The sequence below is a fragment of the Nocardia miyunensis NBRC 108239 genome (assembly GCF_001613065.1).
GTDB classification, from domain to species: domain Bacteria; phylum Actinomycetota; class Actinomycetes; order Mycobacteriales; family Mycobacteriaceae; genus Nocardia; species Nocardia miyunensis.
The window spans coordinates 1-57,671 of record NZ_BDBQ01000024.1 but is presented as its reverse complement, the minus strand read 5'-3'; the positions used below and the strand labels follow the sequence as shown (position 1 = coordinate 57,671).

At 66.1% G+C, this 57,671-nt stretch carries 13 protein-coding genes (1 of these 13 running past the window's edge); 7 read left to right on the top strand and 6 right to left on the bottom strand.

What is annotated here, in order from left to right:
* The 6 genes from rpmD to NM2_RS52560 form a co-directional block, all read right to left on the bottom strand.
* On the bottom strand, window positions 1-126 hold the 5' portion of the coding sequence (gene rpmD, locus NM2_RS10390) for a 50S ribosomal protein L30 (protein ID WP_067667070.1). The gene continues 60 nt to the left of window position 1, outside the view; 126 of the gene's 186 nt are visible here — the first part of the coding sequence; it begins with the start codon at window positions 124-126; the stop codon falls past the left edge of the window.
* Window positions 127-128: 2 nt separating this feature from the next.
* Window positions 129-776, bottom strand: a complete 648-nt coding sequence (gene rpsE, locus NM2_RS10385; protein ID WP_040818518.1) for a 30S ribosomal protein S5 — start codon at window positions 774-776, stop codon at window positions 129-131.
* A 49-nt stretch (window positions 777-825) separates the two neighbouring features.
* Window positions 826-1,239, bottom strand: coding sequence for a 50S ribosomal protein L18 (gene rplR / locus NM2_RS10380; protein ID WP_067667068.1), 414 nt, complete (start codon window positions 1,237-1,239; stop codon window positions 826-828).
* A gap of 3 nt (window positions 1,240-1,242) precedes the next feature.
* Window positions 1,243-1,782: a 50S ribosomal protein L6 gene (gene rplF / locus NM2_RS10375; protein WP_067667066.1), complete on the bottom strand. Its 540-nt coding sequence runs from the start codon at window positions 1,780-1,782 to the stop codon at window positions 1,243-1,245.
* A gap of 14 nt (window positions 1,783-1,796) precedes the next feature.
* Window positions 1,797-2,195, bottom strand: coding sequence for a 30S ribosomal protein S8 (gene rpsH, locus NM2_RS10370; protein ID WP_067667064.1), 399 nt, complete (start codon window positions 2,193-2,195; stop codon window positions 1,797-1,799).
* Window positions 2,196-3,199: 1,004 nt separating this feature from the next.
* Window positions 3,200-3,325 (bottom strand): hypothetical protein, encoded by a 126-nt coding sequence (locus NM2_RS52560; protein ID WP_281182428.1) that lies wholly within the window; start codon window positions 3,323-3,325, stop codon window positions 3,200-3,202.
* Between the two features lie 119 nt (window positions 3,326-3,444).
* Between NM2_RS52560 and NM2_RS10365 the strand changes: the two genes are divergently transcribed.
* From NM2_RS10365 to NM2_RS10335, 7 genes are all read left to right on the top strand, one after another.
* Window positions 3,445-52,302: an IQM protein middle domain-containing protein gene (locus tag NM2_RS10365; protein WP_067667062.1), complete on the top strand. Its 48,858-nt coding sequence runs from the start codon at window positions 3,445-3,447 to the stop codon at window positions 52,300-52,302.
* A 122-nt stretch (window positions 52,303-52,424) separates the two neighbouring features.
* Window positions 52,425-52,973 (top strand): hypothetical protein, encoded by a 549-nt coding sequence (locus NM2_RS10360; RefSeq protein WP_067667060.1) that lies wholly within the window; start codon window positions 52,425-52,427, stop codon window positions 52,971-52,973.
* A 143-nt stretch (window positions 52,974-53,116) separates the two neighbouring features.
* Window positions 53,117-54,781 carry a hypothetical protein gene (locus NM2_RS10355; protein ID WP_067667058.1) on the top strand — a complete coding sequence of 555 codons (1,665 nt, stop codon included), beginning with the start codon at window positions 53,117-53,119 and terminating at the stop codon, window positions 54,779-54,781.
* Window positions 54,778-55,458: a hypothetical protein gene (locus NM2_RS10350; RefSeq protein WP_067667056.1), complete on the top strand. Its 681-nt coding sequence runs from the start codon at window positions 54,778-54,780 to the stop codon at window positions 55,456-55,458. Before NM2_RS10355 ends, NM2_RS10350 begins: the two co-directional genes overlap by 4 nt.
* Window positions 55,459-55,590: 132 nt before the next feature.
* The gene (locus tag NM2_RS10345; protein WP_157121018.1) at window positions 55,591-56,082 is read left to right on the top strand and encodes a YbaB/EbfC family nucleoid-associated protein; all 492 of its coding nucleotides are present in this window, start codon (window positions 55,591-55,593) and stop codon (window positions 56,080-56,082) included.
* Window positions 56,083-56,096: 14 nt separating this feature from the next.
* Window positions 56,097-56,456, top strand: coding sequence for a YbaB/EbfC family nucleoid-associated protein (locus tag NM2_RS10340; protein WP_169816150.1), 360 nt, complete (start codon window positions 56,097-56,099; stop codon window positions 56,454-56,456).
* A 34-nt stretch (window positions 56,457-56,490) separates the two neighbouring features.
* Window positions 56,491-57,671: hypothetical protein (locus tag NM2_RS10335; RefSeq protein WP_218025887.1), on the top strand; the 1,181-nt coding region annotated here is incomplete at its 3' end.

The window sequence follows — 57,671 nt, the reverse complement described above, 5'->3', positions numbered from 1 at the left end:
CTGCGGGTTGTCCTCGCGGACCACGCTCTGCCGGATCTTGCGCAGGCCGAGGGTGCGCAGCGAATCACGCTGGTTCGCCTTCGCGCCGATTGTGCTCTTGATCTGGGTGATCTTCAGCTGTGCCATGTCTAGACTCCCTGTCCGGCACGTGCACGCAGCATGCCCGCCGGAGCGACGTCCTCGATCGGCAGACCGCGACGGGCGGCCACCTCTTCGGGACGCTGCAGCATCTTCAGGGCCGCAACGGTGGCGTGCACGACGTTGATGGCGTTGTCGCTACCGAGCGACTTGGCCAGGATGTCGTGGATACCGGCGCACTCCAGCACCGCGCGAGCCGCACCACCGGCGATCACACCGGTACCGGGCGAGGCCGGACGCAGCATGACCACACCGGCGGCCGCTTCACCCTGCACCGGGTGGGTGATGGTGGAGCCGATCATCGGGACGCGGAAGAAGCCCTTGCGAGCCTCCTCGACACCCTTCTGGATGGCCGCGGGAACTTCCTTGGCCTTGCCGTAGCCGACGCCGACCAGTCCGTTGCCGTCGCCCACGATCACCAGGGCGGTGAAGCTGAAGCGCCGACCACCCTTGACGACCTTGGAGACGCGGTTGATCGCGACTACGCGCTCGAGCTGGTTCTTCTCGGCGGCATTGTCGCGGCCACCGCGATCACCGCGACGGTCACGACCGCCGCCACGTTCCTGACGGCCGCCCTCGGGGCCGCTGTTCTGTCCGGCGGGTCCGTTGCCGCCGTCACGCCGCTGACGTCCCGGCATCAGACGTTCCTTCCGTTCATGGTCATTCCGGTCTCGGGCTGAATCCGCATCAGAACTTCAACCCACCTTCGCGCGCGGCATCGGCCAGAGCGGCGATGCGGCCGTGGTAGTCGTGGCCACCGCGGTCGAACACCGCGGCCTCCACACCGGCGGCCTTGGCGCGGGCGGCGAGCAGCTCGCCAACCTTGCGGCCCTTGGCGGTCTTGTCGCCCTCGACGGCACGCACATCGGCCTCGACCGAGGAGGCCGCGGCGATGGTCTTGCCGGCCGAGTCGTCGACCAGCTGCGCGTGCAGATGCCGCGAGGAGCGGTTGACGACCAGCCGCGGACGCTCGGTGGTACCGGCGACCTTCTTGCGCAGCCGGAAGTGGCGACGAACCTTGGCGGTGCGGCGACGGGTCGACGCATCCTTGCCGAGCGGCTTGCGCGCGGCCTTCTGAGCTTCGGTTTGTGTGTTGGCCATGGCTTACTTACCCGTCTTTCCGACCTTGCGGCGAACGACCTCACCGGCGTAGCGGATGCCCTTGCCCTTGTACGGGTCGGGCTTGCGCAGGCCGTGGATCACCGCGGCGATCTGGCCGACCTTCTGCTTGTCGATACCCGACACCGAGAACTTGGTGGGCGATTCCACCGCGAAGGTGATGCCCTCGGGCGCGTCGACCGGCACCGGGTGGCTGTAGCCGAGGGCGAACTCCAGATTCGAGCCCTTGGCCTGCACGCGGTAACCGACGCCGAAGATTTCCATCTTCTTCTCGTAGCCCTTGGTGACACCCTCGATCATGTTCGAGACCAGGGTGCGGGTCAGGCCGTGCAGGGAACGGTTACGGCGCTCGTCGTCCGGGCGGACGACCTCGAGCTCGCCGCTTTCGGCCTTGCTCACGATGATGGGCTCGGCGACGACGTGCGACAGGGTGCCCTTGGGCCCCTTGACCGCGACGTTCTGACCATCGATGGTCACCTCGACGCCAGCGGGGATGGCAATTGGCCTCTTACCAATACGCGACATTGTCCTGACCTCCCTTACCAGACGTAGGCGAGGACTTCGCCGCCCACGCCTTGCTGCTTGGCCTGACGGTCGGTCAGCAGGCCGGTCGACGTGGAGATGATGGCCACGCCGAGGCCGCCCAGGACCTTGGGCAGATTGGTGGACTTCGCGTACACACGCAGACCGGGCTTGGACACGCGGCGCACGCCCTGCAGGCTGCGCTCACGGCTGGGGCCGTACTTGAGGTCGACGACCAGGGTCTTACCCACGGTCGCGTCCTCGGTCCGGTAGTCGGCGATGTAGCCCTCGCGCTTGAGGATCTCGGCGATGTTCGCCTTGAGCTTCGAGTGCGGAGCCTGCACCTGATCGTGGTACGCCGAGTTGGCGTTGCGCAGACGGGTCAGGAAGTCTGCGATCGGATCTGTCATGGTCATACGTGACCGCTAACCTTTCTCGCCACGGTTCCCATACAGCACCCGCGCACGCGGATAGTGGGCCTATAGCAATTCGGCTGGTCCGGCAAGCTTTCTGCCAACCGGATGAAGTGCGTGTCATCCGGGCCCCACGCACATACGACAATGCACATGGACCGGCCCAGGCAACTGGACCAGTGTAGACAAGGCCGCTACCAGGACAAAATCGGGGCCACACCGGGCATCACCGCCGTGACCCGAGGCTCCCGCGATCCCGCCGCAGCGGACCGAGCCCTCAGTCGAAATCGGCGCCGCCCTAGTTCGAACAGGACATTCGGCGAAACACTGATCTCGAACGGATGCTCGACCGCGAGTACGTCGTCACCCGACGACGAGCCGGTACACGAACCACCGAGGTCAGAATAGCCGCATCGAACTCTCGCGGGTCACCCCGAACCTCGCACCCTCGATGCCATCCGCCTCGCATCGGCGCTCCGGTGCGGGCTGGACGAACTCGGCCTCGTCACGCACTACAAGAACATCGGGCACGTGGCCGAACAACTCGGCTTCCCGGTTCAGGATCCGGTGCGCTGACCTTCACCACCTCGTGCAGTACGGACGGCATGGGCGAAGGCTGCCGGAAGGCACCGACACCCAAATCTGCACAGTCACACCGAGAGCCACGCCGGATGCGTTGCCCGGCGAAGGATATCGGCTCGGCCGCAAGGTTTTTCGGCATCCGGTTGTGCACGACGCAACGCTCGAACGTCGGCGCGACAGAGGGTGAACTTCGGGCAATCGGTCTCGAGTCCGCAGTTAACTTTCTATTTGCTTGTCGCGGAAGATGTTTCGGCTCACGATCAGTGATCGCCGCCGAGTTGCCGGAGTACCGCTCAACGAATAACCCAGCCGCTCAGTGGGATTCGACAGGACGTCGCGACCTGCTCCGGCGTGCCGGGAGGAACGGTATCGAGACGCGACCACGACATCACAGTGAACTTCAGGCAACTTTCCTCAGGCCGTGATCACGTTAAATTCGCCTGCACCATAACCAGTTTCACTGATTGTAAGTGGACTCCTTCGAGTTGCCGGTCCATTGCCGCTTGAATATCGTATATCCCTGGTTCCAGCAGCGGCAGTTCATCGTTCACCGCACGCGAGTTGACCTTTGGTGGAGGACACGTGACGCCCAACGGTTTTGGCGACTGTCACAGTGTCTCGGGCGCGGAGTGCGTGGAGCATTACTGGCGTGTAACGGCCGTGGGTCCTCATGAGCATTAACCTGCCCAGCGGACTGCAATGGGTGTCATACCTGGCCGGGGCCGAGTGGCCCAAGGGTGACGAAGACAAGATGTTCACCCTTGCCGCGGACTGGAAAAGCTTCGCCGAAGTCATCTCCGGAGACTCGAACGATCTGGTCAGCCAAGTCGAATCCGTAGTCGCCGACATCGAGAAGGCATACGCCTCAGGCCCCGGCCGGGACTCGATGATCTCCACCCTGTCCTCACTGACCGACGAATCCAGCGACTCCTCACTGCAAGCGACCGCCGAGTCGATGAAAAGCCTGGGCCAGTCCGCCGACAAGGCCGGAGACTCCATCCAACTCGACAAAGTCCAGATCCTGGTCGGTTTGGCGTGGCTGGCTTACGACCTGGCCACCGCCTGGATGGCGGGCCCGGCCGCGCCCGCGGTCGAAGCCGCGGCCATCGCTGCCACCCGCACCACACTCGCCATCGCACGACAAGTCCTCAAACGCGCCCTGCAAGAAGCAATCAAGGCCGCTGTGGTCGGCGCGGCGCTGGAAGCGGTCGTCGACGGACTGATGCAACTGGTCCAGATCGCCCAGGGACACCGAGAAAGCTTCGACTGGACCGAATTCGGCGAATACGTCGCCATGGGCGCCGCCGGTGGCGCGGCCGGCGGCCTAGCCGCCCGCGGCGTGGGCACCACGTTCGAGAAGACCGTCGGCAACAGCCTCGATAAAGCCATCGGCGGCAAGGCCACCGCCATCACCCAGAACGTTCTCGAAGGCGCCGCCGGTGGCGTCGGGGGCATGGTCGGCGGCGCAGTGGCCGGAATGGCTTTCAACGGAGGCGAATTCGAGTTGTCCGCCGCCGGTATGGGCGCCGGCATCGCCGGAGCCATGTCCGGGGGCGTGCGCGGACACCGCGCCACCGAAAACACCAGCGGCGGCGGCGACAGCACAGTCGACACCAGTGCCCTGGCCGACACCGCCGCCAAAGCCGCCGAACAAGCCAACTCCCTTGTGCCACAAGATGACACCGGCAGCGGCACAAGCGGCACAGGCGGCACCGGAGGCAACACCAACGGGAACACCGGCGACACCAACGGCACTACCAACGGAAACAACGGCGACACCGGCAGCACGAACAACGACACCACATCCGACACGAGCACAACATCGGACACCAGCAGCAGCGGAACCGAAACCACCTCCAACGGCAACGGCAACGGCAACGGCAACGGCAACGGCAACCAGGCCAACACCACAACCGACTCCCGCACCACGGGTACCAACAGCACCACCGGAAGCGACACCTCCGAGAACGACAACTCCGCCCGCGCCAACACCGGCTCCGACGACAGCGCCCCACGTGCCACCAACACCAACGACAGCAACACTCAGGCCGGCACCAACGGCAAGACCTCCCAGACCGGCACCAACACCCGGACCGACAGCAACGCTCGTGCCGGCGCGACCAAAACGGACGGCACCTCGAGCGCTGCCGAGGCCAGCAACTCCGGTAGCGGTACCAACGGGAAGACCAACACCGACACGACCGACCGCAGCACCAACAGCGACACCACCCGCGCCTCGACAAGCACCCCGGCACAAACCAGCACCGACAGCACCAGCAAGATCTCCGCCGCCCACACCAACGAAACCGGCGGCGAGTCCAGCGGCAACGACATCGCCCGTAGCACCGCTACCAACACCAGCAGCACCAGTGACGCGGCCACCCAGACCGAGAACACCGCGAGCACGACGAGCGTCTCGAACGGCGAGTCCAGCTCGAGTGGAAACACCGGTGATCGGACCGAAGACACCGGCACCAGCACCTCCGGCAACACCACCAGAGGCACCCAAACCAGCGACAGCATCCGAACCGGCAACAACACCGCCGCCGACCACAGCACCACTGACAGCAGCACCCGAACCAGCGGTGCCGCCAACGCCGAAACCACCTACACCGAAACCGGCAGCAGCGCAACGGCTTCGGGCCGACCGACGACCGAGACGGATCAGGGGTCGCAGGGCGGTCAGAGCAACCTGACTCAGACGTCGACAACCGGTTCGTCGCGGCAGAGTTCTACCTCGGCGCAGGATTCGACGGTGGCGGGTACGAGCTCGGTGTCGGCCTCTTCCAAAGCTGGTACGTCCGAACAGGTCACATCCACGACGGGGTCTACCCAGCGAACTGCCGACGCGAGCACGCCGACGAGTACCACGCAGTCGCGTGACGCGTCATCCGTGAGCCGGGCCGGTGCCTCGACCGAGTCCGGCACACAGTCCCGTTCTTCGCTCAATGCCCGCAGTCAGTCCGAGGAAGCCGCCGCGGACGGGCAGCGATCCACGTCCGGTGACGGACTGTCCAAAGCCGAGGGCACCGCCGAGCGGGTCACGCAGCGATCGGGAGCGGACGCGTCGTCTTCGCAGCGATCCACATCTCGAGCCACGCAGAAGGACGCACAAGAGGGCGACCGGAGCATCGACGCCGGGTCACGCAAGAACAGCGACTCCAAATCCGGATCCAAAAATGGGGAACCCAAGCCCTCGGAATCCAAATCCGCCGAATCCGAACTGTCGGAATCCAAGACCGGCAACGCTTCCGAGCGCACCGCCGCTACTTCTCCGCAGCGATCCGAATCACCAGCCGCGCAGAAGGATTCGCCGGACAGCGACCGGACCGGCAACACCGGGACACGGAAAAACGGGGACCTGAAGACCTCGTCCGAAGCCAGCGATCCCAAGACCAAGACCTCCGAGTCCACGTCATCGGAGAAGTCCAAGGCAGCGGAATCCGGGTCGGCCAGGAGTTCGGAGTCCACGCCGAGCGATGAGTTGAGCGGTGACTGGGCCCACGCCCTCGAGGGCTGGACATCACATTCGATCTCCCGCACCGAATTCGAAGAGCTCACCGAAACCACTGACGAGTTCGCGTACCTGGGCAACAAAGACGACATCGTGCTCACCGCCTCCACCGACGAACACGGTTGGCTCACCATCCAGAACCGCACCGACAACACCCCGATCGAACTCGACGAACACGGCATCAACGGCCTCCTGGACAAACACGGCATCACCCACATCCGCGTCCCCGACGACCCCATAGAACCCGCAACCCACTCCGACCCCACCACCATCGGAAGCACCCACAACGATCCGAACTCCCGCACCAGCCACACTCCCGAGGACACCACCCCGGCCCGCGACGCCCGCGACACCCCCGAATCACGCGAACGCCGCACCCGAAACGCACACGACGGCACCTCCCGCACACCCGGCGAGCCCGATCCGACCCCGTCCGATCCGATCGATGAGCACGGCATCCTCTGGGACGAAGCCACGGCGGGTTCGACCTGGCACCGCTTGTCCTCCACCGACGACCTCGACACCTGGGCCGACAACAACAAGGGCGGGCACGCACGCCTGGGCAATGACACCCACGCCACCCACGAAGTCCAAGCGCATGCCGACTCGGGCCGGTACACCGTGTCCCGAATCGGTAGCGACAGACCCGAAACCCTGGACTCGCACGGTATTCGCGACCTGATCGACCAGCACGACATCACCGAAATCCGCGTCGCGGACCATGCCGGCGGCGCCAGGAAGAGAACCGGAACCGGGACCACTCCTGATTCGGAAATCGTTGTCGCCCAACACGACACACATACCACCACCAGCAAACCCGGCGGCAAGGACAGCACGCGTCGCACCGGCGGATACGTTGCCAGGCACAGCACGACCACCCACAACACTCCGCGCCGTGGTTACAGCTCGGTCGCCAAGGAACTGTTCCTGCGTATCCCGGTGATCGGGCACCTGTTCCGGTACATCAGCGACCTGCTGACCCGTGAGCCCGGTGCCCGGGAGGTCACCTTCGAGGGCACCGACATCCACGTGCCTGCCCGCAGCGAGGAGACCAGCCGCGCCGATACGCCTCTGCCCCTGCGGAGCAAGCGCGGCGCGAACGGTGCGGACAGCAGCGGCCGACGGGCTACCAGCTCTCCCGAACCGTGGTATCTCACTCCCAAAACCGCTGAGCAGTACCGTGTTGTCGCGCACGACGGCAAGCTCTACAACGCCTCCACCGGCAAACTCGTGCACACCTCCGACAGTCCGGCGACCAGCTGGCCGACCCGCACCCGGGGACATCTGCTGGTCGGCGACCGCAACGGCAATACCTACATCGCTCCGGACCTGGGTGCGGTGCGTACCCACGAATCGTTCGACAAGCTCGGGGTCCATGTCGCGGGCACGGTCGAGGTCAGTCGCGGTGTCCTCGACTACGTCACCGATCACTCCGGCCCCTACGGCTCGAACCGCGGCCGGGTCACCGAACTGCTGGACAACGATCTGGATCTGGGTACTGTCCAACGCTCGGATAATTTCCGTCACCTGGACTACAACGCCGATCCGGTCACCGAGGAAGCGACCGGTGCCCGGGATGTCACCTCTGGTGAAAGCGCCTCGGATACACCACGTTCCGGCGACGAGGACGCAGCGAAGACCGATTCCTCGGACGCCTCGACGAATTCGGATGCCTCGGCCACCCGAGCCTCGGTCCTGGATACCGAGACCGTCGAGCAGACCCGTCAGCGCATTACCGACACCGAAACCCGCGCCGCCCAACACCGCCAAGAACAGATCACTCGCGTCGAGGAATCCAGACAACGCGTCGCGGACGCCGAGATAAAACTCGACGACCTCATCCGAGCCGACCAGACCGAAGACGCGGGCACACAAACCGGCCACACCGAGGACGCGGGTACCCGCACCGACGACGGCATTACCCACACCGACGAGAACACCTCCCGCGAGAGCACCGGGCGCACCAGCACGCGTGCCACTGGCGAGCGGTCCGGACGCGGCAGCACACGCGCGGCGGACGAAAAGCGAAGCGGCAGTGCACACACCGCTGACGAGGCCATCACCCGCCCCGCGGACCAGACGCACACCGACGAAGTCTCCGAACGCGACCGCGCCTCGGATGCACGCACCGCGGACGAGAACAGCACACACACCACCGACGCGCCTCTGGGACGTGACGAGGATCTCACTGGCTCACGCACCAGCGACGAGACCGCGCGCGACGAGGATCCGCCCGCTACACGCATCGAACACGACGACGCCAGCAGCACACCCGCCCGCGACGACGATCCGGCCGCTACACCCACCCGAGACGACGATCCGGCCGCTACACCCACCGAGCACGAGGATGTGGCGGCGGCGCGGGCGGAGTACGAGCAAGCACTCGCCGAGCACGAAACCACACTCGCGCACGCGGTCGACGAACTCGTCGCGGCCTCACGCGTGGCAGGATCAGCACGCTGGGACGCGTTCAAGGCCGGCAAGATCGGGAAAGACGAAACATTCGAGGCAGTCGCCAAGGAACGCCAAGACGCAGCTCGCGCCGCCGGCGCAGTACGCCACGAGTACTACGAGTTGCGGGCCGGACCGGGCGAACCCAAACACAAATCGGGTCCGTTGACCAAAGTCAGCGACGCCGACCTGGACGCGAAGATCGTCGCCGGCTCCAAGGCCGATGCCGACGCCACCGCGAAACGTGAAGCCAACATCGCGCTCTCGGAGCTGAACCGGCGAGTCAACCACCGAGTCCCCCGCCCCACCCAGATCATGGCCGACCTGCTCCTCGAACACGGCCTCTCCGAGATGGACACCGGCGAAGGCAAAGAAATGACCGTCGTCCTGCGCTCGGTCCGCGTCGCCCTGGACGACGGCATCGCCCACGCCATCACCAGCAGCGACCCCCTCGTCAACCACATGCAGAAAGAATTCCTCCACCTCATCGGCGAACGCGGCTTCAACACCCGCATCTACCACCTCGACTCCGACCAACCCTTCCCCACCCTGGAAGACGGGGAAAAGATCATCGTCGCCGGCACCGCCCAGGACTACGGCTTCCGCGCAGTCAAAGAAGCCCAATCCATGATCGACAAACTCAAAACCGCGAAAATCTCCGACACCGACCTCACCGGCCTCTACGAATCGTTGGAACAAGCCGCCACCTTCACCGACTACAAGAAACTCCTCGACACCGCCGCCGAAAACCACGGACTCGACGACCGCTACAACCCCTTCCCCGGCGGCAAAGCCACGGTCGACGAAATCGACGCCCAACTCATCGACGAACAAACCCACTACGTCCTCTCACCCGGCAATGGCAAAACCGCCTCACCAGAATTCATCACCAAAACCAAAGACATCTGGAGCACCTTCCAGAAAGCCATCAACCAACCACACACCACCCGGTCCGGGTCTGCCCGCTCCGGGGACCAGGATTCCCTCTGGTCCAGCGACCAGGAATCCACCTCGTCCACCGAGAGTGTCTTGGAGCCCGCTGATTTCGGGAAGAACCCCGACATTCCCGGCATGTTCGACTCCGAGCTCACCAGCCACGGACGCGCCAAACTCGAGAACATGCTCGGCCGCAAGATCACCGACGAAGAAGCCCTCGAATACGCCCACGCCGCACAAGCCCAATGGGGACCCGAAGAAAACAGCGACTACCACGTCAGCAACGACCGCAAAATCAAAATCATCCAATCCAAAACCAACGACCAGCTCATGGACGACCCCGAAAAACAAAGCTCCAGCCGCTGGAACGGCTTCACCAAATACCTGGAAGTCAAACACAACAACGGCGGCGACGACAGCAACATCACCGGCGACCCCGAATACTCCATCAGCATCACCGGCAAACAACTCTTCACCGGCGGACACCTCGACATCACCGGCACCTCCGGCACACTACTCACCGCCACCGAAGGCAACCCCCGCGGCGTCGAGGACATCCTCCACGAGGAATACGGCACCGGACCCATCACCAGAGTCGAACGCTACTTCGACTCGAAGCTCTCCCGCCCCGAGGACCGGCACTTCGACAACCGCGACGACAAACACACCCAAATGGCAAAGGACATCCTCGACGAAGCCTTCATCGAAAACCCCGAAACCGGTGTCCTGGAACAGAAAGGCTCCCCCCAACTCGCCGTCGCCATGGACAACGCCGACGTCGCCCGCCTCGCCGACGCCCTCGAACGCGAAGCCGCCGCCCGCGGCATCACCGTCGAATTCCAGAAAATCGACGCCGCCTGGCTCGACTCCCACGGCAGCAAACAAAAAACCCAAGACGAACTCCAGAAAATCCTCGACAACGGCGGCAAACTCGGCAAAATCACCATCGGCAACAAAATCCTCTCCCGCGGCGTCGACATCACACCGGAAAAAGCCGCCGTCGACAAGGGCGGCCTCAAAGTCAAAATCAGCGGCGGCCCCGCCTACTCCACCCGAGTCAACCACCAAGTCGAAACCCGCGCCGCCCGCAGCGGCGACCCCACCAAAGGCCGCGAAGACGGCGGCACCCCCGGCGAAGCCGTCCACTACATCTCACCCGAAGACTACCGCTCCACCGCACCCACCACCCGCGTCAAAACCATGGTCGTGCGCTACCAGAACACGGCCGAAACACACACCGACGCCCAGACCGAACACACCACAGCAGAAAACGAACACATAACCGCAAGCGAAAAACACAACACAGCAACCGAAGAACACCGGGCAGCCACCCAAGAACACCGAACAGCGACCGAAGAACACCAAGCCGCGAACCAAGCACACGAAAAGAACCCCACCAACGAAACCAGCACACACCTCGAACACACCACCGCGAACCTCGAACACGCCACCGCGAACCTCGAACACACCGCGGCGACCCTCGAACAAACCCGCGCCAGCCTCGAACACGCCGCCACACACCTGGCACGAACCACCGCAACCCTCGAACAAGCCGAAACCAACCTCAACGACGCCACCAACAACCTCCGCGAGTTCGCCACCCCCTGGCAGAAAGCCGCCGTCGAACAGCAACTCATCGACTCCCACCGGACCCGGGCACCCCCCACCGACACCCCCACCACACACGACTCCGCCGACCAGCAACCCACCACACCACCCCCCGAATCACAGCACCGCCCCATCACGGGCACAACACACTCCGCCCGAGACCACGCGGACACGACCACCCACGACCCAGCCACACATGCCGACAGCACCGATCACTCCGACCTGCCCACGACGAAGGCCGAGGCCGATGACGCGATCATCGCCGCCGAAGAACACGCCGCCCAGGTCCACAACGACACCGAAACACGCCTGAACGCGACACGTCAGGATCTCGAACACGCACGCACCAACCGCGAGAACACCCAGCTGGCATACAACAAAGCAGTCACCGAACACGAAAACCTGCGCGGCAACAACATCGACGACCGGATCGACGCACTGCGGGCCAACGTCCAGCAGACCCGGACCGAGCTGGACGCGAACACCCGAGCCCACGACACCGAAAGCCGCGGCACCGAACCACAGCGGGAACGCCTGCAACAGCTCCAGCATGAAATCGACCGGGGCGCAGACCGTTTGCGCTCGGAGATGATCGAACGCGAAGCACTCCTGCGCACCTCGGGCGATGCGCACGCCGACGAGCTGCGGGCAGCCGAAAACGAGCGCAGAACGTTCACCCGCGAACAGGCGATGGCCGCGACGAAGGCCGAGCGTGACCGGCTCGCGGCTCGGTCGGGCAGAGCCGGGGGTCTGCGATCGACCCTCACGCGTCTGCTGCGCAGCCGCCAGCAGATCGTGGCCGAACGGATGGCCGCCGCGGAGGCGATCACCCGCGCCGCCGCGCTGAAAACCAAGATGGATGACGAGCTCGCGGCGGTCGAGCGAGATTTCCAGTCGAAGGTCGGTGCGCGGGAACAAGAATTGCGGGACACCGTGCCCTCCCGCGAAGCCGAAGCGCAGGCCGCGGCGCATGTGGCCGAGCTGAGGTCCCAGCTGGATCAGCACACCGCAGAATATTTGCAGTCGAGGGACGATTTCGACACGGCCGCCATGAAGGTGCTCGACGAGCGTTTCACGATCGTGCAGCAGGCGGGCAAAGCCGATATCGCCGCGTTCAGGGCAGGTCATCTCGGCTTCGACGAGGCAATGGCGAATGCCGCGGCCAAGCAGAAAGCCGCGCAGGAATCGTTCCTCGAAGCCGCCAACATCTTCGACAATGAGTTGTGGCGTTCGGATGAGGTGATACCGAAGATCTCCGATGACGCGGTCAAGGCGATGATCGATCACGGCACACCCGTGGAGCAATTCGTCGGTATCCGTGAATACATCCGCCGCGCAACGGGATACCCCACCAGCGAGGACGGCCGCGACCTGCGTGACACCCAGCTGTACGCGATCCTGTCTCATTGGTCCAATTTGCGTACCGGCGAGGGTAAGTCCCTGGTGACCATCGCCAAGGCGTGGGCCACCGCCCGCACTGGCGGGCGCGGGCGCCGGGTGTATGTCACGACCAGCGGTGACAATCAGGTCGGGGACATGATCAGGGAATTCGCCGTATTCGGCGATTCGGCGATCGGTGATCTGAAGGTGGACGTGGTCCGCATGAACGCCGACGAAGACGTGCCCGCTGTGCGTGCGGGCAACGGGCAGATCGTGGTCGCCACCATGCACGACATGAAACACGCTGTGCTGAAAAAGATCTCCGATACGCTGGAAAGCTTCGCGGACCAGGGTGTGCCGAAAGAGGAGATCACCGCGCTGCGTACCTGGCTCAACGGGACCAAGCCCAACCTCGACCAGCTACGCACCGCATTCAACAAGGCCGCCGAGGATCACGGACTGGACGACAGGTTCGAACCGTTCCCCGAAGGGTTCCATATCGGCGACGAGATCGACACCTTCGGCGATGAGGACGCCGTGTTGTCACCGGGAGACAGTAAATTCGCTTCCGAGGACGAGACCGCGCTGATAAAGAAGATCTCCGACCGCGTGGACAAGGCCGCGGCCCTGTCCGAAGACCCGTTGACGGCCGCGCATTTCGGGAAACTCGAACGCACTCGGGGATTCTGGACCGGGAAGGTCACCGACGAGGCCCTCGAGCGGCTCAACCGGGTCGAAGGGGAAGAGCCGCTCACTGCTGACGACCCGAACCTGCACAGGTACATCCACAAAGCCCACGCCAAGTGGGGAGTCAAGCGCGGCAGGAATTTCCTGGAGGGCCGCGGCGACCAATCGGGGGATCCGAACAAGATCAAGGTGATCGCCGCGGACACCAGCGACAAGTTGATGGCCGATGCGAAGAAGGGCACCGAAACCCGCTACCAGGGCGTCAGCCAATTCCTCGATCTCGAGGCGGGCCTGCAGGTGCGGGCGAATCTGCCCGAGGAAGCGCTGCACATGTCCGATGCTCAGCTGATCGGCACGACCCTGCTGCACGACACGCAAGGCCATTCGGGTACCGCCAAGATCGCGGAGAAGAAGCTCTACGACCAGGGCGTCACCAAGGGCCCGGTCCGCGAGATCGACCCGTACTACAAGTCGCAGGTCGAACACCTGGACGATCTTGAATTCGACACCCATGAGGAAATGCTCGAGGACATCGCTCACGCCATCGTGAAGGACGCGCGGATCGAACTCCTCGGGCACGACGGAAAGGTCCTGGACCCAGCCACGGTCACGCCCGATCAAGTTGCGCGCCTGCGCATGTCCGGGCGCGATCAGGTGGTCGGCAGTTTCGACAACTGGAATCTGCGTGGTGATGACATCCGGATCGATGAGAACGGACAGCGGATCCAGCTGAACGGCTGGCGGGACAAGAAAACCTCGGAAATGGGTGTGGTCGACTGGGTCGACAAACTCGTCTACGAGAAGGTCCGCGACATGGCCGGTGAGCAGGTCGCGGACCAGGTCACCCTGGATTATGACGTCTTGGACGCGAAGTTCGACGACGATCACGGTGGTGGCGCCGCGGCCGAGGACGCCGGTAACCAGATCATCGAGAAATTCGGCGTCAAGAACCGAGACGAAGGCGTCCTGGTGTTCGTCAACAAGGGCCGCATGCGCGGCACCGACTACAAGACGATCGAACGCGCCATCAAACAGGGTGGCCTGTCCGGCAAATTCATCGGCGGAGCCGCCTACGGAGAGGCCTCGGTCGTCCAGGGCGATGGTCGCATCGGGCGCAGCGGCAAGGGGGACCGGGAAACCGGCGGCACCCCCGGTACCGTCCAGCACTGGTACTCACCCGAAGAATTCGAAACGTCCTTCCAGCACCACGACGTCATCCGGCAGGTCATCATCTACAAGGGCGCGGCCGAGAGCCGCCGCCGAGCCGCCGACGACGACCAGCAGAACTCCACCCCCGAAACCCGCCGCACACTCGCCGACGCCGACAGGGCCCTGCAGGACGCGGAAACTGTTCTGCGGGAAGATACTTCACCGACCCTGCAAAAGGCCGTCGACGACCACCGCGCCGCAGCCGCGAGCACCCGCACCAACCCCGGCAACGGCCCGCCGTCGCACGACACGTCCACGCCTGACGACGACACGTCCACGCCTGACGACGACACCGTCGTCCAGAACCCGGATCTGGACGAAATCTTCCGGCCCGCAACCGAATCCACCGACACCACCCAATTCACCGTCAACGACGGAGACCGGCTCGCGAACTGGCTGTCCGAGAACGAGGTGCCCACCGGAACCCGGCTGGAATTCACCGCCCACTCCCTCTACGACGACGGCCCGGACGAATCCCTCACCAGCACAGTCGAATACACCGGCAACGGCACCGTCCACGTCCAGGAGACCAACGCCAGAGGCGACCGCCGCGAACACACCACCGACGCGCGCCGGATACCGGCCATGGTCGCCAACCCGGAAGTCGGCTCGATCACCATCCACCGCCCGCAGGCGAATCAGCCTGCCACCTCGCTCGACGAATCGGCCGAGCGGGATCCCGCCGGCACCGAGCACGAAGAGCCCCAGCCCGTCGAGCCCCCGGCACAGGATGCCCCCCGCACTCCCGGCGACGAAGCCCGCGCATCGTCCCCGACCCGGCAGGACGGTCGGCAAAACCGGCAGCCGCGTACCGGAAACACCGGCAAAACCCAACCGGACACATCCGCCAACGCAAGCGAGCAATCCCTCGAGGACATCTCCCGCCACCAAACCCCGGCCGAGGAGATGCTCACCGAGGGGCTCAGCACCCCGACCCCGGACATCCCGGCCGAGGGCACGGAGCCGACTCCGGCGGGTACCCCGGTCTCCGACGATTCGGAAGACTTCGGCCTGGGCAGCCTGTTCACCGAACCCGACGAAGCCGATCCGGCTGCAGGCCAGGATGATTCGCTCGAGCCCCCCTTGCCGGAACAGCTCGAAGACGATGCGGCGCAGGTCGAAGAACCCGAACTGGTCACACTCGGCGACCCGGGCGAGCAAGCCACCGACGACACCGGCGGCCACGAGACGCCAGTCGACGAGACCCTCACCGAGGAAGTCAGCACCCCGGCCCCGGTCATTCCGGCCGAGGGCACCGAGCCGATCGCGACGGAAACTCCGGTCTCCGACGATTCGGGAGACTTCGGCCTGGGCAGCCTGTTCACCGAACCCGACGAAACCGGCCGTGTTGGGGGGCAGGATGATTCGGTCGAGCGAGTGCGGCCGGAGCAGGTCGACGAAGATGCGGCGCAGGTCGAATCGACCGGCCTGGTCAATTCGAAGCAGCCGAACCTCTCCACGCAGGCCGAGTCGAAACACCCTGGCGCCGACGAGGTCACATCGAAGCAGCCCGACTCCTCCACACAGACTGAGTGGAAACAGCCGGGCACCGACGAGGTCGAGTCCGAGCAGACCGTGTCGGCGTCAACGGTTTCGGGTGTGCACGGTAGCGGAGACATCTCGGTGCGCCCGCCGGTCGTGGTGTCCTCGGCCACTGGGACCGAGGACACCACGGTTATCACCGATACCCTGATGGGGGTCCTGGATCGCATTGCGGTTGCGGAGAGCCGTGCTGAACAAGAGCGTCGGGTGCAGATCGCTCGGGTCGGTGATTCCAAACAGCGGGTCGAGGATGCCGAACAGGCGCTGAAGGACCTCATCGCCGCCGGCCCCCTCGAGAACACCGTCCAGCCCGACCACACCGCCGACGACACCGTCCAGCCCGGTGACACCACGGGCGATCAGGTGCATCAGGATGCGGTGGCCGCGGCCCGGACGGCGTACGAGCGTGTGGTGGCTGATCATCTCGCGACGGTCGCGGATGTGTTGGACAGGCTCGTTGCGGCGGCGCGGGTGGCCGGTGCTGTGCGGTGGGAGGCATACCGATCCGGGCAGATCGGCAGGGACGGCACTTTCGAGGCGGTTGCTCATGAGCGGGAGGAGGCGGCGCGAGCGGCGGCGCACACGATTCTGGAGTATTACGAGCTTCGAGCCGGGCCGGGGCGGCCGCAGGAGAAGTCGGGTCCGTTGACCCGGGTCTCGGACCAGGAGCTGGACGCCACGATCGTGAGCGGTTCGAAGGAGGGGGCGAATGCTGCCGCGAGGCGGGAGGGATATATCGCGGTCGCCGAATTGAATCGGCGGGCGACGCAAATGGTGCCGCGGTATACGCAGTTCATGGCGGATCTGCTGCTCGAACTCGGTCCGACCCAGGTGGATACCGGGGAGGGCAAGGAAATGATCGTCGTGCTGCGGTCGGTGCGGACCGCGTTGCGTGATGGTATTGCCCACACCATTACCAGCAGTGATCTGCTGGTGAATCACATGCAGAAAGAAATCGAGCAACTGATCGCCGGGCGTGATCTCGAGCTCAGGGTTTATCGTCTGAATTCGGACCAACCGTTCCCGGATATGCAGGACGGGAAACCGATGATCGTCGTCGGTACCGGCGAGGATTACGGGTTCCGGGTGGTGAAGGAAGCGAATTCGTTCATCGAGAAGCTGACATCGGCCGGTATGCCGGAAGAGGAGATCGAAAACCTCCGATCGGCGCTGGAGAACGCGCCGACGTTCGTCGAGTACAAGCGGTTGATCGACACGGCGGCCGAAACGTATGGGGTGACCGAGCGGTTCGAGCCGTTCCCGCCGGGTGTCATGACGATGGACGAGCTCGATGCGCACACGGTCGATGAGAAGAACAAATATGTTCTGGCCCGCCAGTCCGACGAGCCGCCGACTGCGGAGTTCATCGCGGAGGCGAAGGGTATTTGGAACACTTTGCAGCGTGCGGTGGCCGAGTATGGTGTCGAGCCCGCCGATTTCGGGAAGGATCCGGAAATACCCGGACTGTTCGATTCGGAGTTGACTGCTACGGGGGCGAGCAAATTCGAGTCGATGCTCGGTGCGAAGGTCGGTGCCGAGGACGCGCAGGAGTATGCGCATGCCGCGCAGGCGTTGTGGGGGCCGGAGGAGGATTCGGATTATCTGGTCACCGATGACCGTGAGATCAAACTCATCAATTCCCGGACCAATGATCAGGTGCAGGACGATCCGGAGAAGCTCAGCTCCAGCCGGTGGCACGGGTTCACCAAATATTTGGAGATCATGCACAACCGTGGCGGGGACGACAGTAATATCACCGCCGACCCGAAGTACGCGGTCAGTGTCACTCCGAAGCAGTTGTTCACCGGCGGGTATTTGAAGATCACGGGCTTGTCCGGCACGCTATTGACCGCGTCGGAAGGAAATCCGCGGGGTGTGGAGAATGTTCTGCACGACGAGTACGGGACCGGGCCGATCACGAAGGTGGAACGGTTCTTCGATTCACAGCTGGCCAAGTTCCCGGACCGGCACTTCGATAATCGTGACCAGAAGCACGCGTTCATGGCCAAAGCCGCTTTCGACGGGGATTACAACCGGAACACCGTCACCGGAGAGATGGAATGGTCGCCCGGGGCGTTCGTCACCAATGCCGCGGGGAAGCTGGAACAGACCGGTGCGCCGCAGTTGATGGTGGCCCTGGACAACGCTGATGCCGCCCGAATGGTGACCGCTCTGCAGCGCGAGGCCGAAGCGCGGGGGGTCGAGGTCGAATTCCACATGGTCGACGCGAAATGGATGCATTCACACGGCGGTAAACAGAAAGCCGAGGACGCACTCGGGAAAATCATCGCCGGCGGCGGTCAGGTCGGAAAGATCATCATCGGTAACAAGAACCTGGGCCGCGGGGTCAATATCACCCCGACCGACGAGGCCATCGATATCGGCACCACGATGATCGAACGCGGCGATGACACCACTCCGTTCGCGGAAGCCGCGGTCAAGGGCGGGCTGCAGGTACGGATAAGCGGCGGCCCGGCCTATGCGGACCGGGTCAACCATCAGGTCGACACCCGCGGCGGGCGCAGCGGCAAACTCGATCGCGGCGGCCGCGCCAAGGGCGGCACACCCGGCACCGCAGTGCATTACATCTCCCCCGAGGACTACCGCAGCAGCGCACCGAGCCCGCGCGTCACCCTGCTCGTGCGCCGCTACCAGGACACCGTCGAAGCACACACCGATGCCCACACCGCGCACACCACAGCCGAAACCGTCCACACCACAGCACAGCAGGCGCACACCGCAGCGGTCGAGGCCCACACCGCGGAGCGAACCGCCGAAACCGAAGAGCATCTGCGACGCATCACCGAGGACCTCGAACAAGCCGAAACCGACCTCGAGCAGACCGCCGTGGATCTCCAACAGGCTCAGCACAATCTGTACGAGGCCGTCAACCATCTGCGCACGTTCGCCACCCCGTGGCAGAAGGCCAGCGTGGAGCGGCAACTACTGGATTCCCGTGGCGCCCATGATGATCGCGCGATCGCGCTGATGACCATCGGTGAACTCTCGGCCTTCCTGTCCGAGTACCAGGTCGCTACCGGAACCCGGCTGCTGTTCGCCACTCGACCCCGCACCAGCCCGGACGGCACCCAAGCCCTCACCACCATGGTCGAGTTCACCGGCGAGAACACCGTCGACGTCGTGGACACCAACGACCGAGGCGAGCAGACAACGTACTCCCTGCCCGAGGCCGACCTGCCGGAATTCCTGCAGCACAGACAGATCGGGACGGTCATCGCCCTCGGTCCGGAACGGCTCGCGCCCTGGCTCGACGACGACGCCACGCTACCCACCCTCGAACTGGCGCCGGTGTCGGAACCAACCGTGGTGCACCAGGCCCCCTCCGCACACCAATCCTCGACGGCCGAGATATTCACCGTCGGCGACGAATCGGACGACGAATCCGACCAGGCAACAGAGATATTCGTCATCGGTGACGATTCCGACGAGGAGTCCGACCGGTCCCCTGCCGAAACTCCACTGGCACACACGGATTCGACGATCGGCCAGCACGACCAGGACATCCCCACCGACGATGTCACGTCCCCGCAAGAACTCACGACCACCGAGCCCGCACAGGACCCCACGTCCGAGGAAGAGCACGAAGCGGCTGAGCAGCCGACGGACCAGCCTGCCGACGTCGAGGAAACCACGACAGACGAGCCCGCCACCGTCGAGAAGACAGACCCGTCCTCGCAGGACTCGGTCACCCCGACCGAAGGCGATACGCCCACACCCACCGTGAGCAAAACCCCCACCGATGCCACCGCCGAGAAAGACGGTGGCGACATCACCAAGAAAGCCGACGACGACACCACCAAGAAGACCGACAGCGACACCACCAAGAAGACCGACGACGACGTCCTCCCGCCGGACAAGGTCAGTCAGGTGGTCAAGGACTTCGGTTCCGTTCGGAACGGCGGCGCGGGGTTGCACAACACCCTCCCGGTCGCGGACGAGGTGGTGAAGTGGCTGCGAGGGGAGGTCATCCGTCTGGTTGAGGGCACCGACGGCCCGGACGAGAAGTTCCGGGAAGACGTCGGCAAGGAGTTGACCCAGCGTCTGCTGACCGCCGACTGGACGAGCCTGCTGACCGAGTCCGGCATGGACTTGCGCGTGTACTACAAGGGCGAGTGGAAGCCGGTCTCATTGCGGCTGTCGCTGAAGTACCTCGGCCTGACCGAGGGGCCCAACGGGACCGTGACGGGCATTCAGCGCTGGGCGTACGGCACTGTCGAAACGCCGGATATCGGTTCGAACACGAACTTCCGATCCTCGTCGTGGGCGGTGGCGCACGCCATCGAAAAGATCATCAATGCGTGGAAGAGTACGACGCCCACACCTCAACTGAACACGACCGTCAACCAGTTGGCGTACAGCGTTCTGCTCTCCGCGGCGAACCAGGCCATCAACAAGATCCGCAGTAAAGGCCCTTCCACCCTCGTCGATTACGAAGGGCTCTGGCAGGGACGCAGCAAGGGAGGCACCTGGCAGGACCTCACCACCGAAAAGCCGCGACACCCGGTACAGATCTGGCACCCCGACTACGTGGTCTACGGCGGCGCCCTACCGCAGATCGATCCGGCGAAACCCGCCGCCGTACCCGCGCCCGTTGCCCGGCTCCAGACCGAACTTCCCCTCAGCGGGCCGATCCGAATCCTGAACGCGGACCGCATGTACAACGACACGCTGGCCGGATTCGCCGACCAGTTCGTCGAACTGTCCGACGCATCCCGCGATCAACTGCGGGAGTTCTTCAGCGAGGCCAACATCCGTAGCCTCGTGCCGACGGCGTGGGGCGGCTGGGTGCACACGCCGAACCTCACCACGTCCTCGGGCGACACGATCGGTTATCTACGCTTCAAGATCACCAACATGATCGGCGGAGACACGATCACCGGCCACACCATGAAGAATTCCGTCCTGGAATCCTATGTCTTGCGGCTGCTGCGGATGCATACGAGTTCCACGATCCTCAACTCGCTCGGTGTGAACATGTCGCTGCCGTTCGGCCTGGGTTCCGGCGAATCCGACCCCACCACCGGAATCTCACCGCGCGGCGGCGCCATCGGCCCCACCGGCGGAGTGTCGTCCCAGATCAGCAATACCCTCGGCACCGGCGGCAATGCCGGCACCGCGCACTCCCTGCGGTTGGCGCAGAGCGGTGACGGCGCACTGCACGTGACGCCGGAGATGGTTTTCCAGATGCAACTCGTCCGCGCCGACGGCCTGCCCGCCGGACCAAAGGCAGGCACGGATCTGGCCAAGGGCGTGGGCTATCAGATCGAGATGATGGTGCCCTCGGTGGAAGCCCTCGGTGAAACCGTCGACGACGGCGAGAAAGCTCCCGAGGACGGCGAGAAAGCTCCCGACGAAGCCGCCGAGGACAACAAGAAGGTCAGAAAGCTGTACTTGCCGTCCAAGATCCTGCACCTGTGGCAGCTCGGACTGGAGACCACCCCGCTGGAGGTCAACGGCATGCAACCGCTGATCGACGACCTGCGAAAATGGCTCGACGATCACGACTTCCTCCCGCACCCCCGGCACAAGAAGGGCCTGCTGGACAAACTCACCCAGGCCAACGTCGACGAAGACCGACTGAACAACCAGCGCAAACTCGACCAACTCGAGAACATGCTCGCCCAGCGCGCCAAGGTGGACGAGGCGATCGAGGACGGCGCACCCGAATGGTTCCAACTGCGAACCCGAGCCGGGGTCGAACGGGTCTCGGCCAATTTCACCACCAAGCGCCGCTACGACGACCCGGCCAACCCTCATGTGGGGGTCGTCCACGAGCGGATGCTGGGCAAGATCCAGACGATGCCGTACACCCACACCGTCACCAACGGCGATCAGCAGAGTACCCGGACCCCCGTGGCCTGGAATGTCGGCGCCCGAGCCTCCGCCACGAATCCGGCCAACAGCACGGGCGGGACCTGGCTGCAGGCCATCGACGGGTCGTGGGTCAAGACGGGCCAGAAATCCGACACCGACGACCACGGTTCGGTCACCGCCCAGGAGATCTACCTCTTCAGCCCCAGCAAGAACGGCACCGGAATGTTCCGGGTACCCGCCACCCACAGGATGCAGATCAGCCACAAGGGCACCACACTCGCACCGAAAACCAGTAACGGCTACGTCCGCCTGGCCGTCCCCACCTATCACCTCACCGAAAAACCCACCACAGCACCCGCACCCCAACCGGTACGTCCCCGCGACCTCACCAACGAGGACACCCAACGCCTCGCCCGCAAGTTCGCCCCCGAGGCCGACGGGCAACGCGTCACCATCGACAAGAACGTACTGCAACTGCCCGAGACCGCCCGTCCGCTGCACGTCTCCGGCAGCAAGGAAATCAAGCGGGCCGTGCTGGGCATGCTCGAGTCCGCCGGAGCGAAACCCGCCGCTGCCGCTCAGAGCAGCACAACCGGGCAGAACACCGTTGCCACCACGACAGGACCGAGCACCACGCCCGTCCCGGGCGACGTCGTGATTCAGATGCCCGCCGTACCGCAGCCGGCTCATACCCGGAACCGCTGGAACCCCTTCAACCTCCGCATACCGCGCAGTGAGAACCACGAACTCCTCCCCCTGCACAACCGGCCCGCGCCCGCGCCGCAGACTCCCTCGGACGGGACCACGATGGCCGGCTACCTGTCGAAGGTGGGCAAGGCCGTAGCCGACACAACCGTGGCACAGTGGGCGAAACGCAAGGTCGTCGGCGAGCCGATCACGAATCCGGAGTCCCTGGGTTACCAGGCCCTGCACCACGCCGCCTCACCACACCACCTGCTCGCCAGAGCCGCGATGTTCCTCCGCGATTCCTACCGCATCCCGCTCAACACCTATGGCAGCACCGACGGCATCGAACCCGACGCCATCGAAGCCGACGTCGAAATCCGCAGCTACATCATCGACACCCAGGTACTTCCGGAACCGCCGCCGATGGACGGCGAAGACTGGCTGGAGACCACCGATATCTCGGGTTTCGGCCGAAAAGACCAGCAGGGGCAGCAAGGGGGCCCCTCGGTCACGGGCTACCGCGGCCAGACGACGGACCATGTCGGCATGCTCACCGCCGGCTATCAGAAGCAGTCCTCCCACTCGGACTCCTCCAACGCCACCGACAGCGTCGACCACCTGCGCGTCACCTCCGATTACGGCGGCCGCGTCAGCTGGTTCTCCGGACGCATCGTGCACGTGGTCACGGTCCGCACCGGCCACCGCAACGCCGCCACCGGAGTCATCAACATCGGCCAGCACGAAGACACCCGCGTCATCGACATCCCCGACGGCGTCGAATTCCTCATGCACCACAACGACCTCAAAGACCACCCCGACCTGATGGCACTGGTCAAGAACAGCAAGGCAGGCAACGCCCTGGGCGGTGAAGGCGGGGAGATCGACGAAACACGGAAGCTCGATCGCATCCCGCCCCGTTCCTTCCTCGAAACCGGCAACCTCGGTCTGGGTTCCTCCCTCGGGGTCCGCCTCGAGGGCGGCCGCGATGCCCTGTACAACATCGCGCTCGCGCTCGTCGAGCAGGCCCTGCCCGGTGTCACCACCCCCGGCTCGCCGAATTACAACGCCACCATCGCGACCCGCCTGACCGAGCACACCACCACCCTCGCCCTGCGCACCCTGGTCAACCACGGGAATAGGGGAGAGATCGGATTCAGTGTCGAGACCCGTTCCGTCGCCAATCCCGGCACGATCGAGGTCGTTTTCCACGCGCACCCCGTAGCCGGGAAACTCGGCACGGTACGCGGCCGGGAGGACAACCCCAGCTCGACCACCCTGGACACGGTCACCACCCACGCGACCGGCCTCGGCGGCAGTGCTCGGCACGCTCCCCGGCTCGGGGCAATCATGCGGATCCTGCGGGCCCTCACCGGCCACCCTTCCGGCCGCGTCGAGAACGTCCCGGGCGCGACCAGCATCAGCCAGTCCGAGAGCAGCAGCCACCAGTTCGCCCTCACTCCCGGCGGCCAGCTCAGCGAACAGCAGCGCATCGCTGTCGCGATCGCTGTGAAGAATGTGCTGACCACTGGCAATACCTTCAGTTCCGCCCGGGATCAGCGCACCTGGAATTCCGGCAACAACACCACCACATTCCCCGATGTCCCCTACGAGTACAGCGTCACGGTCACCTGGAAGCCCGCCGCGCGGCCCAACAGCGATGTGCTGCTGTACTTCCTGGTGCGCAGCGTGATCGGCGCCTTCGGCGCCGCTGTCCGGGCGAAAGTAGAGCTCCTACCCAATCTCCTGTTGCTGGCACTGCTCGGATACCGCCTCTTCGGCTGGGCGCAGGCCAACGTGTCCGCACTGCGGCCCAACAGCTGGAGTAGGACCAGATCGCTGAACGCCGACGTCGATCTGCGCTTCCACACCTCCGAAACACTGAAGGAGGGCGAGAACACCACCCGCGCCATCCCCAACGTCAAGCCCCAGATATTCCCTTCGGACAAGTCGGGTGCGGTCAAGATCCCCGCCGATCTGCAGCCACGACTCGCCGGGAAGCCCCGGGTGCCGAGCAGACCCTTCCAGATCCAGTATTTCGGTGGCGCCGAGGAACTCGCCACGGCGCTGCGCGATGCCGGCCTGCGCGCCACCACCCCGATCGGCCGTTCCTCCGAAGCCCTGTTCGCCCAATTGAACACGGCCGTCCGCGCGAACGGTTTCAGGATCGTGGAACCCGCCGGCGCGGCCCGCTATCTGAGCTTCCTGCCCGACGGGGCAAGTCAGGGTTCGTTCTTCGCGAAGACGGGCGACGTCTCGGCCAAGGTCTCGCTGCACGACCTCGTCATCGACAACAGCAGCACCGCCATCGCGGGCCACGGCTTCGATGTTTCCACGGACGGCACCCAGTCCATCAGTGAAACTGCCGTCGAGCCCACCGTGACCGGCGCGCTCCGAAGCAGCATGACCCCGGACAACAACACCACCGCCACCATGACCGCCCCCCTCGCCGGTGAACAGGGTATGCGCGAACAGATCGGCGGCACGGCCTCGGCCGCTCGCGAGCTCCTGCGGTACGGGCCCGCGAAGACCAACGCCGACATCACGGGAATGACCAGCAACCTGCACCGCGGCGTGGCGCGCATCGATATCCGCGGGCCCGGCGGGAACTACACGGTCATCGCTCAGGTCGAGGTACGCAGCACCGAGGATCTCACCGGAAGCGTTACGGTCGAGGACAACTCGGATACCGCGAAGACCACAACCGACAAGACCGATAAGTCTGCGGGACTGGATGATTCGACGAAGCAGCCCGGCACCGAGCAGCAGACCGAGACGAAGCAGCCGGAGACCGCGAAGACCGAGACGAACAAGCCCGAAGACGATGCGGGACAGGGCAAGTCGACCGACGATTCCACGCCGAAGGATCCCGGAACCGGGAAATCCACCTCCGATGTACCGAGCGGAGCTCTGACGTTCGCCGAGAACGACATCCGAGGCCGAGGCGAGCGAAGCACCGATGTGGGCGGGATCTCCGCACCCGCCGGATACGTCTGGGAATCCATGGCCGGAGGCGGCAACTGCTTCTTCTACGCCTTCGAACGCATCTACCACCGGAACCCGCCCAGCACACGAGGCGAACTGGAGAACCGGATCCTGGCCCTGCGCTACATGGTCGCCCAGGAAATCAGAAACAACGACAAGGGACCCGACAGCTACTTCACGGACTTCAACACCGTCATCGACGCCGCCGCGGCAGCACCCGGCGCCGGATACCTCAGCATCGCCGAATTGGGGCTGCTGCTGAAGGCGAGACAGGACGGCCAACTCCGGAAGGAGTTCCAGCGGCAGGTCCGAAAGCTCGAGGAATCCGGGAACTGGGCGACCGCAGCCGGCCACCTCGTCCCCCGCGCAGCCGGCGCGATACTACGCCGCAAAGGAATCGTCCTGGGCGTCCGAAGCCAGGAATACCGGTACTCGACAGGAATCATCGGCCCGGAAACCGACACACCGCCGCACGCCACGCTCCTCATCCACCACGACCACTACCACCTCGCGATACCCACCGGCGCACCGATCTCACATTCGGCACCCCCAGCGAAAAAGCCCGCCACGAGCCAGAAACCACTCCAACTCGCACCGGCCAGACCCTGGAGTGACTTCGCGAGCCTGCTCGGCACGAATTTCCAGGAACCCGGCAAAACCTCGCTCGGCAAATCCGGCTCGGGCAACCTCACGATCACACTGCTGGGCAGCGAGTCCGGCGCACGGTACATGTGGCTCCCCGCCATCGGCGAACTCATCGCCGTCGCCGACAACACCGAGGTGACAGCGAGCCTGCAGGACATCCTCGACTCACCCGAGATCACCATCGTCCGCATCCCCGGCCACGCGGAAGACGACGCCGCACTCACCAGCGACGATACCGACCTCACCCCCGACGACTCCGACAGCTCACACCCCGCCTCACCGGACAACGGCACCGAACCGAAACAGTCGGACAACAGCTCCAAATCCGCCCCCGCGGACGAGACCACCAAACTGGCCCAGCCGGACGACACGATCGAATCGATCCAGCCGGACGACATCGCCGAATCCACCCCAACAGACGAAACCACCACACCCATCCAGCCGGACGACATCGCGAAGCCTGTTGTGTCCGAGGCCATCCCGGTCGAGCCCGGTGACGACCTGACGCAATCTCCGGCACTCGCCGAGGCCACGTCCGACCCGAACATCGCAGAAGAACCAGCGCCCGACTTCTTCCTGAGTCTGAGCGACCCCGCCCCGATCGCCCCCGTCGCCGAATCCTCGTCCACAGCGCCTGCCACATCGACCGAGAGCAAAGATCCCGAATCACCCACGGACCCGAGCCGAGTCCCACTCCCGGACAGCGACGAATCGGACTACAGCGACGACGAATCGATCCACAGCAAGGACGCAGCTGGAACCGCACCGATCGAACTGCCGCAGCCGATGGAATCGTCAAGCGGCACCGAACAATTCACCAGCGAACAGCAGACCGATACCCCGATGCCCACGGAGAGCTCGCTGGAAGTCGCACCGCACGAGGAGCAGACCGAAACCGAAACGACTCCGGACGAGTCGTCCCAGGAATCCCCGCAGCCGACGCTCACGCAGACGCAACCGAGCGAACCGGCCACCGCACCCACGGACCCGAGCCGAGTCGCACTCCCGGACAGCGACGAATCGGTCTACAGCACCGACGCACCCGTAATCGCGCCGATCTCACTGCTGCCGCACTCGCCCGAATCGACAAGCAGCACAGGACAGTTCACCACCGACGAGGTGTACCGCCAGTTCCGCATCCACGGTATCGATCCCGACCGCGTACACCTGCATCTGCCCGGCGATCCCCTGACCTCGGCCCCGACCCGCGCCGGGCCGGCCCCCAGCACGGGCCTCGAACCCCCGGCCGCCCGCCCCGGACAACCGTCCACCGACACCGCGTCACTGCCGCAAGAACATCACGGCGACGAGACGCTGTCCGAAACAATCACGAACACAAGCGGACTCGTACCCCCGACGAACGAACAAACGGTCGACTCCGACGACGAATCGGTCTACAGCACCGACGACCACGAACCTCGAGCGATAGAACCGTCGCACTCGGCCGCAGGCGATCTCCTGCGATTCGAGGACGACACCGACGCCCCCCGGCCTGCCGAGGACGAAATCCTTCCCGAGAACTACCGGACCGTCGATCCGATCGAGCCCTCCCTCGGCCCACAACCACTACGGCTCAGCAACATTCGATCCGCACTCCGCATCGACGACGACGTATCGGTCCACAGCCTCCGAATCGAGGACCTACTCCAAGAACCCGAATCGGACCAGCCGATCACGGCCACCGACCAGTCCTCAGCACCGGCCGACACCTCGGATACACCCGCGGCGACCTGGCACACCCCCCGGCCGAACCAGACCATCCGGTGGTGGGACGAGACGCCCACCGGCTCCGGCACGAGACAACCCGCCGTCGCACCGGAGACCTCGCACACCGAGCAACCCGGCTCGTCCACGGTTCGCCGCAACCAGCTCCGGCAAACCGAGACGACCACACCCGACACCAGCGATATCGGTATCCGGCGGATCGAAGAATCCACCGAGGCATCGCACCCCCAGCCCACCGACGGCACGACACCCAGCACCATCGGACGCCGCAGCACCGCCCCCATAACCGACGGCAGCACCCACACCAGCGAAGATTCCACCGCGACAACAGATCCCCAACCGGCCGACGGCACAACACCCGGCACGACCGGCGGCGGCAACACCCGCGCCGACGGCTCGCACGATTCCTCCCGGGGCATACACACCCCGCTGCGACGCCTGCGAAACTTCGTCTCCCGCCTACGCGGCAGCGCCGATGCGAACCGCGACACGACATCCCAGGCAACACAGCAACCTGCCACCGCCACCAGCGGTACCGGACGCCGAAACATCTTCCGGCGGTTGGTGAAACGATCGCAGCGCAAGACCCCGGCCACACCCCACAGCGACGGCACCACCCCGCACACCCACGACACCACCGATGCCGTCTTCGGCGTGCTCACCGACATCGCCCACGACCTGCCCGGCGCCCCGATCCGCGTATCGCAACGCGCGGCAACCACGCCCGTCCGCACCCAGCGCGAACTCGAAAACGCCGCCGCCGGCGAACTCCACGGCTACCAGGACGATCACCGAATCGCCCGGCAAATCGAACTCCTCGGCCGGGGAGCACAGGCACTCGTCGTCAGCGTGCACACCGCCCCCGACGGCACCACCACCACACACATCTATCGGATGGTCAGAGGACGAAACATCACCTACGTCCGCGACCGCACCGACCCCGCCCACGCACTCCCCGGGCAGAACCCCGCCACCAGCTACCACGCCGTCCTCTACGCCCCGAACGGCAGGGTGCGCAGCCCCCTGCGCCGACGCGGCGAGCCCACCCCCGGCTTCCCGCCCAACACCCGTATCCGCGCACGCGCCCCGGCACGGACGAGCGAAACCAGCCGTCCTACAGGCGAATCGGACCTCGCCGACGCGCGATCCACCGCCCGGGACAACACCCAGGAGCGCCCGGACGACGGCTCACGCAGCACCGACCGGCCGACCAGCGGTGAACGCGCGGACGACACCATCGAGCCGCTGCCCGCACCCGACATCACTTCCCCTACAACCGAACTCGAGGAAAGCACCGCCACAACAGACGCGGAAGTGCTGGTCGGCGCGACGTTGCTCGGATCCGCCGGAACGGCCCTGACCGGACCGGACGCCCTTGCCGCGGATATCAACATCTGCGCACCGCTCACCGTCGACGAACTGATCATCCGCACCGACAGCCCCGTCGTCCAGCCGATCGATATACCCATCGGCCCGACCGGCGTCACCCGCACCGCATACGAATACGTCCTGCGAACCCGCCTGCGTCAGTTCGCCAACCACGTCGAGATCGCGAACAGACTCGCGCGGTACGGCCCCGGGGCGATAGCGGTCGTCGTCGACACCTACACCACCCGCGACGGATACGGTGTCGGCGCACACACCTACCTGATCGTCAACAACGGCACCGGTTTCACCGTCGTCGATCGCGGACTCGGAGCCGAATATCCCTTCCCACCCCAGCCGCTACGCGATATCGGCAGGATCGAAGCGGCCTTCTTCACCGCCCGGGGATACCCGATCCAGTTGCTGCCCAGCGGCGATCACGATGTGACCAACCAGGGCGATATCGGACGGGATGCGGTGCGCCGCTTCACTTTCGACAGTGCCGGAGCGAACTTCAGTTACTTCCAGCTGAGTACCTGGAACCAATTGCCCGTACCGCTGCGGAACGCGTTGCACACGTACGAACGAACCGCACTGGTCAACAAGATGCTCCGAGAGCCAGGCGACCGGGGCGAACTCACCGACGCGCTCATAGCGGACCGCGACAGCGCGACCGTCGTCGACGCACTGACCAGCCGGCTCGGCAACATCCCCACCCTGGCCGACCTGGGCACGCTCCTGAGCAATCTCAGCGCACAGAGTTCGCGCACTCCCGCCGAACAGTCGCTGCTGTCGAGACTCGACCAGATCCTGTCGCACTCCGATCCCGAGACGCACTGGGATCGGATCACCTACAAGGCAGGGAACTTCCACAAGATCGACGACGCGTACCGCCGCTACCTCGGCCGCCCCTACGACATGGACGCCGTCCGACACCACATCGAACTACTGGACCAGGCCACCTCGCGCCCGATACCGCTGACCGAACCGATCGTCGTCGTCCGCAGCCTCGAGAGCATCGGCTTCCTCTCCATCGATGACCGCGGCAACACCCTCGACTTCGGGGAACCCGAGCTGCTGATCGGGACCCGGCAGCGCGAACCCGGCTACCTGTCGGCCTCGGTCGCCGCCGACGGCGTCACGCTGGATTCCAGGGAGACCTACTACCTCGAACTGGTGGTACCACCGGGGACGCGCGGCGTGGCCATCGGCGAGGACGGCATCCATCCCGAACACCAGGAACTTCTGCTCGCACGCGACACCACGTACCGCATCACCGACGTCGTCCGGGAACCCGAAGGCTTCATCGTCCTGCACGGCACGGTGGAACCCCTGCCACTGCCCGTCGACGAGCCGCGCATCGGTTCCACCACGCGGTCGTCTCCCCGATCGGCGCCATCGACCGAAACCGCCTCGGGCACAGACGGACTCGACGACACCACGTCTCGGAGCACACACCCCGGCACACCCGTGCGGACATCCGGGATCCCCCGCACCGACGGCAGCGCCACACACCCGAACGAAACCCGCATCGACCGGATCACCGACGACGCCATCGCCACCGAACCCCCGTCGGCACGCCGGTTCGAGACCGACTCCCTGGGCGCCGAATTCGGCGACCACGAGCTGCACCTCTGGGATCAGCTGCCGCAGCACGTGCGCACAGCGCTGTACGCGTACACGAAGGCATCGGCGATCAGCAACCTGATACGGGCTCTGCCCTCCGACCGAGTGCCCTCCGACCGAGAACTCGCCGACCTGATCCGCCGCTTGCGCGAGAGCCATGAGACCGAGAACCTCCTGCAGTGGCCGCATGCGACCAAACCGCACACACGCATGTTCCAGGACCGGCAGGCCACACTGCGCGCCAGCCCCCACCTCACCACCACACAACTCCGCGAACTGCGAGCACTGGACACCATGCTGTCCGACGAGCGCGGCGCGTGGGCGTGGTGGAAACAGCTGCGCGCCGACGCAGGGCTGTGGCGCGAACTGGATCACTACTTCCGCAGGCACTTCGACCGGCCCTTCGCCGCGGACATCGCCGCGCATCACATCGCCGCGATGGACCACGCGGCCGACCGCGAACTGCGACTGGGCGACACCGCGATCGTCGCCCTGCGCGGTCTGACCGACATCGACTTCCTGATCGCCCGCGACGGTCAGCCGCTGAAAAGACGAAATCCCGAACTGCTCCTCGATGTCCCCCAGCGCGAACCCGGTTACCTGTCCACCTCACTGACCGCCGAATCGGTCGAGCTGAACCGATATTTCCACTACCGCCTGGAACTGACGGTGCCTCCGGGCGCACGGGGCGTCTATATCGGCCGCAGCAGCGCGCTACCAGGCCAGAATGAACTGCTGCTGGCACGTGACACCCACTACCGAATCGTGCGCATCGAGCGGGACGACCGCACCACTGTCCTGCATGCCACGGTGGAACCGGCCTCATCCGCACCCGCACGCCTCTTCGCCGCCAGGACAGAACTTCCCGCGATCGACCCCACGGACCGGCCGGAGGACCGGTTCGCGGAACTGGCCCCGCTGCACACCGAGATCAACCGGCGGAAGATCCTGCGCAGCGCCAGGGAACAAGCAGCCCGCAACATGCGGGGCGCACTCGCGCACCTGAATCCCCGCGCCGCCCGGCGAGCGTCCGAGTTGGTCTCCGCCGAACTCCACAATCTGGAGAGTCAGCGGTCCATACTCGCCGACTGGAGTTTTCTCCTGAGCGACGGACATCTCGAGAACGATCTGGTCGACGACACCCGCATCGACACCGGCGCCACCCTCGACCCACCGCACCCACCCCACGCCCTGCGCGATGCGGACTCGCCCACACACCCGCAAGCACCCTCCGCCGCACAGGAACGAGCGGCCTGGTGGCGCGACCACGGCCGCACCTGGTGGGACACCCTGCACTTCCACCACCTGCCGGCGACCAGCCAGGCAGCCCTGCTCACCGATTTCCCCGGCCTGCGCAACGGCGAGGGCATCCCAGCCGCGGTCCGCGACACCCTGAACCGCAGGCATATCGAGCTCGAAATCGGCCGCCCCAGCCTGTTGTTCATCGACGGGCCCCCGCACAGGCAACGCTGGGTGAACGACCTCGAACAGGAACTCACCGGCCTGTATGCCGCGGACCTCGAAGCCCGGATCACCGCACAAGTGACCGGCACCGAAGCCTCTCCGGTATATCTACTGTCGATCGGTCAGGACCCGCGGGGACACGCCATCGTGACCATCGGGCTCGGACCCGTCCACATCGCGGCCACCGTGCACTGGCAGGTAGTCACCGCCACGCCGACCCGCCAGATCGGCGACGCCGTGGCCCGAGCGGCACAACAGCACATCGAAACCACCGGTACCCGACCGGATCACGCGACGATCCTGTGGATCGACCACAGCACCACGCCGGAACCCGAGGACGACGATGCCCCCGGCACACGCCCATCCTCGAGCCTGCGCAGACTGTTCTCCCGCTCACGGTCCGGCAACACCGCATCCGGCGCACCACGCACATCCAGGCCACGGTTCCTCCGGATGTTCTCCGGGCCCAGCAGATCCGGCCGCCCTGCCGCGACCGCCCGGCCGACCCCCGACCGGCCCAGCACGGCGATATCCGCGTTCATCCACGCACATCGCTCCGGCACGAACGACGGCGCACTCCAGAGGATCGACCTGTCCGCAGCGGAGCCGATAGCCGAATCCATACTGCGACAAGTAGATTCGTCCACGGTAACGGTGCACCACACCACCTCGGGCCGGATCATCGGCGCAGTGGGGAGCGACGGATCCCACGCATTCGCACCCGTCACGAACGGCAGCCGGCAGCACGTCACCGACACAACCACCACGACCGCCCCCCGCGCCCACTCGATCAATATCTGTGGCCCGCTCACCGCGCAGCGAGTCGCCGCGGGCACCAACAGCACCCACATGCGCCCCCCGCACGGACCCGGCGGCCTGGCTGGACTCTCCGGCACGGTCGGACTCGCCGGAATCAGCCCCGAGGAGTACGAGGACTACGCCGGCGAGGGCGCACGACTACAGCAGTTCGACAACCACGCCGCGCTCGCCGAGACCCTGACGAACCATCCGCAACTCGGACACGGGTCCTACGCCATGATCGCCGCCACCCTCACCACGACCGACCGTCACGGCGCCGGCGCACACGCCTACTACCTGCGCGACAACAACGGAACCATCGTCCTCGGCGACCCAGTCACCGGCGACGAAGTACCCCTCACCGCAGACGACATCCCCGCCGGCTTCAGCACCCTGCACGCCATCCTCATCACCCCGCAAGGCCGGCCGATCACCATCCCCGGACACGACCGCACCATCGGCAACGTCCGCATCGGCGCCCAGAGGGCCCGCACGAGCGATGACGGCAACCGGCCCGGCGGCGCAACCCCGGAAGCTGCCCAGCACACCGATTCCTTCGAGCAGTCCGGACAGACCCAGGCCGGCCCCTCGACCGGATCGGCAGCGGCGGGATATCAGTTCGGTACTCCGACCTACGACGGTTCGACCGAACCGCACACGAAGCTGCCACCGGAGCAAACGCCGGAACAGCCACAGACCACACCGCGCGAATTCCGTGGGACGGTGGGCCCGTACGAGCATCGGCAGCGATCCGGTTCGTCGAGATTCGGTCTCGGACGACTGTTCCAAGGGCTATCTCGCGGGATACCGTCGGCGTTGGTCGACGGACGCCGGACCTACGCTCAGGTAGAGAATTGGCATCCCGCCGCGACAATGCGCAATCCGTATCTGCAGGTGACCAGCGAGGGCAGGCGGTCGCTGTGGATCCACCCCGAACATCGCGTGCGGGCTCTGCCCGGCAACGACACCGTCGGCCGGTTCGGTGGCTGGCTGGCGATGCACTGGCTGGTGCACGGACACACCGGAAACAGCCAATTCGATTACACGACACTGACATCCACGCAACGCCAGGACGCGATCAACGCGATCGCGGGTCTGTGCGCGGCCAGCGAGGACCGCACGCTGACGCAGTGGATCCGCTGGGCGGAACTGAGCCTGGGCGGCGATGCCCGCCACGAACTTCGTGATTCGGTCCGGCTGACGGATCTGGCGGGCGATGCGCGGGTGTGGATGCTGAACCCGCAGGAATCCCGCGCGCTGGCGGTGCAGCGCATCGGCACCACCGACGACTTCCGCATCTACGATCCCGACACCGGACAGACCGGGCAATCGCACGTCACCGGGCTGGAATCGATGATGCGCCAGCGCGGTATCAGCGATCTGGTGATCGCCGAGGCCGGAATCCACGCCACCGCACCCGCCACAATCCCGATGGCTCGAGCCGTGGCCCCCGCGCTCGAACAACTTCCCGCCTATGGCGAACTGGGTGAACGTCCACCCTCGTACGAGAATCCACCCGTCTACGCGACCGCGGAACAGGACACGACCAACTGCGGGGTCACATCGCTGGAAGTGTCGGCCGAGTTCACCGGACGCCCCCGGCCGCGGGTGTCGGAATCACACGCCGGTATCACCGGCATGCCCGCGGATGTGTTGTCGGACAACGCCGGTGCACCGCTACGGCGGTTCGCCGACCACGACGAGATCGCCACGCGGCTGCGGGCGATCGGCCCGGGTGCGGTGGCCGTGGTGGTGGACGATTACCGGGACTACACCAACGCCCATGGTGTCGGCGCGCACGCGTACGTGCTGCGCGTCGGGCAGGACGGCGTCACCATCGAGGTTCATGACTCCGCGGACCCCGGCACCCGGCTCTTCCCGCCGAACGTCCCACGGGAGCTGGCGGGTACCTACGCGGTGCTCTACCAGGCCGATGGCACACCGGTATTCACAGAGGCCACGGACACCCTGCCCGCGACGACCATGATCGGTAACCGTCCGCCGAGTCACGTCGTGCAGGACATTGCGGGACTCGAAGACATCCCGTACTTCGAGGACATCACGCGGTCCGGGAACATCACGCGGACCGAGTACTTCGCCCGGTCGAAGGCTACCGAGCAGTCCGAAGACATTCTGTCGCCCGAAGACATCCCGTCGTCCGAGGACATCGCATCGTCCGAGGACATCACGGCACCCGAAGACATCGCATCGGCCAAAGACATCACATCCTCCACGGATGTGAAGCCGGCCGAAGACATCACGACTGTCGTGGAGACCGAATCGCCCGTGGTCGTCGAGGAACCCACCGAAGACGCCCCAGCACCCCGTAGCACCCGCGGCCGAGGCCGCACCATCCCCGCATCCGACGGCAGCGCCCCGACCCGTTCCGGCGACTCGACCACACCTGCCCGGGGCGACCGCGGCACCTGGAACCGACTGCGGCGCTTCAATTCCCGCATCGGCCCCAGCTCGCGGCTGCACCGCCACGTCACAACCACTACCCCGGCACGAACCTCGAACACCGTCCGCGGCGACGGCACGACCGCCCACACGGCGGTCACCGGCCGCACAGCCCGGATTCTGCCGACACCACTCACGGCTACCGACTGCGTCGTGGCAACTCTCACGGCGATCCGAAATTCTCTGCGCGGCAGCAGAATTCGTATTCCGCGGGACAACCGCCCGCTGCCCGGCCGCACACGCCGGGAAATCGAGCGAGCCGCGGGCGGCAGACTCCACGGATATCCGGACCAGAGTGCGATCGTGCGGAACCTGCAGATCCACGGCCACGGCGCGCAGGCCTTCGTCGTCGCGGTACACGCCACACCCAACGCGAACGGCGTCGGCGCGCACGCCTACCGAATGTTCAACGACCGCGGCCTGATCCGCGTCGAGGACACCGCCGACCCCACCCACACGCTGCCCGGACAGCGGCAGCCGACCACGGTTTACGCCATCCTGTACACCCCCGGGGGGAATACGGTCCGCCCGCTGCTCCCCCGCGACACCCCGCTCCCCCGATTCCCGCGCGACATCCGCGTCGGCGCACCCGCGGATCAGGCGAGCAGCCCCCAGGCCGACCCCCACCGAGCAGGTAGTACGTCGACTCTGCCCGATCCGGCCGACGTCCACGAAACAGATGTCCCGGTCACCCCCACGCACCACCAGCAACGCCCGCCGATGCCAGCGGACTGGGTGACGGTTCACGACGACACCGATCCGCTGTTCGCCACCGTCGCCCGGATACTCCAACTCCAGGGCGCCGCCCTGGTCCACGATGGCATCGCCAGATTCCTGCGCGATATCGAGGACGGCCACGCCGAGGATCGCGAAGAGATCGAGTACCTCCGGAACCGGGGCAGATCGGTTGCGTGGCAACGGGAGAACCTGCGCAGGTCCGAGGAAGAGCTGGCGGAGTACCGCCGGATAGCCGCCGATCCCGCCGCCTACCTGAATTCACCGGATCCAGGAAAGCGGGACGCGCCACTGAAGCTGGCCGCCGACGCGCTCGGCATGAATGTGGTCAGCGTGCACCCGGACGGGACCTGGAACACGATCGCCCGTATTCCGAGCTTCCCGATCGTCTACATACGCCGCACATCCGACGGCCACTACCAGATCGGTGTCACCGAAAACGGAAAGCTGTTCGCGGCGCCCGAGCTGAGCATGGTGCCGGCCGGCAGGTCGGCGCCCGCACCGGGTTCGACCCTGTCCCGGGATCGGATCCCACCCCCGTCGACCCGGATGCTGGCCTCGCCGCAGACTCTGCGGCTCGATGGCGTGGTCCTGAACAAGAAATACATCACCGAAGATCGGCCGATCGCAACCAGATCCAGCATCTCGATCCCGGATGCGCGACTGCCCGAAGCCGTTCCGCAGCACTTCTACACCCCGGTCAAGCGGATGAGCCCCGAGGAACTCGAAGCGCACCGGCTGTTCGTGGGCCCGGACGGCCGACTGTACCGAGCCGAGGACGGCTCGCGGTTCGACACCAGGGAGGTCCATTCCACCTCGGGCCGAGCGATATTCGTGATGGACGAGTTCGGCAACCTGTACGCGGGCGGCGACGAGGTCGGCGTCCAGCATCACTCCTCGTTCCTGGGCCACACCGTCGCCGCCGCCGGTGAGATCGGGGTGCGCGACGGCCTGCTCGTTCTGATGGCCGACCGCAGCGGTCACTATGAGCCGCATGCGCAGATCAACGACTTCGCGCTGGACTTGCTCCGCAAGCAGGGCCTGGTACTGGCCCCCGACTTCCAACGGCTGGACTTCGAGGACGAGCCGCGCGAGCGTTTCGGCGAACTGGACCGCCAGCGCACCGAGATCACGCATCAGCAGATCCTCCTCGACGCCGCGATCGTCGCCGTGGTTCGCACGGAACGCAGACTCGACCAGTCGCACAGCCCACTGCGCGCGGCACTCCGGCGCAACCCCCTCGTCCAGAGCATCGTGCAGGCCCAGCACACGAATCTGCTTCAGCGACAGCACGATCTGAACCAGTGGCGCACCGAAACCGACGAGGGCACGCTCCGCGAAACGTGGGTGAACCAGACCTTCGCGCGACCGGCCCGACGCGACACCGGCGACCGGATCGTCCCGCCCCACGCCGGCGTTCTGCACGCCATCGACGACCAGGCGGCGACCTGGTGGCGCGACCACGGCGAGGACTGGTGGAACGCCCTGCACTTCGAAGACCTCGCACCGGACTTCCAAGCTCAGCTGCTCACCGACCACGCCACGCTGCGCAACGGCGAAGGCATCCCCGCCGCGGTGCGTGACACCTTGAACCGCAAGCACATCCAGCTCGAAATAGCCCGCCTGAAGGCACTCGCCACAACCGCCGACCTCCCGGCGAGCACCCACCACCAATGGCAGTTCCTGCAGAACACGCTCGTCGAGTTGTACGCCGCGGAGCTCGAAACCACGATCAATGCCCGCCACACCGGCACAACCGCATCCCCGGTACACCTGCTGTCGTACGAACAGGACGTCACCGGAAAGCACCTCAGCACAACGATCGCCATCGGCTCCGTCGACACCGCCACCACCGTGCACTGGCACGCACAGCCGGATATCGCGGCAACCGATGACGCAATCGTTCAAGCAGCACAACAGCATTCATTGATCACCGGCACCCGATCCGACTACGCGACGATCGTTTGGACCGACCACGCCATTGCGAGCACCCGCCCGGCCGCGGGACTGTACCACCGGCGCGGCGGCAGACCGCATGCCGTCGCACAGTCGTTCTCTTTGTTCTCCGGTCTCCGCAGAAGCGACCGGCTCGGCACCGCGGTCTCCACATTCACCGCAGCACACCGCGCCGACACGAATGCCGGTGCACTACAGCAAGTCCACCTGCACGCCACCCGATCGGCAGCGAAAGCCGCTGCGCCGCAACTCGATACATCACTGGTCACGATCCACCGCACCAACCGCGACGCGATCACCACCGCGAACGCCGGACACGCCCGCACTATCGGCGACGTCCGCATCACCCCCACCGGAACCGGCACGGTCGCCGACCCACCGGCCCCGGACACCGAGCAGGCGGTCGCCGATGAGCAGCGGTCGCGGGCAGGCGATTTCGCCGATTGGACACTCACCGAGGCGGAACACCAGCTGTTCGCCAGGGAGCTGCCCGCGGGCGCGGGCGACCCGTACGCCGCGCGCAGGAGATTCTCCTCGACGGTGCCGCACGACCTGACGGCGGATCGGGTGAGCACGATCCAGCAGACCCGGAACACGGTGGTGATCGCGCAGGACGGTCACGCGCTGGTGATCGGACCGAAGGATTGGGTGCTGCTGGACCGGACGCCCGGCTCCGACGGTTCGCGCACCCGGTATTCGATCCGGCTGGGTTCGGATCCGGACGGTGCGAGCCATCCGGTGCACGCCCAGCTGATCCGCCATTTCGACTGGACCCGACCCGCGAGGGGTCTGTTGCTCGGCAGGCCCAAGGGTGACGCGCAGGGCGTGCGGCCCACCCAGTTGCTGTTGGACACCGGGGCCCGGCTGGGAGTCGGCGATCTGCTGCCGACCGGACCGGCCGATGCCGGTGGCCTGCGCCTCGGCCGCGACGGCATCGAACTCCCGGCGCACGCCGTCCGGGCATTGGGCATACACCAGCCCGCGACGCTGCGGATGCATGCGGGACCGGTTTTCGCACAGGTGAATTCGCGCCCGGCGCCCCGGCGATCCGATGTCCGGCCCGGAATCCGGCCGGACCGTTCAGCACTGCTGGACAACCTGGGCGAGATCGCCGAACACGATCCACGGGCGCTGGTGGAGATGATCCACGAATACCCGGACGAGACAGTCGGCATGCGGTTCTTCGTCAACGGCATGCCGCAGTGGATTCGCACCGACCGGGCCCTGCTGCACGACGCCGCGTCCGGATCAACCGAACATGTGGCGCATACCGACGGTGAGCCGATGTGGGCGGCGCTGGTGCACAAGGCATATGCGCTGCTCCGGCCCGTGATCCCGGCCGATGCGACGGTATCGATACGGCCGTTGGGCGCGCCGCTCGACCCGGACTCGATGCCGATTCAGCCGATGCCACGCTCGACGGTCCGCACGCCCCCGGATCGGTTGAGCATCGTGGACCACGACGGTGAACTGCTGAGCGTGCGGCCCCGCGACCGGCTGCACGGCGCCGAAGACCCTGTTTCGGGCCTGTTCTCGGTGCGGGCCGGTGACGATCCGGCCAGCCACCTGGTACACCGCGACCTGCTGTCCGACCTGACCGTGTCCGAGACACCCGGTGACGGTGAGCATCAGTGGACGGTGCCCGCCACACTCGCGGGTCTGCGGTGGATGCGCAACGGCACCCTGGTCGACCGTTCCCCCGGCGAATCGGTGCCCGTGCGCGTCGACTCGCAGGGCAACCCGCTGATCGACCGCGATATCCGGATTTCCGAAAACGCCCTGCGCGGGCTCGGACTCACGATACAGCGGCCGACCGGTCCGGTATTCGGTCCCGGCGGGCCCGTGGCACGGGATGCGGCCCAGGGCGAACTCGGCGACTGCTTCCTCATCGCGCCGCTGAAGAATATGGGCGCGAACAACACTCGGGCGATCCGGGATATGGTGCACGAATATCGGGACGGCACCATCGCCGTACGATTCTTCGACGATCGGGAGATTCCGCGCTGGCGGCGGATCACCAGAGAGCTGTGGGCCGACGCGGACGGCCGTACGCTCTATGCGGCGACGGACCACGCGTTGTGGACCGCGCTCATCGAAAAGGCTTATGCCGCATGGCGAGGCGGCGACTACGAAATGATCCGCGGCGGTAGCCCGGTCGTGGCGATGACCGAGTTGCTGCCGCCGTACGAAGCGGACGGTTCGACCTCCATCCATCAGCCGGTCCGCAATGTCAATCTGACGACGTTCCTGCACCCGATGCGGTTCGGCGTCGACACCCTGCACGAACTGATCACCGAGCGGCTGGGCCCGAATGCCGACCCGCAATTCGCGCGACGACTCGGCGAGCTCGAACCGCAGTGGCACAACACCGTTTCCGCCTCGGCGGGCGCCCGCGCGGCCGCGGAGTTCGATGAATTCCTGAACGGTCGTCTGGCCGACGACGAACGGGAGCGTTGGTCCGCCGAAAAGAATGCCGTCCTGGAATATCTGAATCGCGCCTACGATCCCGATGGATCATTCACCAGCGAGGCCGCCGCACGACATGTCACAGGCTTCATCAGGTTCATCCGGGAACGTGGCGATACGGTCGTTCTGGTCACCCACGAGTTCGGCGAGGATTCGGAGAACATCACCAAATATCCGGGGCTGGCGGGCGGCCATTCGTATTCGGTGGTCGATGTGCGATCCGGCGACAACGGCCGAACCACGCTGCACCTGCAAAACCCTTGGAAAAGCAATCCGGACGTACCGCGGACCATCGACGGCGTCGGCTACGGTCCGGACAGCACGCTCAGCGTCGACATCGGACACCTGAACAAATTCAAGAGCATCGAAATCCGCGGCACCGGTACGCGTTTCGCCATCGGCGATACCGATCCGGCGCACACCGGCGAATGGAACCTCACCAGAGGCGAACCACCGACCACGCACACATCGGACGAGCCGACGAGCACCGGCCCCATGATCACCGGCCCGCCGGAGACGCGCAACGACAGTGCCGATGCCCCGGCGCACGATGCCGAATCGGCCGCAGACTACGGCGAGCACACCACGTCCCGGGACGGCGAAACACAACCGCGGCAGTCCGACTCGGACAGCTCCCGCAACCGTTCGTGGTTCTACGGCAGCCTGTTCCCGAACGCACGACCGGCCGTGCCGCCGACCCGGCACGGGTCGGACGCGGCGCTCGAGCAGGCCGTCCGCGATTTCCCGGACATGTTCGACGAGCCACGCACACTGGATCAGCTGTACACCACGGTGGTGCCGGAGCGGCCGGAGCTGTCGTTCGACGACCTGATGGCGTTGCGGGAGCAGTCCTATCAGCGCAACGGGGTACACCCGCCGACGCTGTCGCGGGAAAATCTCGATGCCTTCCTGCGTGATATCTGGGGCTACCGCCAGATGGCGCGTTCCGCAGACGACATCTACAACTTGTACGCCGAGCGGGGAGCCGCGGACCCCGCCCCGGACCCGGACGACTACTGGGACGAGCTGGTGCAGATCCTGGCCGACCGCGAGCCCGGACTCGCCCAGCGGGCGATTCTGCAGGACGTTGGCGTTCTGACGCTGGACAATGCCGACCACTGGGCGTTCGAAGGCATTTCATTCGTGCAGTACGTCCGGATGGGCTCCGACGGTCCGATTCAGCCGAGCCCCGAGGACATCTCATTCAAGATCTACGTCAATGCGGTCGGCTCCGCACTTCCCACGGTGATGGCCCGGGCCGTCCACGAGGTCATCGACGACCCCGACAGCTTCCCCGGGGTGTTCGTCGCGAAGGCGGCCGGCCCGCTGGAGCAGCGGGCCGACGGCATCGTGATGTACATGCGCGATCAGCCCACGGCGGATCGGGTGACCGCATGGCTGCGATCGGCGCAGCACAGTCATCCGGAGCTGTTCCTCTGGGACGTGCCGCCCGGTACCGAACAGGTGCTGGCCGGTGTGGGCATGGGCGTCGAACCGGCGCGGGACAGCTTCGGCGGGAGCCGGGCCACCGCGATCGGCACGGCACTGGACCTGCACCGCGACGGCAGCTACGACGAATTCCACGCCGAAGTGCTGAATCAGTTCCGCATCAACGGCATCGACCCCGACCGGGTGCATCTGAACCGGAGCACGACCCCGGCGGCAGAGATATCGGACGACGGCTCCCGGCCACATCCCGAGACCGCCGATTCGCCGCGCGCCGGACCCGCCACCCACGACATCCGGCCCCGCGTCGGCGCCGCCGCCACCGAGCCCGCACCGGCCACCACAGCAGCCCCCGACACCGGGCCTGTCATTGTCGCCGAGCTTGAAACCACGGCCCCGCAACAGCATTCGACGTCGGCCGCACGCGGCGAGGCGAGCACGCCCACATCGGACGCGTATCGCCTGCTCATTCCGGAGCATTGGGCGCCGGTGCACGAGAGCAGGGATCCGCTGTTCTCGACCCTGGCCGTGATCCTGAATCGGCGCGATGCCGCGGCCGTCCGCGGGACCATCGGCGAATACCTGGCCTACCAGGTGGAGATCGATCACGAGAAGCGCAGGGCGACCGACGACCAGCGGAATCAGGGAAATCTAGATGATGCGGCCTGGCAGCGGGAACAGCAGCGGCGGGAGAATTTCGACCAGTGGCTGCCCGAGCGCAAGCAGCTCATGCTCACGAATCGGGCGGGCCACCGGGCCTTGGAGCCCCAGGTCGTGCGGGCACAGCTGTACCTTGCGGCCGACGCATTCGACATGAACATAGCCATCGTGGAACCGGACGGCGAGCTGGTGGAGGCCGACGGCGGCTGGCCACATCAACCGTTCGTATTCATCCGTCGAACCCCCGACGGCCGCTACGAGATCGGCATCACCCCGGAGGGCAATCTCTTCGCGGCGACCGACAACCCGCGCCAACCCGCTCAGCTCAGCTCCCCGGGCGAGGCGATACCGCGGCCGCAGATTCCGCCGCCGTTCGACCGGGTACTGGCCTCCCCGCAGATCCTGCTGCTCGACGGGGCTCCGCTGGAGGACCTGTACGTCATCGAAAACCGGCCGATCGCAACCAAATCCAGCATTCCGGCGATCCCCGGCGCCAAGTCCCTGAACCCCGCCGAACACCTGCACTACCACACCCCGGTCCGGCATATGAGCCCCGCGGAGCTCGAGGCGCACCGGCTGTTCGTCGGTCCGGACGGCAGACTGTACCGCGCCCGCGACGGCCTCCCCTTCGACACCAGCTCGGCCGTGAACGCCCGCCAGGACGAGCCGGGCCGGGCGATCTTCGTGATGGACGAATTCGGCAACCTGTACGCGAGCGATCAGGAACTCGGCGTCCAGCACCACTCCTCGTTCCTGGGCGGGCGCACCGTCACGGGCGCGGGCGAGATCGAGGTACGCGAAGGCTGGCTGATCACCATGACCGACCGCAGCGGGCACTACCTGCCACATGCCCGGATCAACGACTTCGCACTGGACTGGCTACGCAGGCAGGGCCTGGTACTCGGCCCCTACTTCCAACAGCTGGACTACCTGAACGAGCCACGCGAGCGGTTCGACCAGCTGGGCCTCCAGCGCACCGACATCACCCACCAGCAGATCCTGCTGGACGCCGCGCACCGGGCCCTGATCCGCACGGAACTCGCACACATCCCACCGGGCGCGACGGCCCCGCAGGACCCCGACGTCCAACGCATCCTGCGGACCGAGCGCCTGAACCTGGCCGAGCGACAGGACGACCTGGACCACCGGCTCGGCGAAATCGACGCGGACTATCTCAGGCCGGTGACGACGGACCAGACCTTCGCACGGCCGTCCCCGCGCGACCCCTACGACCGCATCACCCCACCCCACCCGGACGCACTCCGCGCCGAGGCCACCGCCCACGAGCGCGCGACCTGGTGGCACGACCACGGCCGGGACTGGTGGAACACTCTGTCATTCGAAGACCTCTCACCGGGCTTCCAAACCCAACTGCTCTACGGCCACGCCCCCCTGCGTAACGGCGAGGGCATCCCCGCCCCGGTCCGAGACGTCCTGAACCGCAAGCTGATCCAACTCGAGATCGCGCGCCTCGACGCACTGGCCGACGCTGCCGACCTGCCACCCGGCATCCGTCGTCAACGACAGAACCTGAAGAACACCCTCGCCGATCTCTACACCGCGCGGCTCGAAGTCACCGTCGGCACCGGCGCCACCGCACCCTCGATCCACCTGCTGGCATTCGATCAGGACACCACCGGCCGACAGCTCACCGCTACCATCGCCATCGGCCCGGTCGATACCGCCACCGCGGTGCACTGGTACGCCCATCCGGACACCGGATCAACCGATGACATGATCATTCAAGCGGCACAACAGTATTCGCAAAACGCCGCCGCCCAGCCGGATCGGGCGACGATCGTGTGGACCGGTCACATCGCCACTTCCGGGGCCCACACCCCAGCGCAGTTGTTCCAGCCGCGCACCGGCACACGACATGCCGGCGCAGAATCCTTCTCGCGGTTGGTATCCGGTCTCCGCCGACGCCACCAACTCGGCGCGGCCCTCGCCGCATTCACCGCCGCCCACCGCGCCGACACCGATAACGGCGCACTGCGACAGATCCACCTCCACACCACCAGGGCAGCAGCGAAAGCCGCCGCGCCACAACTCGATACGACCCTGGTCACGATCCACCACACCGACCGCGCCGGCACCGCCCCGGCGGCACACGACGGCTCCTGGCCGCATCCGAGCGCCACCGGCCGCACCCCGACCGCGCCCCGCGGCGAGAACGCACCACCTCAGCCGCTGTCGACACCGGCCGAGACATTCGGACGATCGACGCTCACCCCATCGAGTCAGGACACACCGGCCGACGCGAGCACCCGGTCCGACGGGACGCGCGCCGCGACATCCGACGGCAGCGCACCACGCCCCAGCGAACTACACATCGGTGTCACCCCCGCACCCGGCCGGTCCGGGCCGCGGAACGCACCCGACCGCGCACCACGCAACGATTTGCCGGCCGGTCTCACCTCGGACGAGGCGAACGACGTGGTCGTCCTCGACGCGGAGTCCGCACCGCACCAGCCGATCTCGGATATCCCCGCCGAGGGCACGAGCCGCTCCGCGGCCGAAACCATACCGGCAGCGGCCGTATCCGAGACCGCGTCCGCGCATCCCTACGCGCGGTCCCTGAGCGCGGCGCTGTCCGGCGACTCACCGATCGACTTCGCCCGGGTGCTGACCATCCTGACCCATGCGAACACCCAGCGAGACGCGCGGCCGCTGGACAGCACGTTCCGCGACACATCGGGACGCTCGATGAAAGATGTTGTCCGCGAAGCGGTTCAACAGGGGCGCCTGTCCGAGGCGCAGGAACGCCGGATGGCCCGCCTGATGGGCTGGCAACCCCGCAAGGACCTACCCGCCGGAATCACACCACCCCGCACGGCAACCCGGCCGGGCCAGTCACCCGCAGACCTGCCACAGGTCGTCGAATACGTGAAATCGCTTCTGGCGGAGAGCGATATCGACAACGCGCTGACCTTCGTCGAACACCTCGACCGCAACCCGCGCCGGCTGTGGGCGATCCAGGACGCCTACCGAGCCCGGACCAGCGGCCGCGACCTGGCCGCGGATCTGCGCAGCGCCCTGCCCGAGGACAAGGACTACCTCGACCACATCTTCGCCGAATCACCGCAACGCGATGCGGCCTGGGCCGACGACGACGAGCGGGTACCAGTGGAGTGGGATACCGCCCGGCAATGGTTCGAACACATCGACACCATGTCCTTCGAACACTGGTCCGGCGACCACCCGATGCCACACGGCTACCTCGACACCGGCTGCGTCCAGCTGGCGCATCACGTTGCGCTGGAACTGATCTCACTCGGCACCCAGCCACGCAAGATCCTCGTCAACGGCGAAGACCTGCACATCAACCAAACCCTGCCCGACGGCTCGGCCAAAACACTCAACTGGCTACACCACGTCGCCAACCTCGTCTACACCCGCGACCCCGACGGGCACGCCGAATGGATGGTCTGGGATCCCGCCCTCGCCCGCGAACCGATGACCACCCGCGACTGGCTCACCAGAATCCACCTCGACCCAGACCGGGCAACCCACCTCGAAGGCCCCACCCAGCAGATCATCGACACCTTCGCCGCACGCCGCGCAGCGGACGAAGCCGAGGACAGCGCGTGGCTACGCTGGACGAACCAGGGGTATCTGCGCGATCAGACCGTGGTCGTCACGGACGCGCACGCGATGGCCCTGGCCCCGGGACGTCTGCTGCCACCCCGCACCCCCGGCGATGTGCACCGTCCCGAAACGCTGCGGGACCTGGATCGAACACTCACCGACGGTGACACCGACACCCGCCTGCTGCAAAGCCTGAACATCATGGCCCGCCGCACCCTCGGCGGACAGATCCGCAACGCCATCCAGGACTACCTGCACACCCGCGAGACCGAGAACACCCCACCAGCCGAGAACGACATCCTCGCCATCCTGGATTCCCGATTGCGCGGCAACCCGGCACGGGTCGGCCTGCTCGACGACAACCCCGGACTCGCTCGATTCCTGCGCTCGCACCTGCCGACCCGCTTCCACGGTTTCATCGAGGGAAATCGGGATACGGACTCCGATCACGAATACGCCGCGCAACTCGCCACGGCCCTGTCCGGCACCGATCCGATCAATTTCCCCGCACTGCTGGACGCGCTGCGGCACGCGACCGTGCGGCGCGATCCCGCCTTCCTCGAGGGCGTCTACCGAGTGGACCACACAACGCCATTGGCCGCGGCGGCGCAACAAGCCAACGAGACGGGTCGGCTGTCCGACGCGCAGGCATCCCGGATAGCGCACCTGCTGGGCTGGGAACCCGAGACGATCCCCGCGTCCGCGCCACCATCCCCCGTACCCGCACACCTCGGCAACGCCCCGCAGGTGCGCGCCTACGCCGATGCCGTGCGGGACCTGATCGACTCCGGACAGCCCCACGCCGCACTCGTACTGATCACTCGGCTGGATCGCGATCTGCGCACAGTGCGGCCCGTCGAAGCCGCCTACCGCTCCGCCTCCCAAGGCCGAGACCTGCTCACGGACCTGCGCACCGCACTCCCCGGCGAACAGAACTACATCGACCACGTCTTCGCCCGGCCGCCGCCCGCGACCCGGGATGCCGACCCGACTCCGGTCCTGGAAGACACTGCGGCGGACTGGATCCGGGCGCTCGACTCGCTTCCCTTCAGCACCGGCCTCGGATCCCCCGAACGCGCCCGGCTGACCGCGGTGGCCCTGACACACCTGGGCACCCACCCCCGCAAACTCGTCATCACCGCCGAGGGTATGCGGGCTCCCACCACACGACCGGCCTCCTCGGGCCGCAACGCATCCACTCAGCGATACGTGCCCATCGACCAGTACGTCGGCAACCTCGTGTACACCGTCGAGGGCGAGATCGCCGCCTGGCAGGTCTTCGACCCCGCGCTGAGCAGCACCCCGATGCTGCTCCAGGAGGTCCTGAGCCACCTGCGAGCGCCCCGAGACGCCCTGGCCCACGAATTCACCGGCGCCGAAACCCGCGAGGAACTCGACCGGGCGTTCATCCCCACCCAGGAATCGACCGAGAACCTCTCCCTGGCAGACGATCTCGGGCCGGTGACCGATCATCCCTATGCGCACCGGCTGGGCGTACTCCTGGACAGCCGTGGCCCGGTCGACTTCGCCCGGGTGCTGACCGTCCTGCGTCACGCCGACGCCCAGCGCGAGGCACAGTCGCTGGCACAGGCGTTCCAGGCCGAGCACGGCCGGACTCTGCAACAGGCCCTCGAACGGGCGGTACTGGACCAGCGTCTGTCCGAGACCCAGCTGCGCCGTGTGGCCACGCTGCTGCAGGAACCCCCAGTGCAGGAACCGATCCCGGCGCGCATCGCGGTGCGGGCGGGACAGACGCCCGCGGATCTGCCCGAGGTGCGGGATTACGCGGAGGCGATTCGCCACGCGTCCACCGATACCCAGCTGGCGATGGTGGCTCGGCTGAATCGCGATCCGCGCATGCTGTGGGCGGTCCGGGATGCGTACACGACGCAAACCGGCGGTCGCGACCTGCTCGCGGATCTATCGACATCGGTTCCGGCCGAACGGGATTACCTCGACCACATCTTCGCCGAGTCCGATGCCGCGCCCCGGGGCACGAACCGCACGCCGGAGCCGGTCGAATGGCACACGGCGACACAATGGTTCGACAACCTCGCGCACATGACGTTCGAGTACTCCACCGGGACACACGCCCTCGCCCACGAATACATCGACGACGGCTGCTTCGAACGGTCGCACCATGTCGCGCTGGCACTGCTTCAGCTGGGCACCCAGCCGCGCAAGATTCTCGTGAACGGCCAGGGCCTGGGTATCTCGCAGAAGCGGCCGGACGGCTCGGTCGCCAGGCTGGACTGGGAGCATCACGTCGCCAACCTGGTGTACACCCGGGACGCGGGCGGCCGCGCCGACTGGATGGTGTGGGAGCCGTCCATCGCCGACACACCGGTGAGCGTGCGGCACTGGCTGGCCTCGATCCACATCGACTCGGACACAGCGGAATTCGTCGAAGGACCGATGCACGAGGTGATCGATACCCTCGCGGACCCCGGCAGGCGACGGACGAACAACGGTTTCCTGAGCGACCCGACCGTGGTGATCACCGACGCGCACGCGACCTCGATGCTCCCGGGACATCTGCTGCCATCCCTGCCCGGCCGGGATACCAGCAGCTGGGGATCGCTGCGGGAAATGCACCGGGAATGGGTGAAACTGGACGGTGACAGTCGTCTGGTGGAACATCGGCGAACGATCGACCGCCGCAAGTTCGGCGCGGAGATCCTCGAGGCTCTGCGCACATACACCGAAGGCGTGGATCCCTCGGAGATCTCCGAGGGCGAGCTCCTGGACCTGTTCCTGTCGTTCCTGAAGAACAACCCGCTGAGAGCGGAATTGCTGAAGGACAACCCCGCGCTCGACGTCTTCCTCCAACGGCAGATACCCACGATGTACCACGCCGTTATCGCGGGAACCGGTACCTCGCAAGCGGGTTGGCACAATGCGGAGCGCATCGCCGAGCTCGCCACGAACCGCGTCGGCCACACACCCCTGAACCTCGACACCCTCTTCGTCACCGGACACCACAGCGACCCTGCCGGTACCGGCAGCACGCCGCAGGCCAAGGCCACCGTCGACGGAACGCCCGCACAGACCGGCGAATCCGCAACGGCCGCAACGAGTATCGATGCGTCCGCGCACGAGGTCGCCGATATCTCGAGCCCCCACCTCGAATCGGAATCGACTACGCCCCGCAACAACTGCGTGTCGCTGAGCATCGATGAGCTGCTGGTACGGACGAACAGCCCCGTGGTGCGCCCGCTGCAACCCCGGGCGGGCCCGGCCGGGGTATCGCGCGGCGATCTGGAGTTCGCCGCGGGCGCGCGGCTGACATCGTTCCGGAACCACGAGGCGATCGCCGAGGAACTGCGCAACGCGCAGGCCGCCACGCAGTTCGAGCCCGCGGACGGGGACACCTACCCCGGCCAGCACTTGCAACAGCAGTTCGGCGTCGAACTCGGCGGCGAAACCCACATCACGCGAACACGTTTGGATCGAAGCGACCCGGGACCACAGCGACTACGCCCGGACCAGTATCTACAGGCGCTCACCCTCGCCGAGCGCGAACGACTCCTCCCCCTGCCCGGCGTCTCGATCCGGATCCCCCGCCCCGCCGGCAACGCCGACGTCCTCACTCTCGTCGACCACAACGGTCGGCCCGAACAACTGCCCGCAGCCGGCACGAAGGTACCGGCACAGCTCATCGAGCAAACCGGCCGGCCCGCATACTTCGAGATCACCGAGCCCAACGGACAAATCCGCTACGTCCTGCGAGATCTGGTGCAGGACTTCATCTTCGAAACCGCACCCAACCGCACAGATATCGGCACGGTCAGCTGGAACGTCACGGGCGGAGAAATCCGATTCCTCGCGGTGAACACCCGCAACGAGTGGCTCACGGCGAAGATGCCATACAACGCCGTCCTCGTCGCCCAGCACGGCAACGGAGGCTGGCAATGGGTCAAATACCCCGGCCGCGCAGAATGGATCCGCGTCGACAACTCCCGCGGCGCCCTGCCCGCACTACCCGAGATACGTGGACGGCACAACGACCCGTTGTTCGGAGCGGACGGCCTACCCAAACCCGAAGAGACACGCCAAGGTTCGGCCGGGGATTGCGCCCTGCTCGCCGACCTGAAATCACTCGCCGAACACGATCCGCATTCGATCGTGGACATGCTGCACGACCACGGCGACGGCACCGTCAGCGTCCGCTTCCTGGTCGAGCTACCCGACGGCGCCACCGCGCTGGAATGGGTACGAACCGAGAAGACGATCTACGTCGTCCCGGGCGCCGACACCGGCTACTACATCCGTCACCAGCCCGGAGAACCCTTGTGGGCCACCATGATCGAGAAGGCCTACGCGCTTCGGTTCGGCGACGGCGATGGATACCACGCCATCGAAGGAACCCCGCTCACCACCGCCGCCGCACGTCTGGGCAAAGGCTTCCACCGAGCCGAGCGCGACTGGTTCGCACAACCCGTCACCCGGATCAGAAACTTCGACATCGCCCACCCGTTCCGATTCGACATCGACACCCTGCACCAACTGGTCGCGGACCACATGGGACGCAGCCGAGTGCGCTCCGACATCTCGAACGATCAGATGCCCACCGCCGACATCGAATTCTCCCGCCAACTCGCCGACACCTTCCACGATTGGCAGACCCGGCACCTGGCCCTGCACAACTCCACGCGAGCACGCCTCGCGGCCCGCTACAGGAACGACCCGGCCGGATTCAGCACCGCATGGAGCGAATACCTGCGCACCGGCGACCTCCGGTCGCCGAGCGGTTTCCGCAACTACCTGAACCAGCGCTTCCCCCAGCAGTGGGAACTCGAAAAGCAGGCTCTCACAGACTATTTCAGCGAAACGTACGGTGGGATGCCCCAGGATCGACTGCTCTCGAACAGGTCCTCGACCGCGACCCGGTCGATCGGCCGTCAGATCGAATGGGCACTGCGCCGCGGCACCACCGTAACGGTCGGAACCCACTCGTTCGGCGGTGGCGTACCGGGACTGTCCGCGAATCACGCTTACACGGTCCTGGCGATCGAACACGACGACAACGGCACCCCGGTGCGCGTTCTCCTGGAGGACCCGTACGGCGACCACGCCAATTACCCGATACCGCTCGACGGCATCGAATACCGGCTCGACCCCCGGGGCAACGACCACATCGGCGAATCGAACCAGCATCGCCAGGCACTCGACGGCGTCGAATACGGCACCTACTCCGGCGGCACCCGATACCGCCGCGAGGCCGACGGCACCGAATACGGCACCGAACCCGACGGCACCCGATACCGCCGCGACCCCGACAACACCGAATACGGCCTCACCCCCGACGGCGCCCGCTACCACGAAACCCCCGACGGCACAATCCAATACACCTTCACCTCCGGTGGCAGACGCCGCACGACCCCGGACGGCACCGTGTACTGGACCGCTCCCGACGGGCTCGCGGAATACAAGCCGGCGGGCGCCTCCGACTGGATCCCGGACCCCGATCGCATCGACCCGCCCGACACCACCATCCCCCGCCGAGGCGGCATCCTCGCGGTCGATCTCACCCACCTACCCAAATTCAACGCGATCGGCATGAGCGGCCCCGGAGCCTACGGCCTCGCAGCACCCCGGCCCACCAACGACCGGCCACTCGACGGCGACGAAGACAACGTGCTGCACAACCTGTTCGACGAACCCGAAGAGGACACCCGAGCACCTGACGACCAGGCTGACCTCACCCCGGACACCCCGCATACGCCGGGTACGCCGGAAGATCCGGAAACGACACAGGCGTAGCAGCCGGAGTCCTCGACCGCCGCGATCCAGCGGGCGCGGATCCCCGGCACCACGGCCCCACACCGGCCCCGACCACGCCGGACCAGCAGCGTCGGACCACACCCGAGCAGCAACGCCCGGTCATGCCCGCGCACTGGGAGCCCGTGCACGACACGCACGACCCGCTGCTCACCACCCTCGCCCGAATCTGGCACCTGACCGACGCGGCGCGCATCCCCGCACGCATCAGGGGATTCCTCGACGAGCGTGAGCGGTCCGAGAACATGCGGCGCCTCCGATCCGACTCCAACCGGCGAAACGGCCGAATCGATGACGCACAGTGGCAGCAGGACCAACAGCAGCGCGAGAAATTCGACCGATGGCTGACCACCGGGCGGCAGCTGACGAATGATTCAGCCGCTCAACGGAACTCACCGGATCCCGAAGACATCGACGCCCTCCTGAGCCTGGCCGGTGAGACCTACCGCGGGAACGTGACCGCCGTACATCCGGACGGACGGATATCGGAAATCATCAGCTCCCCGTTCGGCGCGCTGTCTCGGGACCGGATCCCCGCGCCCCTGGATCGAGTGCTGGCCTCATCGCGGACCCCGCTGCTCGGCGGCGCGGCACTGCGCAAGACGTACATCGGCGAGGATCTGCCGATCACCGCCCCAGGATCCGCGAAATGAAGCCGTGCCGCACAGGTGTCGCACAGGTATTCCACATAATTCGTCTGGAGTCGCGAATTCCGTTCGCGACCATTAATTTTGGTGATGCGTCGCAGTGCTCGCCGCGGCGCGCCGGTCGTTTCGAAAGGCAGTCAGGAGATCCCATGGCGTCGTCCGATTCCTCGGAGCCGCTGGAAGTCGATATCGACGATCTGAGTACGGCGGGAAAGAATTTCGAGAATCTGTCGAACAACGTGTCGAAGATCCTGTCGAATCTGAGCGCCAGCATCAACGGCCTTGGTGAGCCGTGGGGCAATGACAGCATCGGTAAGGAATTCTCCGAGGGCGCGTCCGGATATATCGCAGCCCGGGATTCGCTGCTCGGGGCCACCGGCGCGCTGGCGTCGTTCAAGTCCATCTTCACCACTTACGGGTCCGAAATCGTCGACGCGGCCGCGGCATTCCAGAACGGTGAGGACGCCTACGGCGAGGAATTCATCGAGGCCATCGGCGGCGACTCCAGCTCCTCGGGCTCGGGCTCCGGTTCGTCGAGCTCGACTTCCACCTCGACCTCCTACGTATATACCTATACCTCCGCCTCGGTGGAGTACGCCGATACCTCCAACCCGGCGACCTCCGCCTCGACGTCCTCGGACTCCTCCGGTGCATCCGGTTCCGCGAGCGGCAGTACCGGCACCAGCGGCGGCAGCACCGGCAGCAGCTCAGGCGGCGACGGGAGCAGCTCGGGCAGTGACGGCAGCAACAGCAGCACCGGGGGCGACACGAGCAGCGGAACCTCGGGCGACGGGACCTCCGGCAGCGTAATGTCCAGCGGCGGAGGGACTTCCAACGGCGGCGGAACTTCCAGCGGCGGAACCACCGGGAGAACCACGAGCGGCGGGACAACCGGCGGAACCACAAGCGGCGGGACAACCGGCGGAACCACAAGCGGCGGAACCACAAGCGGCCGAACCACCGGCGGCGGAACCACCGGCGGAACCACAAGCGGCGGAACCACCGGCGGGACCACGAGCGGCGCGACAACCGGCGGAACCACAAGCGGCGGAACCACCGGCGGGTCCACCGGAAGCGGAACTACCGGCGACGGAACGACGAGCGGCACCACCGGAAGCGGAACTTCCAGCGACGGAACAACAAGCGGCACCACCGGAAGCGGGACCTCCAGCGAAGGAACCAACAGCAGTTCCGGCGACTCCGGTTCCGGCAACGACAGCTCCGGCAGCGACTCCTCCAGCGCGACCGGCTCGACGGACTCCAGCAGCGCGACCGGCTCGACCTATTCCACCAGCTCCAGCGGCGCGAGCGGCACGGACTCCGGCACCGACTCGTCGTCGGGCAACTCCGGAACGGATTCCTCGAGCGGCCCGTCCGGTCTCACCGGCCCGTGGTCCGGGGCCACCGGCCCGTTCTCCCCCTTGGCGGCCTCCGGCTCGATGGGATCCGAAAGCCCCGGTGGCACAGCGGGATCCGGGTCGCCGCTCGGATCCCGGGCGGCCGGGATGGGACCGGCCGGTGGCGCGTCCAAGGGTGCGTTCCAGGGCGACAAGCTCGGGCAGTCGACCGATCCGTCCACGTCGCGGTCGCGCGCGACCGCCTCGCAGCAGGGGGGCTACGAACCGGGGATGCACGGTGCCGCGGGCGCACGCGGGGCCGGGGCCTCGGGATCCGACCGCAAGAAACGCCGCCCGGCCCGGAGTGCGGCATCCGCCTCGGGTTCGGCCGACGAGCAGGCCGATCCATGGGCACAGTTGGCGGGGATGCCGGAGACCGATTCGCAGGATTCGCAGCGTGACGAGGATCAGAAGTGAATCCCGAACCTCTGGAACAGGATTCGCTCGACGACGAGTGGTACGAAACGCTACTCGAAATGTTCTGCGCCTCCGCGCGTTACGCCCCGGACCTGACCTCCCAGGACGTGGTCGGGCACGCCGCCGACGATCTGATCGACCGGATCAGCTACGAGCCCACCGTGGCGGAATTCCATCCGGCATTCGTCCGGGCGGTAGCCGCCGAGACGCTGCCGCCCGGTGCACTGGCCGCAGCGGAAATTCATTCAGAGGCAACGATTCTGTCATTCCTGGGACGTTTGCTGGAGGAGCTGGAACGACGATTGCCATGGCCGGAACCGACGCTGGTCCCGGTCGACGCCGAGGAATGGCCATCGCTCGGCTCCGGCCTGCCGATCGCCTGGCTGGAACTTCCGCTGCCGCTGGTGGAACAGGCGGTGCGGGCATCGTTCGATCCGGACAGCTCCGATCCGGAGGACGCCGGGATGCCGCTGCTGGTACTGCGGCTGCGCAGCCGTCAGCTGGTTGCCGTACTGGGCGAACAGAGTTCGGAACCGAGCCGCTTCCTGGTCCTGCTGCCCGATGCCGAAGGACAGCAGGACGCGGCCGAGGTGATCGAGTACCTGATCGATCACACGAATCTGCCGCTGCGGACCGAGGGCATCGAGCAATCCATGACGACGCTGTCGGGCCTGTGATGGCGAGCACACGACTCGAGCGGAATCACATGCACGACAACGGGATTACTGTCATAGCAAGTGCTATGGCGACTCGCCTTGGTGCGCCGTATCGTTGCTGCGGCCATCCGCTCATAAATGTTGTGAGGCATCATGTCCCAGCCAAATGATCGGTTGACCACCGACGCGGCCCAGTTCCTCGACTCCTTCCGCAGCGCCATGGAGCAGGCGAACGCCACGCGTCGGCAGCGTGATGCCCTGACCGGTTCGGCCAGCGTGGAGCGTGGGCGAATCACCGTGGTGGTGAACGCTTCCGGTTCCATCATCAAGACCAGCTTCACCGAGGACGTCGGCGATCTCACCTACAGCCAGATCGCCCGCGCCACCCTGCAGGCGGCGCAGCAGGCGGCGGAGGATGTGAAACGCAAGACCGAGGAGCTGCTCGCCCCGATGCGCGCGACGCGAGCCGCGATGCCGCAGCTGTCGGATCTGATCGAGGGCCTGCCTCGGTTGCAGGACGAGGTGACACCCCCGCCCGCGGCTCCGCTGACGCCACCGAGCGAGCGCCGAATCGCCCCGGCGGCAACCGAATTCGAGGACGCGGTCGAGTATCGATCGGGCTCGAAGAGCAGATTCGACCGCTGAGAGGAATGCCGCGGATGAGCGATGAGAGCACCGACCGGAGCCTCGAGCAGTTCCGGTCCGATCTGAGTGAGATCACCCGACTCCAGCAGGAGCGCACCCTGTTGACCGGCGCCGGCACCGCCGAACGTCGCCGAGTCACCGTGACGGTGAACGCCGATGGAATAGCGATCGACATCAAATTCTCTTCCGACATAAGCGATCTCGACTACGACGAGATCTCCGCCGCGATCACCCAGGCGTCGCTTCAGGCGGTGACCGACGTGGCAAAGCAGACCAATGCACTGTTCGCTCCGATCTCCATCGATCCGGGCGACCGCGCCAGGTCGAACGAGACCGCGCAGGCCTTCGCGGAGCTGCGAGAGCAGTTGGATTGAACCCGAATCGCGAACCGCACGTGGGAGTTTGACCGTGGCAACAGATTCGAGCACCGCCGACGACACCGGCTGGTCGAACCTGAGTACCTCGGCGAGCGATGGCCAGCTGATGCTGGAGTCCGGAATCGCCGAGAAGTGCGCCCAGCATGTCGAGACCATGCTGAACGCGGTTGTCGGCGTGATCAATTGGATCGGGTCCAACTACAAGCAGGCGAGCCCGGCCATCGCCGAGACGTCGTCCGGCGAGCAGCTCGCGGAGGTATTCCGAGAGAAGTTCCAGGACGAGCTGAAGAGCGTGCTGGAGCAGCATCGCAGCGTCCTGACCGATATGGGCAACACGTTCGTGTCCGCCGGCAAGCAGTACGCGAGCTCCGAGGGCGAATCGACCGAGAGCTTCGAGGACATCTCGTTCGACGGCTCGGGCGCGACATCGCCGAGCGGTTCGGCGGAATCACAGACGATACCCAGCAGTTCGACCACCACGTCCTCCTCGGGCACGAAGGAATCGCTGTCCATCACCCCGGAGCAGGGCAGCAGTTTCAGCTGGCAGCAGCTGTATTCCATCGGCCAGAGCATCAAGCCGCAGGACGTGGCCGATGCCGGGGGCGTATGGTATTGGCTCGCAAAGGATCTCGCCGGCGACTTCAGCACGCTCGAGAGCAGCATCGAGTCGGCGGAGAACGACTGGACCGGATCCGGCGCGTCGGCGGCGGTCAGCGCGACGAAGAAGTACGTCCAGGCGGCCGATCTGCTGACCACCGACATGAACAAGATCGGTGATGTTCTGGTCTCCGCGTCGCACTGGTTGCAGCAGACCAAGAACAGCATGCCGACCACGGCCAACCCGCCGACCACCAGCGGCTCCGGATACAGCACCTCGGCCTCGGACATCGCCGCGGAGACCGAGCCGTATCAGAACGCATTCACCCAGCACTACACGGACTCCTTCTCCTCCACCAGCGACAACATTCTGGTACTGCCCGAACCGAGTCAGACCAGCGATTCGTCCAACGGTTCGTCGGGTAGCTCCGGCAGCAGCGGTTCGGGCAGCGATGGCAGCAGCGGCGATTCCAGTAGCGGACCCAGCGGTTCGCGCGGCTCGAGTAGCGACAGCAGCAGTTCCAGCAGCACGGGAGCCAGCGGCAGCACCGGCCCCAGCAGCAGCTCTGCCAACGGTTCCACCAGCGGCAGCAGCGGATCGACCACCGGCAGCAG

Bases quoted from the DNA above. Each gene is read 5' to 3' on its own strand.
- rpsE (WP_040818518.1), bottom strand. From the start codon at position 776: ATGCCGGGACGTCAGCGGCGTGACGGCGGCAACGGACCCGCCGGACAG.
- rplR (WP_067667068.1), bottom strand. From the start codon at position 1,239: ATGGCCAACACACAAACCGAAGCTCAGAAGGCCGCGCGCAAGCCGCTC.
- rplF (WP_067667066.1), bottom strand. From the start codon at position 1,782: ATGTCGCGTATTGGTAAGAGGCCAATTGCCATCCCCGCTGGCGTCGAG.
- rpsH (WP_067667064.1), bottom strand. From the start codon at position 2,195: ATGACCATGACAGATCCGATCGCAGACTTCCTGACCCGTCTGCGCAAC.
- NM2_RS10365 (WP_067667062.1), top strand. From the start codon at position 3,445: ATGAGCATTAACCTGCCCAGCGGACTGCAATGGGTGTCATACCTGGCC.
- NM2_RS10360 (WP_067667060.1), top strand. From the start codon at position 52,425: ATGCCCGCGCACTGGGAGCCCGTGCACGACACGCACGACCCGCTGCTC.
- NM2_RS10355 (WP_067667058.1), top strand. From the start codon at position 53,117: ATGGCGTCGTCCGATTCCTCGGAGCCGCTGGAAGTCGATATCGACGAT.
- NM2_RS10345 (WP_157121018.1), top strand. From the start codon at position 55,591: ATGTCCCAGCCAAATGATCGGTTGACCACCGACGCGGCCCAGTTCCTC.
- NM2_RS10340 (WP_169816150.1), top strand. From the start codon at position 56,097: ATGAGCGATGAGAGCACCGACCGGAGCCTCGAGCAGTTCCGGTCCGAT.